We start from the raw sequence: 57455 nt of genomic DNA on the forward strand, positions 1-57455 counted from the left end.
ACATGAACACCCCGGCGCGTCGCAACATGGGCCAGATCAGACCGTCACCCCTGGGCCAAATCAGAGTGACAGAGTCACCATCTCGACCTCCGATCGATACCGGCTTGACCGTCAGTATCCGCCTAGTGTCGGACACTTGTGGGGACCCGTCAACGCGACCGATGATCGATGTGGATAGATGGACCTGGATGTCGTCAATTGGTGGTGGGGCCGAGGCGCCTCCCTCCGACGCCAAGAGTGTAGCGATCGGTCGCGGCTCCGTTCTCGTCCGCTCACTCCTTGCAGACTCCGCGCTGGCGCGCTCCGCTTAGCAGCCGTTCGACGACGAGCACTGCGCCGCGCCCGATCGCTGGGGTGCTAGGTATCGGAGCGGACCGCTGTGAAGGCCGCGCTTGATCGCCCGAGGCGGGGCCCCTGTCGAAACGTCTCGCGCCCCGCCATACGGAAATCGTAATAACGTCACGCTATCCGGCAAACGTAGTGAGGTGTGAACATGGGCGACCATACGGCACGGCTTCGCTCTCCTGGCGACAACGGCCTGGTGACTCGACAGGCTCGCCTCGCTCAAGGGCTGTCGCAGACGGCGCTCGCGGACCAGTTGGGGATCTCGCAGCGGTCGGTGAGCGAGATCGAATCCGGCAGGCCGACGATCTACATTCGGAAGGTCTTCGATCTGCTGCGTGCGACGGGCGCGGAACTCACCGCGATATGGGACGACGGGCGTGCCGAGTGAGACTCACAGTCGAATCCTGCGGGGTACTGGCCGCCCCCTCCGAGGCTCGGGTGCCAGCGCGCTCGACTTTGAAGCAGGCAACGAAGCGGTGGCGAGGCGCGCAGGGTCAGCCGCTTCTTTTCCGTGCTGATTTCGCTCACCGGGGTTGTGCCCTGCCAGCACGCGAAGCGTCAATATGGCTGGTCCGCGGAGCTGCTTCCTGTGAAAGAACAGCAATCAGCGCTGAGTCTGTGCGACGCTTTCGTTCGGGCGCCGAGAGCATCACGATCGGTCGAGGTGACTATCGGAGCAGACTACGCCAGTGGCAGGGCTGACCACGTCACCAGATCTTCGTCGCGGAGGATTATCGCCAACCGGCGGGACTGTGGTGAAGGGCGACTTCGACCAGTCAACGACGGGACGGCGGGGGGTAGCACCACCACCCGGCGGCATGGGCGCGCGAAGCGTCGGTAGCGTCTCTCTCGCTGTCGCGGGAGTCATGAGTTGGGGATGGCGATCGCGGTGCCGATAGCATCCCATCATGACGCGTCCTCATCACGAACTGGCGGACTGGACTGGTGGGCTCAGCGGCCGTAATCGAGGGACTGCATCCATTACGCTGCGTGCACCGCTGCGGAAGGCTCTGTCATCTGGAGCTGACGCATTCCTCGGTATCGCGGATGACGGCAACAGCTATTGGTTCAAGGTTCCCGGAAATCGCCAGGGCAACTATGTCTTGGCGAACGAGGTGATCGTGGAGCGAGTGGGCGCGCTGATTGGAGCTCCCGTATGCTCGCGTGCACTTGCACGAGTCTTGCCAGCCTCGATGGCCTGGGAACTATACCCCGTCCCGCCGACGGCTGGCGCAGTGGTTGCCCATGCCTCGCTGCACGTAGCTGGCGCCATCGATGACGATTCGATCGGGTATACACGTCGAGACGATAACGCTCGACGGCAGTCTGCTCTTCTCGCCCTTTGGGACTGGTGTCTTGGCGAAGACGAACAGTGGCTGTACGAAGTCGCCAACTCATCTTCGATTTGGTCGTACGACCACGGACTCTGGTTCACCACGGGGGAGGGTGATTGGGATGAGCACGTGCTCCAACACCTCCTGGCTGTCGATGGATCCTTTCGTCTGCCACCGAAGGGGCTGAGCGCACAACGCCTACACGAGGTTGCAGACCGTATCGAGGCTGTGACTCGCGAGGAACTGCTAGATGCAGTGTCGGAGGTGCCGGTAGAATGGGGGATTCCCACCAGCGACTTGGAAGCTATGGGGTGGTTGCTATACCGCAGAGCACCAGACGTAGCGAAACGGACCCGGTTGCTTGCCCCGACGCACAGATCGAGCCGAACAGGACCTGCACATGGATGAGCCATACAACTATTGGCTCGTTCGCTATGTGCCCGACGTGGCTCGAGGCGAACGAGTCAACGTTGGTGTCATCGTCGGTCGTGATCGTGGGGACTGGGCGATCCGTTCGGTGCCGAATCTCAGACGAGCGAGTCGACTGGGCGGAGATGCGCACGTGCTTAGGCCGTGGCTGGAGAGTCTGGAACAGGCAGTCCGTGATTACGAGCAGCCGCCGCTAGCATTTTTTGCCGCCACCAGGCCGGAAACGGTCAGCCGCTCCTGGCTGGAACTGCTTTCGCACCGATTCAACAACATACTTCAGTTGAGTGCGCCAGCACCCGTCGAGGCAAGTTCAGCGAATGAGGGCGCAGACTTTCTGTATCAAGCACTCGTCGCGATGCCAGACAGAGCACCGCGTTCAAAGACGCGCACGAGGCTCGTACAGCACCTCAGTGACCTATATGTCCGCACTGGCAGCCTTGAACTAGGGGAGTCGTTGTTTAGGCGACCCCGCGCTATCATCGGAAAGCAGAGGGGGCGATTCGACTTCGCTGTAGTCGACGACCACGTTGACCAGCTGTCGCACGCATTTGCTTTCGATGTGAAAGACACCGACTTGCTGGAGCAGGAGCTCCAGTCATGGAATTTCGTTGTGACTCGGATTCGTGACAGCGGTGCGATGGTGAGCGCTGGAATCGAGAACAGGCGGGCGGATGCCGACGTTCCGGTATCAGTTGCGTTTCAGGAGCCGCCCGCGGGTGCTGACTCGCGCGCGCTCGATGTTTTCGATGCAGCGATCGAAGCCTGGCGGAGCCTGGACGTGACAGCGGTGCCGGGCGCCGAGATGGACCGGATCGCCGTCGAGGCGCGCAAACTCGTGCACGCGTGATCGGCGCTTGCAGCCCATCCGACCGAGCGTTCGGGCGCTGCCTGGAAAGGAACCGGAGGTCGCGCACACCTATCCAGCGGTAGCCTGGGGCCGGGAACGCGTACGCCGCATTCCGCTCCGGGAAGGGTGACGCTGCTGTCACGCAACTCTCGATGAGATTATGGGTGCCCGTGCCTAGCTACTTCGTCTGCACATCCACTTCGCCAACGAGGGTGATGCATATCCCTGCTGCGCGCTCAAGGTCGGATTCTTCGAGTTCCAGGCGAATGCCCTTCAACCTCACGCCAGACTCTCGAATGCGCGTTGTCGACTGTTGCTTGGACCGTTGTCGGCGAGTGAGGGTGCCGAGGCCGTGTGCAATCGCGTTCCGTACCTCGGCAATGCGATTGACGTCTGCCCATGACGGGCGGGCATCGTGCCAGTCTTTCAGCGCCCTTTGAATCGCATCCCAGTTTGCCGTTGCGTTGATGGCCGCCTGTTCCCAGATCTCGCGGCGGAGCTGGTTCTCGCTGGGGTTGATCTTGGTCTCCCCGAGTTCAACCAGCCGTTCTGCGCAGAATGCTTCCGTAGCCGACACGATGCGCAGATAGGTGGCCTGGCGCTGGATCTGGAGCGCATCGAACTCCGGATCTTGAACGCGAGACGGATGCGCGCTCTGTATCAATACAGCAACTTGCCTGCGATGCAGTGCGAGCGTCCGGTTGATGAGTTGGACGGTTAAGTCTGCCTCGTTACTCCGAGGATCGGGTTGCATCCGGAGCCACCTCTTCGATGATGAAACGGTCCATTCTCTCGTCGGCGTAGGTCAGTGCCGTGGCGCGATCGAGCATAGCGAGGCCGACGATGACAAGTCCTCGCCAGGCTGGGCCTATCTGATCCAGAGTATGCGCGAGTTGAGCTGATGTTCCGTGTCTAAGGCGACCGAGCGCCGCGCAGGCGGTGGCGGAGAGCGCTTGATCGGCGCCTTCGGTGCAGCGGATGAGCCAATCGTAGTGCGGTGGCGCGTCTCTCATAGGGCGGATGTTTCCCGCAGCCCATGCGAGCCAGAGTTGCTGCCATGGGCTGAAGCTAGGCTCGGCTGTGAGTCGATCGAGCTCGGCGCGGACCTGAATGCGGGCCGCTGGTCCAGCTTGGTTGAGGGCCGCGAGATACTGCGCAACTTGCGGAGTTAGGGCTGGTTCCGACCTGAGGATGTCCGATAGGCGGGGTAGGGGCACGAGCTGTCCTGAAGCGCCCAAGATTGGTAGCGCGCGGCCGAGGAGCGACTCGGCGATGGCCGCGGTACGGACATCGTGATGGCTCTCGTCGGGCGCAGACTCGGCCCAAAGCCTCCAAGCACGCAAGGCGGCGTCGGTATGAACATTGTCGGGACGCGTAGTTGCGTCGACCTCATCGCTGTCGTCGATCGCATCGTCTTCGAAGACACTCGCCTGGGCAAGCACTCCGCTGAACGACTGAGGAATCTCGGAGGATTCGTCATCTGTGTAGTCGTCGAGCCACAGGCTGACGGGTTCTTCGTCATCGCTGAACAGAGCTGCCTCAGCGTCCGCGAACTCTGTCAATGACTGCCTGTACTTGTCGACACCGAACGTGAACGTCTTGCTTTCGTTGAGTGCGAGACCAAGCTCGCGTGCTTCTCGAGCACACATTTCAAGTGCGCGTCGGGCGTCCGCCAAAGAGGAACTCGCGATTCGGAAGTCGTCTGAGTACGTGCTCACGTGAAATCCGGCTCGTCGCATGCGGCGACGCACTGGATCGATGTACGTATCGCCCAGGACGTCGCTAGGGCGATAGACCTGGGGAAGGCCGAGCCTGCGACCCATGACCCTTTCAAGCAATGCCATCAATGCATCGATGGCGGGTCCTTCTCCGGTCTGCGCTTCCAACTCCTTGGCGAGCCGTTCGTGATCGACGAAATCGTAGAAGGAGGTCACGTCCGTCTTGCTGATGTACTCGACATCGTCAACGGTGAGAGGCGAAGACCGAAACTCTTCGATCGGTGGGCGCGTCGTCAGGTGTTCCGGCAAGGAGGACGAGATCAACGTGACCAGCGCGCGGTATAGGACGCGGTCTGACAGCGTCATCTCCGCTACTGGTCTCCGACCGTGTCGATTCTTGTCGACGAATACGATGTCAGCGATATCGCCGTAATGGTCCTTCGCATACTTGACTCGGAGCATCGCCTCGACTCGCTGTGATTGAGCGACGAGTGCTTTCCGATCGAGGCGGCGCGGTAGTAGTCGTGTTGACGTAGCAAGCTCCCGCTCAAGTGACGCGGTGATGTCGAGGCGCTGAAGGAGATCTGCGTCGAGGGGCACATCGTCACCCTACAGTCGAGTGGGCGCGACTGCGGTTGGTGGCTCGCGTGAAGCCGGCTTGTGACCGAGGTCAATCGAGGTCGATGCACGCAGGCACCCATGGTGGACGAAGACGTTTAGGGCCGCTTCGCTGCAGTTGCCTACAACGCGGAAAAATCCCTGGCTAATCGGCAAAATTGAGCCTACTCTGACGACATGCGAGGAGGCCTCGAGCGCTGGAAGCGAGGTGCTGAATCCCGCGGGGTTCGGCAGGCGATCTCGTACGCGTTTAAGGGCACCTGCGACGCCCACATCCACCCCACAACCGGCGCGGAAGCGCTCGAGGCGTACAGTGCGGCATCCGGTTCCACCATGTCTCGATTCATCGTCGACAATGGCGTCATCACGTCTGACGTCCTCACCGCTGGGGGCCTTCGCGTCTGGCTCACCGGGCATGATCCGATCACGGGGGAGGAGCGTGGGGTCCAGCGCTTGAGCCCGGACGCCGACCTGCTGCTCGACGGGACGATCAATCACCCGAAGTCGTACAGCATCGCCGCACTGCTGCATCCGGAACTGGCCGCCGAGTTCGAAGCACTTCAAGACCGGCTGCGCGACCGCGTCTTGCTCACTTGGCAGGCCGAGCTCAATGCGCGCCGCGGACATGGCGGGCTTGTCCGAGAGGAGATCGCTCGCCTCGAGGTTGTCGAGCTGCAGCACCGGCGTTCACGCGCACTCGACCCGCACATCCACCGGCATCTCTGGCTCAACATCAAAGTGCTCGGCGTCGACGGCAAGTGGTCGAACCTCGACTCGCGCGTGGCGATGAAGCTGCACACGGTTGTCAACGCCGAGGGTGAGCTGGCTGCCCGCACGGATCGCGCGTGGATCACCGCGCTTGCGCGCCACGGATACACGCTCGACGACGCGGGGGAGATCGCCGAACTCGCCGGAGCTGTACGTCCCCTCTCGCGACGGTCCGCGCAGATCGGGACGAACCGTGCACGCCTGATCGCAGAGTGGTCCGCGGAGCACGGAGGGTCATCGCCTAGCGTCGAAGCACTCCAACAGATCGACCGGCGCGCTTGGGCCATCGCGCGACCGAACAAGCCGGACGACCTCGATGAGGCGTTGTGGGAGACGCACGTGCGCGACGAAATCGCGGCGGTCGCCCCAAACCTCGGTGCCCCGCGCACGCCGATAGCCGTCGCCGCGGCGGACCTGGACGCCGTCGATCTCGACCTGCTTGCTGCGCAGGCGGTCGTCGACGCGGACGAGAGATCCACCTCCTGCGGTGGACGATTCAGCAGCTTCGACATCCGCGCAGGTGCGATCCGCGCCCTCTCACGCACGGGTATCGTCACCGAGCGTGACCGCCTCGACAATGTGATCGCCGAGATCACGACACGCGCCATGCGCACCGTATCTCGGCTCGTCGCGGACGACCCGCCGCCGCACGTCAAAGCCTTCATGGCAGCCGAGACCCTGCGCGCCAAGGTGCGTCTCGCTGGCCGCTTGGAGGCAGTTGCGCATCCGGGTCGCTCGCTGATACCCAATGAGCTGAACAAGCTCGCACCGCAAGAGGATCACGCGACCTTGGATGCCTCGCAGCGCGTCGCAGCGTGCGCGATCGCCGGCACCGACGGGCTCGTGACCGTGACCGGCCCCGCTGGCGCTGGCAAGACAACGATGCTGAAGGTCGCGTATGCCGCGCTCTCAGCGCAACGACGGCGGATGCTCGTTGCCGCACCGACCCGGAAGGCGGCGTCGGTGGCTTCACGCGATATCGGCGCCGAAGCATCCAGCCTTCACGCGCTGCTTCTCGACCACGGATACCGCTGGGGAGCCGATGAAGCGGGCGCGATGGTCTGGACTCGACTGTGGCTCGGGGAGACCGATCCGACTACGGGAGTCGCGTACGCCGGACCGACACGATTCCCGTTGCGCCCGCGCGACCGGATTGTCGTCGACGAGGCCGGCATGGTCGAGCTGCAGACGGCGAACGCCCTCGCCGAGCTCGCCATCGAGCAAAGCGTCGGGCTGGCATTCGTTGGCGACACACATCAGGCGTTGCCCGTCGGACATGCGGGAGCGATGGGTTCCGCGATTCGGCATGCGAACGCTGCGGTCGAGCTCGATACGGTGCATCGCTTCCGCGATCCTGACTACGCTGCGGCTCCGCGACGCAGGGGACCGCGAGCATGCGCTGGTTGTCGCCGCTGAGCTTTCGGAGCATGGTCACGTCGCAAGGGTGGATCATCAGAATGCGGCGCGTGAGCGCATGATCGAGGCCTACTTCGAGTGGCACGAGCACGGCAAACGGGTGACTCTGGTGTCCGGCTCGAACGCCGAAGCGGATGCGATCAACGACGCCATCCAGCAGCGGCGAGTCGATCAGGGCGAGCTCGACGCGAGCGGCGTTGCCTGGGGAATGGGGGAGCAGCGCATCCTCGTCGGCGACACGGTCCAGACCCGCCTCAACGACCGGCGCACGGGCGTCGAGAACCGGGCGCAGTGGATCGTCCGCGGCATCCACGACGCGCATGTGTCTCTCGTCTCCGTGGTGGACAGCGGCGAGGTCACGGCCGTCTCTGCCGAGTACGCGCGCGAGCATCTGCAGCTCGCCTACGCGTCCACGGTGCACGGCGTGCAGGGCGACACCGCGGATGCCTCGGTCGTCGGACCGGATGTGGATGCTGCCGGGCTTTATGTGGGCCTCACGCGCGGGCGGGTGCACAACCTCGCGATTGTGGTCGCGGGGTCGGATGCTGCGGCCCGCGAGCGCCTCGTCGAGTCGATGCAACGCGAGACGCCGGAGTTGACGGTCCAAGATGCCGTGCGCGCGGCAGAGGCGGAGATACGGCGGTCGGCACGGAGACAAGATGCGGCGATGTCTACCGGACCGGTGGTCAGGGAATCGAGTGCTGGACGCGGGATCGGGACGTAGTGTTGGTAACGAGAAGCTTACCAACACTTGTTGGCATAAGTGTTGGTAAGCTCGATCTATGGCCACACCTGCCAGCAGTCCTATCCCCGTCGATGCGGCGGGGTACGAGACCCTCGACTGGATTCCGAGTGCACCCCAGATTCACTCGCGAGCCGAAGTGGAGCGACGGACTGGAGCATATGACGCAGTGGTGCCCCCAGCCATAGCCGCTTGGACTCCTGTCATCTCGAGCGAAGATTCGGCAGACCTCGAGGACGCGACTCGCCAGCTGGTCGAGTTTGATCATCACGCGCAGCGAAAGCTTGGCGAGGGCAACCCCGCATTGCGGCCGATGACGGCAATCCTGCTACGTGCCGAGTCGGTGTCGAGCTCCCAAATCGAGCAACTCACGACGTCGGCCCAGCAGCTTGCCCTCGCGGAGATCGACGAGGGTGACAAGGCGAACGCGCTCACGGTCATCGGAAATGTCCGCGCCATGGAGGCCGCTCTGCAATTGGCCGATGACGTCAGCGAGCGCTCAATTCTGGCGATGCACAAAGCGCTGATGCTCCACCAGGCGGGCTTCCCTTCCGAGGAAGCGGGGCGATTCCGCACTGAGCAGGTCTGGATCGGCAAGGGTGAAGCCGGTTCCCGCCTCGCCGGCTTCGCCGCACCACATCAGGATCGCGTTCCTGGTGCGATCGGAGACCTCGTCCGGTTCGTGCAGCGGCAGGACGTGCCGGTACTCGTGCAAGTCGCCGTGGCGCACGCACAGTTCGAGACGATTCACCCGTTCCCCGATGGCAATGGCCGAACCGGCCGAGCACTCGCGCAGTCGATTCTGCGAAACAAGGACTTTGTCGGATCGACGGCTGTGCCGATCTCTGCTGGCCTCCTCGTTGACGTGCCCCGCTACTTCGACGCCCTCAGGTCATTTCGTGGTGGTGACGCGGGTCCGATCATCCGCGTTTTCGCCGGGGCGAGTAGGATCGCTGCGACGACGGGCATGCAGCTCGTCGACGATCTCGTGGATCAGCTCGACGATTCCCGCTCGAAGATGGCGGGCATCCGAGCGGATGCCGCGGCATGGAGGATCCTGCCGCACCTGGTGAGTCAGCCCGCGGTGAACGTCAAGTACCTCAAGAACTCGCTCGGCCTCGGTGAAATGTCCGCGCTCCGCGCGCTCGATTCGCTCACCGATCGGAACGTGCTCACCGAGACCACGGGGAGGAGTCGCGGCCGCGTGTGGCAGCACCGGGGAATCCTCGAGGCGCTCGACGCGTATGCGTCGGTGATTCGTCCGATGTCGGGTCGCTGCCCCGAAGCCGCTGTTGGTCCCTTATCCACATCGCACTCGGCGCAGTGACCGTTGAGAGGGTGTCGGGCGGGGGGGGCGACACACCTACGCGTGACGCGATGGATCCGCGGTTCCGTGATCCCGCCTATGCGGCGCCCACGCTGCGGATTCGGGATGAGGGTGCCGGAGTGCGAGCGGGCGTAAGACGGGCTGTTGGGCGGGCGCTGAGCGAGAGGGCGTTCGGGTGGGCTATACGGGCTAAGAGGGTCTCAGTATCGCTGGCGGGACCTTGTCACGGACTTGTTTGAATGACCGGCTTGCGGTCGCTCGAGCACTCCGAGACGTGACACCAACACGGAGGTTGGTGATCCGCCGCAGAGGGGTGGCGTCTCGCGACGCGGACTCGCCTTCCTGAGGCGGCATGATGGTTGTTGAGTGTGGCGACATCAGCGGGAGAGAGTGGGCAGCAGTGCAGGAACTTGAGGTCGACCTTGAAGCGTTCGGCAATCTCTTCGCGACCATTCAGATCAGTCCATTCACGCTCGTCGAGATTGACGCGGAGCAGGCTGCGACGCTTGCCGGGCAACTCGGCGTTCCCGTTCGCCGCTGCTACATCGGAGACGGAGCTCTGCGCGATCGCATCGCAAGAACTTCGTCGTCTGCCCAGGCGATCATCGGCGCGAAGCTGCCCGAACGTGGGTCGACGATGGCGGGCGACTTCGGGGAGATTCTCACAGCCCTGTTTCAGGCGGCGCGTGAACACCCAGGCGAGGTGCTCGATCCGAAGAAATGGCGATTGAAGCAGGATCGGACGAAGCCGGCGCCTGGCTCCGATGTTGTGCAGTTAATCCTTCCGCACTGGCCACACCCATCTGATGAGGACCGAGTCATTTGCTCCGAGGTGAAAACGAAGTCGACTCAGGGAAAGTGGAAGCCTGTTGCAGCTGCGATCGAGGACTCGACGAAGGACAGCTCTCGACGCTTCGTGAAGACGTTGAACTGGTTGAAAGAGCGAGCGCTGGATACCGGTCTGTCCACTGTCTCCGTTGAGCAACTGGATCGATTCATTCGTGTAATCGACTATCCGGCGGCGCAACGGGAGTTCCGGGCTGTGGTGGTGATCACTGCCGCCCTGGTCGAGGCAGAACTGGAAGGGGTCGAGGCTCCGCCTGCGGATGAGAGGTCATTGATTGTGATCTCGGTGCCCGACCTGAAGGCGAACTACGAGTCGGTATACGACGCGGCATTGATCAGCGCTGACGAATCGGAGGATGTCGCGTGAGGGACACTCTGGGACGTTGGATCGCGGATGCGGAGACGAATCACGCAATTGAGGACTTTAGGCTCGACGCCCGTCTGGCTCAGCTCGACTACCTCGGCGATCGCCGCATGGACCTTTACTACTCGCTTGTCGGAGAGCTATTCGACATGGTGAGGGACGGAGCAAGCAATTCGGCAGACTGGGCGTCGGTCGGTCGTGGTCTTGACTCGGTGAGCCTCGCGTTTGAGAACGGCGCCGAAGCGGATGCCTTGTTCTTCTCGTCGGTCGCCTTCTACTTGGGTGGCTATCCTGCGTCAGCTTTCATGACGATGCGTCGCGCTGATCCTCAGTATTTGGAAACCCAAGTGGAGGCTGCTGCGTATGAACTCCTGACGCGTTCGACGAGTCCGAGCACACCACTCACGGGTGCTCTCCTGCAGTCGGTGCGCGCCGGTGACCTTCAGATCGTTGATGCCGCAGTTGCCGCAGCAGAGGACGGCACTGCCCAGGCCCTTGATGTTGGGCCGGAGGAATGGGTGGCACATCGGCTGTATTTGGCACTGTTGCAGCGGTTCCAGCAGACCAACCTGCGCGCGGTCCTTCCGGATGGCGTGAGCAGACGGTGGGATCCTCTGGTCGAGTCGTTCCTCGACAGAAAGCAGCCGGTCTGGGACTTCTTCCCTTCACAGATCGAGGCAATCGATGCGGGCCTCCTGACGAGTTCCCAGTCGTACTCTTTGCAGATGCCAACGGGTGCAGGGAAGACTGCCTGCGCTCACCGAGACCCTCATCTACGACCACCTCACGCGCTCTCCCGACAGTAAAGCGGTCCTGCTTGTGCCCTACCGTGCCCTGGCGCGGGAACTGCGCGGAAGCGTCGGCCGGCACCTGTCCTCAATGGGGCTACTTTCAAGGACGGTGTACGGGGGCACCGTGCCAGGAGCAGAAGAGAGCGAGGATCTCGACGATGTTCGCGTCATCATCGCAACACCCGAGGCGCTCACCGGCCTCATCGGCGCGCACCCTGAACTGCTGTCGGCAATCACACTGGTGGTGTGCGACGAGGGACACCTCCTCGACAGCGGCGCGCGCGGCGTGGGACTGGAGCTTCTGCTCGCACGTCTGAAGGCGCGGGATCCGAGCCCGCGGACCGTTTTCGTGTCCGCGATTGTCCCGAACGTCGAGGAGATCAACAGCTGGCTCGGCGGATCTGACGCGACCGTGGTGAAAAGCGACTACCGACCCTCCATCGCCGAGTTTGCGGTGCTTCGTCCCGACGGCTCCGGGAAGACGGCGACGATTGGACTGGAACTTCACGAGCCCGCGACGTCGGTCCCGTCCCACACCTTGCCGGAGTTCCTGCGTCCCGCCAACTTCCAGTACACGAATCCGATCACAAGAAGGCGTATCACGTACGCCTATACGTCGACGAAGACGAGGGCTGTAGCGGCTGCCCGGAAGGCACTTGCATTGGGGCCGGTCGCAGTTTTCGCGACGGAGAAGGGCGGAAACCGGGGTGTCGTGGGGTTGGCGAACGAGCTCCTCAAGCAGATCGAGTCCGGTCTCGACTTGCCGGTGCCGTTGAGCTATGTAAAAGACACGGAGTTGGTCGAGTCTGTGGTGACCTATCTGTCTCGCGAGTTTGGGGACGACTGGGTAGGTGCCAGAGTGCTTCGCGCTGGGGCGATCGTGCATCATGGCGACGTTCCACAGGAGACCCGGGAGGTGCTTGAGGAGCTGGTGTCAGACCGTCACGTCTCAATGGTGATGTGCACCAGCACTCTGGCGGAGGGAGTCAATCTTCCGCTCCGGACGATGGTGTTGTACTCGGTGAAGCGCAGTTCGGACGGTCGGGCACCCGAGGCGATGCTGGCGCGAGATATCAAGAACCTCGTCGGCCGGGCGGGCAGGGCCGGAAGCTCCACTCGCGGGCTAGTGATTTGCGCCAATCCTGACGACTGGTCGGTGGTCAGTCCGGTCGCCGACGGGCAGCCGGCTGAGCCGGTCGAGGGTGCCGTCCTCGAGCTGATCCGTCGTCTCGCACGAGCGTTGGCCCGTAATCAGCGACAGTTGACAAACGGGGTGCTGGAGGCGAACGCACTACTGTTCCCGCTCGTGGATGGTGTCGACGCGGCCCTCATCGAGCTCATACGGGACGAGCTCGGTGAAGACGAGTTCGTCCAGATTGCCGAGGGGCTGGCCTCCGAGACGTTCGCGGCCGCGAAGGCGAACGAGAACGACCGTGCACTGCTGCACACCGTGTTCGAGCTGCGCGCGCGGCGGATTGTCGAGATGCGGTCAACTGGGCGCCTCGCACTCGCACGCTCCACCTCCGCCCGGCCGCGACTGGTGGATCGGGTGATCAACGACCTGGTCCCGCGCTACAACCGATGGAGTACCACGGGCTCGGCCGCAGACGCAGAACTCATCCGCGTTCTCGTGGACTGGGCGCTTCAGCAGCCGGGCTTCACGAGCGACGTCGAGACTGAGTATCGCGGCACCGAAGTATCGGACTTCGGCGGCTCGCTGACCGCACTGGTGCTCGCCTGGTTGGAGGGCCGCTCGTACGAGCAGATCGCCGAACGAGTGAATGTCAATACGGACGTGCTGCTGCGTATTCACGCGAAGGTAGTCCTATACAACTTCGTCACTCTCGTGGAACAGGCAGTCGCGCTGATCCAGGAGCACCTCGCCGAGACGGGGGATGAAGCTCTTGCCCCGGTCATCGCCTCCCTCCCTGACTTCCTCCGGTTTGGGGTGTCCACATCGGCCGCACGAGAACTGTTGGCACGCGGCATGCGGCACCGGCTCGCGGCGATCGCCCTTGGTGCAGATCCGGCAATGCTCGCCGCTACGAACATCTTCGCGACCCCGTGGTCCATCGCACGGGACCTGCTCGCGGACGAGGACAGTTGGCTTCCCCGGCTCGGGGCGCTGGTCTATCGGCGTACTGTGTCAGACGTCGCCGTGAGGCGAGGAAACTGGGGACACGTCGGCTGAGCGCTGTTCACCTTCACCTTCCATTCACTGCCGACACCGGTCAAGGCGACTCGCCCCTGAACCCCGAAGCATGAGCGCGTGAATCGCGTGCACAGTGCCAGATTGAACCAGATCGGCCTGCCAGTCGTCGAGTCAAGAAGAGATCGTGCAGGCGACCGTCTGAGAACGTCTCCAAGCCACCGGCCCGGACAGGCACCTTTATCGGCCCAGCGACTGGCCATGTGCCAATCGCTGGGGAACGAGGCAGCGCCGCGGCGCGCGGCTAACTGGCGTCGACCCCAAACGTGCGCAGCAACGGCACGCGCGGGATCATCCGCCTAGGTCCCAACTGCACCGTGGGGATTGTCCCGCTCTCGATGCCCAGCTTGATCGTGCGGTAGTCGACGCCAACGAGCTTGGCAGCATCCTTCATCGTCAGGGCGAGTGAAGTGTCTGTCTTGTTCATATCTTTCTCCTTTCGTGAGCGATGCATGACATTGCTTGCCCACACCATACTCCGCTGGTGAGCAATCCGCGACACGTATTGCTCACTGCACACGAATCGTGAAAAGCTCACGGTATGAGCGACGTTTCAGTCGAGGTGGCCGACAGTGAGCGGATCGATGTGGGCGACGGTGTGAGCCTTCCGAGAGCGTGGGACGTCATCGCCATGGGTGAGGCGAACCTCGCAGGAGCCATCCGCCTCCATGTGGTGTTCGATGAAAAGCTGCGCCGTACAGCAGCGGCATCAGTCCGCGTCGACCGCGCAGGGGAGGGCGTGGAGGTGACAGCTGCCGCACTCCGCGACGTGCGCGTGCAGTACCTCGTCGCACTCTCTTCGATGCGCGTGGTCGAGGTCGCCCGAGAACAGGGCAAGACCGAGCCCCTCAATCAGTACTTGGCGGAGGTGAGATCGCGTACTGATCGCACCGACGAGGAGACCGTGCGCGAAGCGGTGAGGCTGTATCGGATCGCGGCCACGGTGAACCTGGCGCCCCTCAAGCTCGTGTCGGAGCAGCTCGGCGTGAGTGTGAGCACGGCCACTCGCATGATGGCTCGCGCTCGGGAAGCCGGCCTCGCCGGCGACCTGATCACCCGCGAGGCGCGCAACAGGATCCGGCCCGGCGAAGAGGAGTTGGCGCGCCCGCACCAGGTTCCGGGATCCCCTTCCGGTCCATCGGTCGGCCTGTGACAGCAATCGGACCCTTCCAGCACCATTTGGGCGCTTTGATCACCAAAAGCGAACATCGGGTAGCAAACTGCTCAAAAGGAGCGGGTACAGAATTCGACGGACTCGACGCTGAACCCATCCCGTTTCGGCATATGTCTGACACGCGCTCCACAACAGGTTTCCAGGGCCGCGACGTGGCCGCTTCTTGGCCGCATCCTATTTCCAACTAGCGGTTTTCGGACGTCTTTCGATGTCGTCACACCTTCCAAAATCCGCGTAATTACGCGGAAGTTGTCGTTCCATGCCGGTATGCGAATTGCCCAATTCGCATTCGAGTCCCTCCAGGGGCACTGTCGTTTCTGCCGCGTCATGAAAGGCTCAGCGCGCCTCAGCCTCAGCTCTCACGCCAGCCCACGCGCGGGAAGAGGCGCGCGCGCGAAGTGATGCGGCGACGCCGAGGGTGCGCCCAGGGCAGAACTCCGCTGAGAAAATGCTTGCGACGGGGAGGGCCGGGGAGGATCCTGGTCAGTGCGGACGCAATCGAAGCCGGCGTACGTACGAGGGGGGAGGCGGCACTGGGAGCTGCCTCGAACGGGGTGCTTCTCTCCTGCCCCTCCCTCCTCAGGGAAGCATCCCGTTCTCTCGCTCAGGCACCGTCCGTGACCAGCGGCCCCGCTTCTCGAGTCCCCGCGGAAGCTCGAACAACGCGACGACTCTGGCTGCTCGTCAACCCCCTGCCCGCGTCGATCGGCTCAGGCGTACGGTCGCTTCAGCGACGAGAGGAAGATGATGAGTGATCCGAATCAGACGAACGATGCTGTCGACTCCGCTGAGGCGGACAATGGGCGCGGCGCGACACCCGAGGATCCCGAGAAGGTGCTCGAGGAGGAGACCACGGACGAGAACGGCAAGCCACTCGAGAATCCATCGGGAGGCTGAGTGATGCCCAGATGGATTGTCTGGATGCTCGTCGGAAGTGCGGCCACTGCTGCGTTCTTCGCGGGCGTGCGGATCGGTCGCGAGAGCCCGGCTCGCGTCGGTTCCAAAGACTGAGTCGGCCATGTGCCCACGTCGCTGGCTTCGGCCGGGGCTCCGGCATACGCTGTCGGGATGGCGACATTCAAGCTGGTGGGTGGACCGAACGACGGCGAGTGGGTAGACGCGCTCCCTGATGGATACGTCGCACTCGGGACCGATTCGATATCGAGCGAGGACCCGAGCGCCGACATTCCGCAGACAGCAGAGTACGAGGGATGAGCGATCTGGACGAACCCGTCGCAGGGGCGCGCATGAGCACGACGAATCGACTAGATCTACCGGATCAGCCGATCCAGTAGTTCGCGAACGCGGGGCACCTGATCAAATTGGATGCGCCCGAAGCCCTCACCGCTGAGCTCACCCGCTGGCTCGAGCGCAACCGGGACCGTGCCGTCGATTGACGACGCCGAGCGGCCCTATGCCGCGGCCGCCACGCCGACGCCGGCTGCGCCCAGCAGCTGGCACTGCACGCGGAACCAGCGCTCGGCCTCGTCGGCGTCCCTCGCGAGGAGCGCTATCCGCATGCGACGATAGCCGCCGCGTCGCTGCGCGGGCGTTCCGACGTCGAGGGGCGCGTGACGCAGGTTGCGTTCGACCACCGGACGCTCGTTGCTCAGAACCTTGATCAGGTCGGCATTGCCGCACTGCGTGATCGCGAGAACCACGAACTCTCGAGATATCGAGACCAGTGCCTCGGCGTCGTCCGCTTCGGATGCGGCGATCATTCGATCCAGCAGAGCGACCGCCTCCGTCAACTGGGTGCCCGTCATGCGGGCCACCGCCAGGTGCAGGGCGTTGCCGGCCTGGAGCACCGCGAACTCGAGTGTGCTCGCCGCCATCTCGTCGGTCACTTCGGACACCTTGGTGTATCTGCTCGCCGAGACCTCGAGAAGGCCCGACCAGCTCAGGCGCTGCAGCGCCTCCCGGACGGGGGTCCGCGAGATGCCGAAGGCTTCGGCGATCACCTTGTCGTTGACACGCTCACCCGGCTTCAGGCGCCCGTCGATGATGGCTGCGCAGAGTTCTTCGTGGACCAGATCCCCCAGGGACTGCTGCCGCCCGGACGCGGGCAGGTTCAATCGATCTTGCAAACGCACGTACTTCTCCCCATGTCCTTGGTTCGCGGATGCCGCGAACCCCCCAGATTTCGGATACCGAGATTCAGCCTATGTCAGGAACCCGAACGAATTCGAGTGGATGGATACGGAAAATCGGCTCTACCGGCGCTCGAGCGCCCACCACTGCAGCAGCATGATCGTCTTGCCGTCGACGATGCGCCCGTCGCGGATCATCGCGAGCGCTTCGTCGAGCGAGAGCTCGACCACTTCGATGTCCTCTCCCTCGGAGGCGACGCCGCCGCCATCGCCGATCCGGTCGCCCGGACTGTACGGCGCCGCGTAGAAGTGCACCTTCTCCGTGACGGAACCGGGGCTCATGTACGCCGTGAAGACGTGGGCCACGGGGCCGACCTCGACGCCGAGCTCCTCGGCGACCTCGCGCCGGATCGCGGTGACCGGGTCGTCGTCATCCAGCAGCCCGGCGGCGGCCTCGATCAGCATCCCGTCGGGGTGGTCGTTGACGTACGCGGGGTAGCGGAACTGTCGAGTGAGCAGGACAGTGGCTCGCTGCTCGTCGTAGAGCAGGATCGTCGCACCGTCGCCGCGGTCGTACGTCTCGCGCTGAAGGGTCGATCGGCTCCCGTCGCGCCGTCGGTAGTCGAGCGTGGTCCGTCGCAGCACATGCCAGCCGTCGGAGATGAGCTCGACGTCTCGGACGACGACATCCGGATTGCGGGTGAGGCCGCGCCCCTGACGGTCGAGGCCGGTGCGGCCGCGGTGGTCAGGGACGTCGATGCCTGGGCGAGTCGTGCGCATGTTCGTAGACTAGATCATGAACGTGCACAAACGCGAAAAAGTAAGGGGTAACGCGACTCTCAGGCCACGAGCGGAAGCAACGAGGCGAGGAAGCCGATCACCGAAGCCCCGAGCATCACGCCGGCCAGGATGAAGCAGATGCGCACGCCGGGGGAGCGTCGGTCGAGTCGCATCCGCTCCGGGTCCCTCGTGGACACATAGCCGGTCACTGAGGCGTCGTCGGGGCGTCTGGTCTGCTCGTGCGGGCTCAGCACGCGCGAACAGGTGCGGCCGCCCGCGCTCCAGAGGGCGAACTGACGATCGTCGATTCCCTCGACGATCGTCACGCTCGCGGGAGCGTACGGCCCCTCCGCCACGCGGATCATGAGTCCGATGATCACGAGCGGCACCCCGGCGATGAGGCCGATCCACGAGATGAGCTCGCCGATCGTGCCGACGATGTCGACCGCGGTCATGAGTCGGAACAGCGTCTGTGTGGCATTCCTGAACGCTATCGCAGACCGTCGCTCAGCGACCTGCGCGAGCGGGCATCCGCTCCGCCTGTCGACCGAGCCGCAGCAGGAGCGGCGCGAGCTGGTCGTCGGCGGTCGCGGGATGCTCCGGATGCCACTGCACCCCGGTAAGCGGCGCCGATTCGTGCACCACCGCCTCGACGACGCCGTCCGCGGCACGTGCGGCGACGCGCAACCCGGCGCCCAGCACGTCGATTGCCTGGTGATGCGTGCACCGTACGGCTTGCGCGGCGTCGACGTCGGCATCCAGATCCGTCTCCGGCTCTATCCGCACGACGGTGGGCACGAACGGATCAGCGCCCGTCGGTCCGCGATGCCGCTCGACCGTCGGCAGGTGCTGCACCAGCGTCCCGCCGAGGGCGACGTTGATGACCTGCATCCCGCGGCAGATCCCGAGCACCGGCTTGTGGTGCTGCATCGCTTCGAGGACGACCGCGATGTGCGTGCTGTCCGTGCGCGGTTCGTGATGCCCCGAGCCCGGATAGTCGACGCGCACGCCGTACAGTCGCGGATCGACGTCCTCGCCGCCCATCAGGACGATGAGGTCCGCCTTTCTCGCCGCCGCGTGCGAGTCGACTGTCGGCAGCTCGGCCGTGGGGACGAGCACCGGCTCCCAGCCCAGCTGGGCGACGGTGCGCACCGCTGACGCGTTCAGCGCGTCCAGCTCGGCCTGGTACCCGGCCGCGTAGGGGCGTCTCGTGCGCAGATGGAGGAGTGCGACGGTGCGAGCGGTGAGGGGCATTGCGACTCCGGTCATCCTCGTCCGTGTCACCCACACGGACGTTCAGTTCTGTGGAATGACATCCATCCTGTCGGCCGCGCTTTGCGCCACGGCGTCGCCGACGTTTCCGCGATGTTTCGACCTGCGCACAGCGCCCCAGCGGATGCTGTCAGATGCACGGAACCGGTCGTCGCGCCGGAGCCCGGTGACCCTCAGCGCTCGCCGCGGCTGAGCTTCGACGGCCACCAGATCGCACGGCCGATGTCGTACGCGAGCGCGGGCACCAGGAGCGTACGGACGACGAAGGTGTCCAGGAGCACACCGAACGCGACGATGAACGCGAGCTGCACGAGGAAGAGGATCGGAATGACCGACAGAGCGGCGAAGGTCGCGGCGAGCACGAGCCCCGCTGACGTGATCACCCCGCCGGTGATCGCGAGGCCGCGCAGGATGCCGTCGCGCGTGCCGTGCTTGAGCGACTCCTCCCGCACGCGTGTCATCAGGAAGATGTTGTAGTCGATCCCGAGCGCGACGAGGAACACGAAGCCGTACAACGGCACCGCTGGATCGGCGCCGGGGAAGTCGAACAGGCCGTTGAAAACGAGCGCCGAGACGCCCATCGCCGTGCCGAACGACAGCACCGTGGTGAGGATGAGCAGCACCGGCGCGAGGATCGACCGCAGCAGCAGCATGAGGATCAGCATGATCACGACGAGGATGACGGGGATGATGAGGTTGCGGTCGTGGATCGACGCATCGTTCGTGTCGATCGCCGTCGCGGTCACGCCGCCCACCAGGGCGTCCACCTCGTCGAGCTCGGTGCGCAGCTCTCGGACGGTGGATGCCGCGGCATCCGAATCCGCCGCATCCGACAGCGTCGCCTGCAGCAGGACGTCGCCGTCGACCGTCGTGGGGTCAGGGGCCGGGGCGCCAGGAGCGCCGACGGCCTGGACGCCGTCCTCGGTGACGGGGGCGGAGCCGCTCGGAGAGTCCGCGGATGTCACCGACACCGATTCGACGCCGTCGTTCGCGAGCAGGACATCCGCGGCATCCTGCAGGGATTCCTCCGGAACGACGACGTACGCGGGACTGCCGGATCCGCCGGGGAAGTGCTCGCCGAGCACCTGCTGACCCTCGCGCGCCTGGGAAGAGCCCAGGACGAGGTCCGACTGGGGGACGCCGGAGGCATTCAGCTGGGTCACGCCGAACGCGCCGACGAGGAGAACGACCGTCGTGACGATCCAGATCACGCGCGGGCGGCGGCTGATGACTCCGGCGAGTCGCACCCACAGGCCCGTGCGGGGCATGCCGTTCTCGGCGGCGACCACCTGCGGCTCGAAGGCGGGCCGCCGCGGCCAGAAGGCCGCACGCCCGAACAGCAGCAGCAGCGACGGCAGCAGGGTGAGTGCCGAGAGCATCGCGAACACGATGCCGATCGAGGCCACAGGGCCCAGCGTGCTGTTCGATTTCAGATCGCTCAGCAGCAGGCAGAGGAGCCCGGCGATCACGGTTCCACCGGACGCGAGTATCGGTTCGAAAGAGCCCTTCCAGGCCTTGAGCACCGCCGCGCCGGTGTCCTTGGTCGCGCGGAGCTCTTCCCGGAATCGCGCGACGAACAGCAGCGCGTAGTCGGTGGCGGCGCCGATCACGAGGATGAACAGGATCCCCTGGGTCTGCCCGCTCAGGAGCAGGACCTCCCACTTCGCGAGCCACCAGACCACGAGGAGCGCGACGCACAGGGCGAACAGGCTCGTGGCGAGCACGACGACGGGCAGCAGGAACGAGCGGTAGACGATCACGAGAATCACGAGGACGGCGAGCAGCGCGACCCCCAGCAGCAGGCCGTCGATTCCGGCGAAGCCGGCGACGAGATCCGCGCTGAAGCCGGCCGGCCCGGTGACGTAGACCGTGACGCCCGGCGGTGCCGCCTCCTGCAGTTCGGTCTCGAGCGCGGTGACGGTGTCGCCGAGCTCGGCATCGCTGAGCACCGGGATGAACGCCTGCGCGGCGAGCCCGTCGTCCGAGACCAGCGCCGGGGAGACATCCTCGCCGATGCCCTCGACGTCGGGAGCCGCCGCCACGGCATCCGAGATCTGCTCGATGTCCGCATCCGAGAGCGCCGCATCGCCGACGAAGACAGCGATGGCCGGGATCGAATCGGTGTCGTTGAACTCGCCCAGCAGCTCCTGCACCTGGGTGGCGTCCGCGCTCTCCGGCAGGTAGCTCGTCTGGTCGTTCGAGGAGACCTCGTCGACCTTGCCGAAGAGGGGTCCGCCGAAGGAGGCTCCGGCGAGCCAGATCAGGATGAGCGCGACCGGGATGAGCACGCGTGCCCAGGAGTGTTTGCGCACCCGGACGCGGGTCGCCGGAGTGCGGTCGGTGGAGCGGGACATGAGGGGCCTTTCGGAGAATCGTCGGGGCGGTGACGTCGGGTCGCGTCAGCGCAGCCAGGCGAGGATGAGGATCAGGGTGGCGAGGAAGCCCGCGATGTAGTTCAGGGCGATGAAGCGGCGCCACGCGCGGTTCGTGGATGCCGCGGTGTCATCCGTCACGTTCCACCAGGGGGCGGCGTTCACGATGTACGGGATGACGAGCGCGGCGGACAGTGCGGCGGGCCACCCCGTCGGCAGCACCACCGCGCCGGCGACCGCCCACAGGATGATCGCCAGGCGCACCGTCAACCTCGCGCCGAGCGCGGTGGCGATCGAGCCGATCCCTGCCTGCCGGTCCGGGATGATGTCCTGGACGGCGCCGAAGGCATGAGCGGCCATGCCCCAGAGGAAGAACGCGATCATGAGCAGCACGAGGTCGATCGAGAGCGCGGCACCGCCGATCGCGAGCCCGACGAGCGCTGGGCTGACGAAGTGCGTGCTCGAGGTGATCGAATCGAGCACCGGCCGTTCCTTGAAGCGCATCGGCGGCGCCGAGTACGCGACCACGGCGAACACGCTGACGACGAGCCACGCCGCCGACACGGCGTTGCCCATCGCGAACAGGAACACGAGGAACGGCACGTTGCTCGCGACGGCCGCCCACAGCGTCGTGCGGTGCAGCCTCGGCGGCAGCAGCGCTCCTTCGATCCCGCCCTTGCGGGGATTCGCCAGGTCCGATGCGTAGTCGAACACGTCGTTGATGCCGTACATGGCGAGGTTGTACGGAATGAGGAAGTACAGCACGCCGACGATGAAGACGGCATCGATCTCGCGCGTCGTCAGCAGATAGGCCGCCCCGAAGGGGAAGGCGGTGTTGATCCAGCTGACGGGTCTTGACGCCAGCAGGAGAGTGCGGATAGTGCTCATCGGTCGGCCCTCCCGATCGCGGTAGCGCGCACACGTCGGGCGCGCAGCAGCGTCCAGATCGCGGGAAGCAGGATGACACCCGCGAGCGGATAGGCGAAGTCCTCGATCGGCGCGAGCCCGATCAGCACGCCCAGCAGATGCTCGTCGGCGTACGTGAAGAAGCCGACCCCGATCATGATCGTGTCGAACACGGCCGTCAGCAGGAGCAGAGCGGCGAGGGCGATCATGACCGCGCCGAGATCGGGGCGGCGCCGGGCGACGAGCGCCGCGGCGATCGCGCCGGCCGCAGCGAGCGCGAGGAAGACCAGGGCGAGCAGGGAGTACGTCACGAGGCCCTCCGGCGCCGCCGCTGATCGAGGATGCGCGCCGCGCCGGTGTACAGAACCATGGTGCACACCACCAGGAAGACGAGGAACACCGGCTCTTCGATCGGCAGCTCGGGGGCGAGCAGGACGCCGGTGGCGAGCGGACTGCCCCCGCGGAGGAAGATGCCCAGTGAGATGCCGGCGATGTCCCAGAGGAGGAAGAACGCCAGGCCGATGACCGTGACGATGATCGCCGAACGAGCATCTTGCCAGAAGAACAGTCGGAAGCGACGGTCGATGAGCAGCATGCACGCGAGGCTCACAAGCAGGGCCAGGAGATAGACGACGCCCATCAACTCGCCTTCCTCGTGGCCGCGGACGTCCGGGGCACGGTGGGCCCCGCGCTGTGATCGCCGCGGATCCGCTTCAGCACGAGCTCGGCGCTGATCAGGCACATGGGCACGCCGACGCCCGGCGCCGTCGTCGCACCGGCGTAGTAGAGGCCGTCGACCTTGCGCGACGCGTTCTGCGCGCGGAACATCGCGCTCTGGGAGAGGATGTGCGCGGGGCCCAGCATCCCGCCCTGCCAGGAGTGGTAGTCGGCGGCGAAGTCCGCGGGCCCGAGCGTCTCGCGCACCACGATGCGATCGCGGAGATCCTCGATGCCGGCCCACTGCGCGACCGCATCGATCGCGGCATCCGCTGCGCGTTCGACGAGCACCGATCCTGTGCCGTCCGGACCGCCGGAGCCGATCTCGACATCGGCGGGCACGGGGATCAGCACGAAGAGGTTCTCGTGTCCGTCCGGCGCCACACCGGCATCGGTCGCGGAGGGCTTGCAGACGTACAACGACGCGGGGTCGGGGATGCGAGGAGACGAACCGAAGATGGCGTCGAAGTTCCGGTCCCAATCGCGGGCGAAGAACAAGGAGTGGTGCGGGAGTTCGGGAAGGGATCCTCGAACGCCGAGCATGAGGATCACCGCTCCGGGGCCGCTGGTCCGCTGTCGCCACCAGCGTGCGGGGTACGTCTGGAGCCGTTCGGGCAGCAGCGCGGTCTCGGTGTGGTGGAGGTCGGCGCCGGAGACCACGACATCGGCGAGCTCGAGGTGCTCGGCACCGGACTCATCGCGCCAGCGCACGCCGTAGGCGCGTTCCTTCCCGGCGGACGGTTCGGTGAGGATCGTCGTGACCTCGGCCTCCAGGACGATGTCGACGCCTGCCTCCTCCGCCAGCTCGCGGACGCGCTCCGACACGCCCCAGAACCCGCCCTGCGGGTACAGCACCCCCTCGTCGAGATCGAGCGTGCTCATCAGGTGGTACATCGCCGGTGCGCGACGGGGATCGGTTCCGAGGAAAACGGCGGGGTAGCCGAGGATCTGGCGGATCACCGGATGCCGGAACCGACGGCGCGCGAAGGCATCCAGTCGGCGAGTGAGCAGCATCGCCAGCCGGGGCAGTCGACGCAGGACATCAGGAGACGCCAGCTCGGACACGCGGGTGAACGGGTTGTAGAGGAACCGCCGCACAGCCATGTCGTAGGTCTCGGATGCCGAGGAGAGGTAGTCGTCGAGCTCGGATCCGGAGCCGGGCTCGAGCTCTTCGAAGAGCGCGCGGACGCGTTCGGTTCCCGCCGGCACCGTGACAGCGGACGCTGTGCCACCGGCGGCCGGCTCGGAGAAGACACGGTAAGCCGGATCCAGGTGGATCAGGTCCAGCTGCTCGGCGGTTGTCGTCCCCATCAGCTCGAAGAAGTGGTCGAAGACGCCGGGCATGAGGTACCAGGAGGGCCCGGTGTCGAAGCGGAACCCGTCGCGCTGGAGCGTCCCCGCGCGGCCGCCGGTGCGGTCGTTGCGCTCGAGCACTGTCACGCGATACCCCTCGCGGGCGAGCAGCCCGGCCGTGGCAAGGCCGGCGATCCCGCCGCCGATGACGATCGCGCGGCTCACCGCCGCGGCTCCAGCCAGGTCGTGAGGACGGCCCGTGCGGTGAGAAGGAGCTTCACGGGATCGGGGACGCGCACGCGACGCTCGTAGAGTGTGGTCGCTGGAGTGCGTTCGACGCGGTCGGCGAGAGCGCCGAACAGCGCGAGCGCACTGCGCACGGCCGCGCGCGTATCGCGCGGCAGGAGCGGGATCGCTGCGCTGGCGTCGGTCAGCTGAGTTCTGACGACACGGACCCATGCGTCCCGGTCGGCGTCCGTGAGCCTCTCGGTGCTGAGATAGCCGCGCTGGAGCCGCTCGGTGTCGTCGCCGAGATCGCGCAGGAAGTTCACGTTCTGGAACGCGGCACCGAGCTGTCGCGCACCGGAATCCAGCCGGCGCAGGTCGCCCTCGGACGGATCGGCATCCTGCAGGAAGACCCGCAGGCACATCAGGCCGACGACCTCCGCCGAGCCGTAGACGTAGCGGTCGTGCTCTTGGGCGTCGTAGACGTGCACCGTATCGCCGCTCGCATCGACGGGGGTGTCGGCGCGCATGGAGGCGAAGAACGGCTCCGTCAGCTCCATCCCGATGCCGCATCTGTTCGCCGTGCGGGCGAAGGCGTGCACCACGATGTTGCTGCTGTACCCCGTCCGCATGGCCCGGTGGGTTTCGTCCGCGTAGGCGTCCAGCGCGGCGCGCTGCGCGGCCGCATCAAGACCGGCCTCGCCGGCCACGCCGTCGACGATCTCGTCAGCGATGCGCACCATGGCGTACACGTTGCGGATGTGCTGACGGTGGCGTCGACCGAGCAGGCGCGTGGCGAGGCCGAAGGACGTGGAGTAAGCCCGGATGACATCCGTCGTCGCACTCTCGGCCGTGCGCGTGAACCGCGCGAGAGCGGGGGCCGGTTCGGGGACTTCAGCTGCACTCACGACAGGCGTCCCTCGATGCGATCCGCCAGTTTCGTCAGGGTCTGCCGTGCGGCAGTCGGCAGAGGAGCGGCTTCCGCTGTGATGGCCGACCGTGCTGACGTGATCCGCTCGCCGATCAGGTGCCGGACGTAGGATTCGGCGCCGCAGTGCCGCAGGAGTTCCCTGATCTCCTCGCCGTCGTGCGTCGAGAGGTCGGCATCGCCGAACCGCGGCTGGATCGACGTCCAGGCGCTCGTCAGGCGAGCGTACGCGATCATCGGCGTCTCCTTGCCCTCGCGGAGATCGGAGTACTGTTCCTTCCCGTGCTCCGTGGCGTCTCCGAACACTGAGAGGGCGTCGTCCTGAAGCTGGAACGCGACACCGAGATGCTGTCCGATCGCGGACAGGGCGTCCTCGGCCTCATCGGGGAGGCCGGCCAGGACAGCGGCGATACGAAGAGGGAACTCGAACGTGTAGGTCGCGGTCTTCTGCGCTGTCATCGTCAGAATCGTCTGCAGATCCGGCGCGATGGCGCGATCGCTGAGCGCGACGTCCGCGTATTCGCCGGCGACGGTCTCCGTGATCGTGTGATCCAGCAGATCGAGCAGTCGGTTGCGCGTCCGGGGGTCCGCGTCGATCCGTGCGAACATCTGGTGCACGGTCGAGAGCAGCAGATCGCCCATGAGGATCGCGCCGGTGCCGGCCCAGTGCTGAGCCGCCTTCGCACCGAGATCGGGGTGGGCCTCGCGCAGCAGTCCGATGAGGTTCGGTCGGCCTCGGCGATGCGCGTCGCCGTCGATGACGTCGTCGTGCAGCAGGAAGGCGTAGTGCAGGATCTCGAGTGCCGCGGCGATCTCGACCACGGTGTCGTCGTCGACCGCGTCGGACCCGTTCCTGTCGCCGAGCAGCGCCGAGTGCATCTCGACCAGGAGTCGAGGGCGGAGCAGCTTTCCCCCGCGCACGCTGTCGGCAGCGCCCAGCCAGAGGGAAGTGAACTCCGCGCCATAGGCCGCTGATCGAGCGATGCGATCGTCGAAGACGCTCTGCACGCGTGATTCGATCCGTGCGTGCACGTCCTCCCGCATGAGGGTGGTCGTCATGTTCAGATCTTCCCCTCGGCGCGCAGCAGGGGCAACTGCTCGCGCAGCCACGGGCTGAAGGCGAACGGCGCGCTCACCACGGCCGAGGCGAGGTGATCCGGCAGCACCCAGGCGTACTCCATCACCTCAGCGGGGTCCGGCACGACGTCGCCGTCGATCCTCGCCACGTGCACGGGGCAGAACTCGTGCTCGACGATGCCGCTCGCGTCTACGGCGCGGTAGCGGAACGAGGGCAGCGCGACGGTCACGTCGCGCGGGCGCGCACCGATCTCCTCGGCTCCGCGGCGGATGACCGCGGCGATCATGTCTTCACCGGGACGCGGGTGACCGCAGAAGCTGTTCGTCCAGACGCCGGGCCACGTGCGCTTCGACAGCGCCCTGCGCGTCACCAGCAGTCGCCCCTGTGCATCGAGCACGTAGCAGGAGAAGGCGAGGTGCAACGGCGTCGAGTCCGTGTGCACCTCGTTCTTCGGTGCGGTGCCGATGGCGGCTCCCGCCTCGTCGAGAAGGGTCACGAGCTCCATGCGGGGTCCTCTTCCTTTGGAAGCGTATATTGCTAGCCTGGCGAGAAATAAAGCTAGCATGAAGAAAAGCCAGGAGTAAAGTAACGAGGTGTCCATGGATGATCGCGTGAACGAAACGGCTGAGGTGCCCGCCGAGCCGGCGTCCGCGTCCACGTCGCGCGACGGCCTGGACAGCGGCGCGATCTACGACGTCGACTCGTCGGACCCGCGGCAGACGCTCGTCGACCGGTCCGGCATTGCGGACGAGGACGTCCGCCAGATCACCGGGATCATGAAGGCCCTCGGTGGACTGCGTGAGGCAGAGCAGCGGCTGTCGGAGGCATCCCGGCGCTTCATGCAGCTGAATGAGACTGACATGCGCGCGCTGCACTATCTCATCGTCTGCACGCATCGCGACGTCATCGCCACTCCGGGCGGCATCGCCCAGCACCTCTCGATCTCCAGCGCATCGACGACGAAGCTGCTCGATCGACTCGAACGCGGTCAGCACATCGTGCGATCGGCGCACCCGACCGATCGGCGCGCGCTCGCGATCACGGTCTCGCCGGAGACGCACAGGGCGGCGATGGAGACGGTCGGTCGTCAGCAGGCGAAGAGATTCAACGCCGCGGCTCGCCTGACCGCGGCGGAGCGGGAAGTGGTGACCCGCTTCCTGCTCGACATGACGGCTGAGATCACCCTGCGCGATGAGCCATGGGCGACCGACGGTGCGCACGCGGCATCCGCGCATTGAGTCGGTGCTGCCGCACGAGAACGGCAGGAGCGCCGAAGCGCCCCTGCCGGTGAAGGGTCAGTGCGCGGCGCGATAGGCCTCGAGCACGGACTCGGGGATGCGCCCGCGCTCGGACACCTTGTGGCCGTTCGCGTTCGCCCACTCCCGGATCGCCGTCGTCTCGGGGTTGCGTCCGGCGGCCCGCTTGCGCGGGGAAACGGAGCGCGCGGCGCTGCCTACGGACGAGCGGCGACCGGCCGCGATGTACGGTTCCAGGACGGAGCGCAGTTCCTGCGCATTGTCCGTCGTCAGGTCGATCTCGTACGAGATGCCATTGAGAGAGAAATGAACCGTCTCGCCCTCACCCACTTCGAGAAGCGTTCCATCGATGTCGTCAACCAGCTGATGCACAATTCGTCGGGCCATTTCGTCATCCTATTCGCACGCATTCTCCGGCGACAAGAAGAGCGCGTATTTCAGGGCAGCAGACCCAGGCGTCGTGCGCGGGCGACAGCGGCGAAACGCGTGGACGCGTCGAGCTTTGACATCGCGGTTCCCAGATAGGCCTTTACCGTTCCCTCACGCAATCCGAGCTGGACGCCGATCTCCGCATTCGTGGCACCCAATGCCGCGCAGGCGAGTACATCGGTCTCTCGCGGAGAAAGATGAATCCGCGGAATCGGACCCGTCGTCGTGGGTATCGGCTCGCCGGCGATGTGCAGCAACCGGCGTTCGAGTTCGCTCAATCGTGTCCGCAGCTCCTCATCGGTCACGGATGCCGAGATGCTGCGCAATTCGGCGAAGCTCTCGCGCAATTGCTCCCGACGCGAGGATGAGAATCCGTGCTCGGGCGCCGCCATCGATTCCAGGCGGCGTCCGACCTCGTCGCGGATGCGCAGTTCGGTGCTCACGGCATCCGCGATGCTCATGGCCGGGGCGGTGGTGACTCCTCCGACGGGGGCCTGCTCCCATGCTCCGGCGTACAGGACCCCGCGCGAGCGGCCGTCGACGAGGATCGGGATCGCGAGGAGCGTGCGCAGTCCCTCACCGAGCACGAAACCGTCGTAGTCGTGCGTGAACTGCTGCGAACTGCGGTAGTCACTGGTCATCCGCGGGCGCTGTTCGGTCATGGCCCGACCGCCGAGCCCGCGCTCGGGGCGCACCCGCAGCCCCTCAAGGGCGCGTGTGCGGCTGCCGACGATGCTCGTGACCGATACCTCGCCGTCCTCGAAGAGTCCGCCGAAGGCGACCGGGAAACGCGTGCGTCTGGCCAGCTCCCGCACGGCCTGGGCGATCACGTCGGCATCGGTCTCGGTGGACACGACAGGGATACCTACTTTCGGGGGTGACGGCGGTGTGTCCCGTTTCGTAGCGTCGACCCTACCACCCGCGCGGATGCCTCCGCGTGGGCCCTGCATGTGGCAAGGAGGCCTCATGACTGACCGAATTCACGGCGAATCGGCCGGACCGATCGACTACATCGCGGTCGAGGAATCGCCGAAGTTCCAAGCGTTGAAACGTACCCAGCGATCGTTCATCTTCCCACTCGCCGCGCTCTTCCTGATCTGGTATTTCGTCTACGTTCTGCTCGCCGCGTTCGCACCGGAATTCATGGCGCAGCGCGTATGGGGCGACATCACCATCGGACTTCTGTTCGGGCTCGGACAATTCGTGTCGACGTTCGCGATCACGATGGCCTACGTCGCGTTCGCGAACAAGCGGCTCGATCCGGTCGCTTCGGAGATTCGTGAGGAACTCGAGAAGGCGCAGGCGCAGGCATGAATCTCATTCCGTTCGAGACCGCACCGACCGGTGAGAACAATCCCATTCTCAACATCTCGATCTTCGCGGCGTTCGTGGCGGTGACGCTGTTCATCGTCATCCGCGCGAGCCGCAACAACAAGACCGCCGCCGACTACTACGCTGCCGGACGCTCGTTCACCGGACCCCAGAACGGTTTCGCGATCGCGGGAGACTACCTCTCCGCGGCATCCTTCCTCGGAATCTGCGGCGCCATCGCCGTCAACGGATACGACGGATTCCTCTATTCGATCGGCTTCCTGGTGGCCTGGCTCGTCGCGCTGCTGCTCGTGGCCGAGCTGATGCGCAACACCGGCAAGTTCACGATGGCGGATGTGCTGTCGTTCCGTCTGAAGCAGCGGCCGGTCCGGCTGGCCGCAGCGATCACCACCCTCGCGGTGTGCTTCTTCTACCTGCTGGCGCAGATGGCCGGTGCCGGCGGGCTCGTCTCGCTGCTGCTGGGCATCGACGCCAAGATCGGTCAGTCGCTCGTCATCGCGGTCGTGGGTGCGCTCATGATCGTCTACGTGCTCATCGGCGGGATGAAGGGCACGACCTGGGTGCAGATCGTCAAGGCGTTCCTGCTGATCATCGGCGCTCTGGCGATGGCGATCTGGGTGCTGGCCCTCAACGGCTTCAGCCTGAACACGCTGCTCGAGTCGGCCGTCGCGGCATCGCCGAAGGGCGACGCGATCCTCGCACCGGGCCTGCAGTACGGTGCCAATCCGTGGGACTTCCTCTCCCTCGGCATGGCCCTCGTGCTGGGCACGGCCGGACTCCCGCACGTGCTCATGCGGTTCTACACGGTCCCCACCGCGAAAGAGGCCCGGCGCTCGGTCGTGTGGGCCATCTGGCTCATCGGCGGGTTCTACCTGCTCACGCTCGTGCTCGGCTACGGCGCCGGCGCCCTGGTCGGCCCCGAGGTCATCGCGGCCGCCCCCGGCGGCGTGAACTCGGCAGCACCGCTGCTGGCGGAGCGGCTCGGCGGACCGCTGCTGCTCGGCTTCATCTCCGCCGTCGCGTTCGCCACGATCCTCGCCGTCGTCGCCGGACTCACGATCACGGCCGCGGCCTCGTTCGCACATGACATCTATGCGAACGTGATCCAGAAAGGCCGCAAGAAGGCGGACGGGACGCCGGTGGATGCCGACCCGAACGCCGAGGTCAAGGTCGCACGACGCACCGTCGTCGTGATCGGCATCCTCGCGATCCTCGGGGGCATCGGCGCGCAGGGGCAGAACATCGCGTTCCTCGTCGCGCTGGCCTTCGCCGTGGCAGCCTCGGCGAACCTGCCGACGATCCTGTACTCGCTGTTCTGGCGGCGCTTCAACACGCGCGGCGCGGTCTGGAGCATGTACGGCGGGCTGGGTTCGGCGATCCTGCTGATCGTGCTGTCGCCGGTCTTCTCGGGATCCGAGACGGCGATGATCCCGTCGATCGACATCGCGATCTGGCCGTTGAACAACCCGGGCATCGTGTCCATCCCGCTCGGATTCCTGCTCGGATGGCTCGGCACAGTGACGGCGCGCAGCACGGAATCGCGCGCCCTCGCAGCCGAGATGGACGTGCGCTCGCTCACCGGCTTCGGAGCAGAGAAGGCGGTGGACCACTGAGCATCGGTGCGCGCTGAACGCGCGCACCTGGATCGGACGAGGACCCCGGCCGCCTACCGGCCGGGGTCCTCGTCACGTGCGGGCGGCGCCGGCGGAAACGGGGGATGCCGCCGAAGCCGCGGACGCTTCCAGATCGATGAGGTACCGCTTGTGCTCGGGATGCGCTCCGTATTGACCAGCGGAGCCATCGGCGCGCACCACGCGGTGGACCGGCACGATGATCGAGAACGGCGTGAGCCGGCACGCGGTGCCGACCGCACGCGCGGCCCCTGGGCTGCCGGCGAGCACGGCCACCTCGCCGTACCCGAGCGTCTCGCCCCAGGGGATCTCGCAGATCGTCTGGAGCGCATCCCGGTGGAACCCATCGATGAGTCGCCAGTCCAGCCGCACGTGCTCGTCGAATCGGATCGGCGCGCCCTCGAAGTACTCGGCGACGAGGTGCGCGAGCTCGTCTGCCGCACCGGGGTCCGGTTCGGGCGCAGCATGCAGCCGCCGGGCGACGCCCTCCAGCAACCAGGGGACGGTCGGGTCCTGCCCCTCGGAGAGGTCGAAGCTCACGACGCCGTCGTCGGAGAACACGACGAGGGCGTCGCCCAGCGGAGTGGGAACGAAGTCGTAGCGGAAGGTCATGCGTCCATCCTGCTCTCCGCAGCGGGTGCCCGATCGCCGGAATCCCGTGATCGGGGAGAACCCGTCCGAGTCGCGCACCTGTGCAGGGCGAGAGGCCCGGCATCCGATTCCGAACCGGAAGCGCACGAATCCGACGCAAACCCGCCTGGCGTGCAGGATCTCCTGCCGCGGGACGCCTAGTCTGTGATATGTGTGGCGACGAACGGACAAGTCTGCGGATGACGCGGAGACGACGGCCGCAGTGACGCTCGGCGCACTGGGCGAGTCGTCGACCGGTGTCGGCATGCCGCATGCCGCCGAGGCGGAGCGCGGGCGTCTGAAGAAGGAGGCCGCGGATCTCGGCGGGCCCTCGCCTCTGGTGCGCTATCACGATGGTGTCGAGGGCGGCATCGACATCTCCAAGGCGCATCCCGGGAGCCTGCCGCAGTTCATCACCGGACGCTCCACGCTGCTGTCGAACCTGTTCCGCGACGAGGTGGGACTGCGCACCGCACGAATGGCGGCCGAACGGATCACCGCCAAGCACACCGAGCTGCGCACGGTCCGGGGCATCGACGCCGTGCACCTCGCGGTCGGACTGGCCGGCTGGCGGATCGGCGGGGTGCAGTTCTCCGCTCCCGTGCTGCTGCGCCCGCTGGCGATCCGCCGTCACCACTCCGATTTCGAGCTCAAGCTCCAGGGGTCGTTCTCCGTCAACCCGCAGCTCGTGCGCATCGCCCGCGAGCACTTCGGCATCACGATCGATGCCGACGCTCTCGCGGCACTCGCCTACGACGGCGGCATCTTCAAGCCGCAGCCCGTGATCGACAGCCTGCGAGGGCTGACGCGCTCGATCGACACGTTCTCGGTGCAGCCGCGCCTCGTCGTCTCGGTGTTCGCCGATGTGGCGTCGGCCATGGCCGCCGACAGCCGCAACCTCGACCATCCCGTGCTCAACGCGCTCGCCGGACATGTGGAGGACCGCGAACGGTTCACCGCGACGCGTGCCGTGCCGAACGTCACGAGCCCGGACGATCGCGCACCGGCATCCGACAACCTCCTGCTGGATGCGGATTCCGAGCAGGAAGCCGTCCTTGCCCGCATCGCAGCCGGTCATTCTCTCGCGATCGCGACGCTGCCGGGCACCGGTGGAACGCAGACCGTGATCAACGCGCTCGGCGAGCTGATCCGCGCGGGCAAGCGGGTGCTCGTCGTCTCCGCTCGGCGCTCCACGCTCGACGGCGTGCGGCATCGCCTCAGTGGCATCGGGCTCGACAGCCTCGCGGTCGGCCCGGCCTCCATCCGTCGCGACCTCGTGCACGCGATCGGACGCAACGAGAAGGCCACCGCGCCGAAGGCGGGCGAAGTCGATGACGCGCTGGTGCGACTGCGCACCGTGCTGCGGGACTATCGGCACGCCCTCACCAACCCGGTCGCTGGTACCGGAGCATCGGTGATCGAGGCGACCAGGCATCTCACCCGCCTGGCATCGCTCGAGCACCCGCCGTCCACGAGCGCGCGTCTCGGCACGGACGCGCTGGCCCGGCTGGCCGGCGACCGCAGTGCGGCGGCCGCGAAGCTCGTGCAGGCCGCGCGGCTGGGCGAGTTCCGCTTCGGCCCTGACGATTCGCCCTGGTACGGTGTCAGCTTCGAGAGCACGGAAGCTGCGCGCGCGGCCCACGAGCTGGCCGGTCGGCTGCATTCGGCCAGCGTCCCCGCGCTGCTGGAGCGGGCGTACGAGCTCATCGCGCAGACGCGGATGCGTCCCTTCTCGACGATCGACGAGCTGGGGGAGTACCTGCGACTGCTGCAGGGCATGCGCGACTCGCTCGACCGCTTCAGCCCCACCGTCTTCGAGCGTCCGCTCGGCGAACTCATCCAGGCGCACGGCTCTCGACGCGACGCGCCGGGCATGTCCGGAGCGAACCGTCGACGGCTGAAGAAGCTCGCGAAGGAGTACGTGCGCCCCGGCGTGCACATCCTGGACATGCACGAGGCGCTGCTGCGGATCCAGCAGCAGCGCACGGAATGGCAGCGGTTCGTCGACGCCGGCGTCGCTCCCGAGATCCCTCTCGGTCTGTCCGATGTGTACACCTCCTGGCAGCGCGTTCAGGCGGAGCTGGCCGAACTGGATGCCGCGCTGGGACGCCGCGAGCCGCTCGCGACGCTTCCGCTGGCTCGTCTGGTCCGCACGCTCGCGGGTCTCGCCGCGAAGTCGGATGTGTTCGAGAACCTCGTCGAGCGCGCCACGATCCGCGACCAGCTCGCGAAGCTCGGTCTCGGACCGCTCCTGGCCGAGCTGTCGGTCCGCCACGTGGCGGAGAACCGCGTGGCCGACGAGCTGGAGTTCGCGTGGTGGCAGTCGCTTCTCGAGCGAGCGCTGCAGGACGACCGGGCTCTGCTCGGCGCCAACACCGCCGTGGTCGACCGGCTCGAGCGCGACTTCCGTCTCGTCGACGAGGCGCACGCCGCGATGGCAGGGCCTCTTCTGGCATGGCAGCTCGCCAACCAGTGGAAGATCGCCATCGTCGACGAGCCGACGCAGTCGCAGAACCTGCGTCGCGCGCTCACGCAGGGAACGCCGACCGCTGCAGAGATCGTCGAGGCGGCGCCCGCGCTGATGTCCGTGCTCGCGCCCGCCTGGATCGCATCGCCGTATCAGGTGCCCGAGATCCCGGACAGCGTCGAGTTCGACACGGTGCTGCTGGTGGATGCCGCGGCGATCAACCTCGCCGAGGCGGCGCCCGCGATCCGCCGTGCGCGGCAGGTGGTCGCCTTCGGCGACCCGGTGACCCAGCGCCCGACGCCGTTCCGCGTCGCGGTCGCCGGTGACGAGGACTGGGAGAGCGAGGTCGCGTTCGACGCGACCTCCGTGTTCGAGCGTCTGGCCGATCTGCTGCCGGTCGAGACCCTCACGCGGAGCTATCGCGCCGGGGGAGAGGACCTCGCCGAACTCATCAATGACGCGTTCTACGGCGGCGAGATCCAGTCGCTGCCGTGGGCGGGCTCGTACCTCGGCCGCGGCAGCCTCACCGTCGACTACGTCGAAGGCGGCGTGGGTGCGCCCGATCCGATCTCCGGAGCGGTCGAGAGCCCGGATGCCGAGGTCTCGCGCGTCGTGACGCTCGTGGTCGAGCACGCCGTGCACCGGCCGACCGAGTCGCTGATGGTGGTCACCGCGAGCACCAGGCATGCCGAGCGCGTGCGCGCCGCCGTGGCCAACGCCTTCGCCGGCCGCAGCGACGTGACCGCCTTCGTCTCGCGCGACACGGCTGAGCCGTTCGCGGTTCTCACGCTCGAGGAATCCGTCGCGGAGAGCCGCGACCGCGTGATCTTCTCGCTCGGGTTCGGGCTCACCAAGCACGGGCGAGTGCTGAGCGACTTCGGCGACCTCTCGACGGCGGATGGCGAACGACTGCTGACCGTGGGGATGACGCGCGCTCGCCGGTCGATGGTGCTGGTGTCGTCGATCCGCCCGTCGGCGTTCGACGAGGGGCGCCTCGAGCACGGTGCTGCCACGCTGATGTCGATCCTCGGCGGTCTTGCGGCACGAGCGCGGGACGCCCGCCTGGAGGACCTCGCCGATCCGCTCACGCTGGCGCTCGCGCGTGAGCTCCGTCGTGTCGGAGCATCCGTCGACGTCGACTACCGCGGTCTGCTGCCGATCGTGGCGCAGCACAACGGCCGCGCGGTCGTCATCGAGTCCGACCCCGAGTCTCGGGAGGAGTCGCTGCGCGAGTCGCTCCGGCTCCGTCCGAACGTGCTGCGCCGTCTCGGCTGGCACTACGTCCGCGTGCACGCGTTCGATCTGTACAGTGATCCCGCGACGGCGGCGAACCGCATCGCCGAGGTGCTCGGCATCTCCGCCGAGACGCAGCGAGTCGACCAGGACACCCAGCCGATCGAGCGGGGCGATGTCTGACGACGCCCGTCAGCACGTCGAGCGGGTCGCCGGGTCCCGCCGCGCGCGCCTGACGCCCGCACCGGGTACCGATCCGTCGCCGGATGTCGCGACGAAGGATGCCGCGGCATCCACTCCCGCGAAGGAGCAGGGGCCGAACGACGCGCGCCTGCGCCAGGACGTCCCACCCCACTACTGACGTCCGAGCGTTGCTGCTGGCCGACGAAAAGGGCAGTCCCGCACAGTGCGATCGTGATCGACTGTGCCGAACCGCCCTCTCGGCGGTAATGCTGCGGGTCAGGCGGCGTTGCTCTTGCGCAGAAGGTCGCGGATCTCGATGAGGAGCTCCTGCTCGCTCGGGAGCGTCTCCTCCTCCACGGCCGGGTTCTTCGCAGCCTGATGCTCCTTGTACTTGTTCATCGGGACGACGAACACGAAGTACACGATCAGAGCGACGGCGAAGAAGCTGATGATCGCGGTGATGAGTTCGCCGATCGGGAACGTGACGGTCTGACCGTAGATGCCCTGCACCTGGATCCCGATCGCGCCTGTCGCGTCCGCGTCGAAGAACAAGGAGACCAGCGGCGTGACGATGCTGGCGACCACAGCGTTGACGATCGCTGTGAAGGCCGCGCCGATGACGACGGCCACGGCAAGGTCGATGACGTTGCCCTTGGTGATGAACTCCTTGAACCCCTGGATCACGGGAACCCCCTAAAGAATCGGACCTCAGCTCGAGGCCGGTGCCGCCGCGGGCGCCGGCTTGGCGCTCGTCGACGATTCCGACTTCGATGATGCCGAGGATTCCGTCCTCGCACCACTTCCGCCGCGCGAGTCGGTCCGATAGAAGCCAGAGCCGTTGAACGTCACGCCGATCGATCCGTACTGCTTGCGCAGCGTGCCGCCGCACTCGGGGCACGTGGTGAGCGCGGCATCCGAGAAGCTCTGGACGGCGTCGAACTGGTGGCCGCACTGCGTGCAGGCATAGGCATAGGTGGGCATTGCTGTTCCTTGATTCAGCGTCGCGATGGCGACAGCGTGAGCGTCCGAGTGGGGGTCACGACGCCGGTGACGGGCTGATCGTGCACCTCCCGCGGAAGGGAGTCGAGTACCTCGGAATCATAGATCACCGCGTAGACGGGCGGGCATTTCTGCATAGACCCGAGGGTCTTGTCGAAGTAGCCGCGCCCCCAGCCCAGCCGCATTCCGCTCTCATCGACGGCCGCCGCCGGGATGATCATGAGGTCCACATCGTCGACGGCGATCGGTCCGAGGACCTCGCCGGTGGGTTCGGGCAGCCCGTGCAGGCCCTCCGCCACTTCGTCGGTGTCGTCGGCGACCGCCCAGTCGAGCAGGCCATCCGCCCTGGTCACCGGCAGGAGCACCCGGATGCCGCGGCGGACCGCGCTCGCGACGAACTCGCGGGTGCCCGGCTCGGTCGTGGTCGACAGGAAGCAGGAGATGGAACGGGCTTCGAGCGTTTCGATGAGCTCGTCCAGCCGGAGGGCGATCGCGGATGCCGCGGCATCCCGCTGGGCGTCGGACAGGAGCTGGCGCCGCTCACGGAGCTCCGCGCGCAGTGCCCGCTTGGCGTGCTCGATGTCGTTCGACATGTTTCCGAGTCTAGACGGCCGCTCGCGGGGGTCATCCCCGCTGCCCGCTAAGCTGGCCCAATGGCAAATCACAAGATCAAGGCCGTCATTCCGGCGGCAGGACTCGGTACGCGGTTCCTGCCGGCGACGAAGGCGATGCCGAAGGAGATGCTGCCCGTCGTCGACAAGCCGGCGATCCAGTACGTGGTGGAAGAGGCAGCCGCCGCCGGTATCGATGACATCCTCGTGATCATCGGGCGCAACAAGAACGCCATCTCGAACCACTTCGACTCCGTCCCCGAGCTCGAGGTCAAACTGATGGAGAAGGGCGACACGGGCCGACTCGCCCGCGTCGTGCAGTCCAGCGACCTCGCAGACATCCACTTCGTCCGCCAGGGCGAGCCGAAGGGTCTCGGCCACGCCGTTCTTCGTGCCAGGACGCACGTCGGCGACAGCTCGTTCGCCGTTCTGCTGGGCGATGACCTCATCGACGAGCGCGACGCGCTGCTGACCACGATGCTCGAGGTCCACGAGGCGACCGGCGCTGCCGTCGTCGCCCTGATGGAGGTCGACCCGGCCAGCATCCACATGTACGGCGCCGCGGCTGTCGAGACGACCGACCGCGACGACGTCGTCCGCGTCACCGGCCTCGTCGAGAAGCCGGCGCAGGAGGACGCGCCTTCGAACCTCGCCATCATCGGCCGCTATGTGCTTCCCGCGAGCGTGTTCGATGTGCTCGAGCACACCGAACCGGGCAAGGGCGGCGAGATCCAGCTGACCGATGCCCTCGAGGAGCTGGCCACTCGCGATGGCGGCCCCGGCGTCGTCGGCGTGATCTTCGGCGGTCGCCGGTACGACACGGGTGACCGCGTCGACTACATCAAGGCGATCGTGCAGCTGGCGACCGATCGGGATGACCTCGGTGCCGACCTGCGGCCGTGGCTGAAGGAGTTCGCCGAGCGCCTCTAGGCCGCGAAGCGAGGCGGGCGATGGAACTGCTGACGGGGCACAGGCACGGCAAGGTCGAGCTCCGGCTCATCCGCGCCCGCGATGCGCGCGCCCTCCAGCAGGAGCTGCTGAGCAACCGGGCGTGGCTGCAGCGCTGGGAGGCGACCATCCCGAACGGGGTGGCGTCCTTCGACATGCGCGTCGGCATCCGACGCCTGCTGCAGCAGTATCGTGACGGAGCCGGCTATCCGTTCGTCATGCTGTACGACGGCGAGATCGCCGGTCAGCTCAACGTGTGGGGCGTCGCGCGCGGATCCCTGTGCTCGGCGACCATCGGTTACTGGGTGAGCGAGCGGTTCGCCGGTCGGGGGATCACCCCGACCGCTGTCGCGCTGGCGACGGATGCGAGCTTCGCCGAATACGGGCTGCATCGGATGGAGATCTGCATCCGACCCGAGAATGCGGCGAGTCTGCGGGTCGTCCAGAAGCTCGGGTTCCGGTACGAAGGGCTGCGCCGGAAGTACATCCACATCGACGGCGACTGGCGCGACCACTACGCCTTCGCCCTGACCAGGGAGGACGTCCCGCGCGGCGTGCTCGCTCGCTGGGTCGAGGGACAGGCTCCGCAGGATGCCGCGGCGATCCCGCCCTCGGATCGACTCTCGATCTGATTCGCAGGCGACACGCGCTCGTCGTCCGCGGTCGCGGGTGCCGGTGCCCTTACCGTTGAGCGTATGAACGGGCCGGTGCTGAGTGGGGGCGTGATCGTCCTCGTCGCTGTGCTCCTGTGGATGCTGTACCTGCTGCCGAGCTGGCGCGGGCGGTATCAGTACAACGCCTCGGAGCGGAACGCCGTCCGTCTCAACCAGGCACTGCGGATCCTGGCCGAGACGAGCGAGACGCCGGATGAAGTGCGTCTCGAGCTCAACGCCCGCACCGCCCTGGCGCAGCAGAAGCTCGCCAAGCGCGTGCAGTCCGAGAAGGAGGCCGCCGAGCTCGTGCGGCTGCGCGAGGAGCTCGCGGCGGCCCAGGCCGACCCCGCGCTGCAGCAGGCGCGTGCGCGACGGCGAGTGCGGATGACCGCCTTCGTGCTCATGCTCGCCGGGCTCGCGGTCGCGGGGGTCGGAACATGGCAGCTGCTTGCGACCGGCGTGCAGACGCTGATCTGGGTCGGCGGCGCCGTCGCTCTCGCGTCGCTGCTCGTGCTGCAGCGGATGTCGCGGGTCGCGTCGCGCGCCGCTCGTCGTCCTGCTGTCGTCGCCGAGGTGGCGGCCCCTCGGGTCTCGCCGCCGCTGCACGACCAGGGGACGCCGTCCTGGACGCCCCGTCCGCTGCCGGAACCGCTCACCTCGCTCGCCGGATCGCGTGCACAGGTCGCGCGCGCCGAGATCGAGGCGAAGGAAGAGCTGCGGCGGGCAGCGCGTCTCGCCGAACTGCGCGAGCGCGCAGCGAGCATGGCACCGGACGAACCGGTCAGGCTCGCTCCGCGCGAGACGCCGGCGGCGTCGGATTCGCCCTACTCGCGGATGGGGTTCGTCGATGACGGCGAGATCGAGGATCACGTCCGTCAGATGCTCGCGCGTCGCGCCGCTGGGTGAGCGGGTGGAGAATCGCACCCCTCAGATCGTGATAATCTGACTGAGGTTCACGGGCCTATGGCGCAGTTGGTAGCGCGCCTCGTTCGCATCGAGGAGGTCAGGGGTTCGAATCCCCTTAGGTCCACCGAATCACGAAGCCCTACTCCTCACGGAGTGGGGCTTCGTCGTATGGCGACGCCGTATCAGACGGCGACGACGGTCCCGGAGGCATCGCCCTCGATCACGTCCGCATACGCCCTGGCGACGTCCGCCGCGGCGACCGGCGTGAAGCCGGGGAAGCTCGCGTGATAGCCGGGCGACTCCTGCAGCACGTTCGGGCTGAGCGCGTTGATGCGCAGCCCGCGCCCGAGGTACGGGGCGATCGCGCCGACGTACGCGTTGAGCGCCCCGTTCGCGACGGTGGCGGTGGCGCCGGTCGGCACCGGCTGCGTGCTCAGCACGCCGGTCGTCACGGTGATCGAACCGCCGTCGCGCAGGTGTCGGGCGGCGACGGTCGCGACGGAGATCTGACCGAGCGTCTTGTCGTCGAGAGCGGCGCGGAAATCGCCGGGTTCGAGCTCGTCCACGGGGCGGAACGGGGACGATCCGAGCGTCGTGACGACGGCATCCACATCTCCGATCCGGGTGAAGAGAGCTTCCAGTGAGTCCGTATCGTGGATGTCGACGCGCTCGCCCGTGCTCCGCGATGAACGGATGACCCGGTGGCCGCGGGACTCGAGAGCGTCGGCGACGGCAGACCCGATCGTGCCGGACGCGCCGATCACGAGGATGTTCTGAGGCATGTTCACTCCTTGCGTTTCTCCTCCAGCCTCCCATCCGCCGGACCGCCTGGCGCTCGAACGAGTTCTACGCGTTGTAGAATTTAGGGGTGAGTCGAGTCGAGATCCCGAACGATCCCTGGGTGCTCGAGGCGGAACGGACCGCTCGCGCACCCGGATTCCGTCGGCCCGATCTCTCTGCCGTTCCGCGAGCATCGCTCTACGCGCTCGGAGCGCTCGCCGCGGCGCGGGCCCTCGGGCTCGTGCTCATCGCCGAAGGCGTCGCGCGGGGAATCGGCGGGCTGTCCGCCGGTGAAATCGATCCGGCCGCGCTGCGCCTGCTGCTCGTGCTCGGCCTCCTCGGCGCCGTGCTCAGGGCAGGGGCCGAGTGGGCCGTATCCGTGCTGGCGCGACGCATCGCCGCCGGCGTGAAGCGGGATCTGCGCGCGCAGCTCTGGCGTCGGATCGCCGGGGGAGATGCGACAGGGGGTGGCACTGCGGTGCTCGCCGCGGATGGCCTCGACGACCTCGACGACTACTTCGTGCAGACCGTTCCCGCGGTGATCGCCGCGGCCGTGGTGCCCCTGATCGTCGGGGTGCGCATTCTCGGCGCCGACTGGCTCAGCGCGCTCGTGATCGTGCTGACGGTGCCCCTCGTGCCGCTGTTCATGATCCTGATCGGCAAGCACACTCAGCAGCGCACGGATGCCGCTCTCACGGCCCTCACGCGGCTGGCCGATCATCTGGCCGAACTCGCGCGCGGTCTTCCTGTGCTCGTCGGGCTCGGCCGCGTCGACGCGCAGACCGCGGCGCTCGACGACATCCAGACGCGCTATCGCACGCGCACGGAGGAGACCCTGCGGTGGGCGTTCCTCTCCGCTCTCGCGCTCGAACTGATCGCGACGATCTCGGTCGCGATCGTCGCGGTGTTCCTCGGGCTGCGTCTGCTGAACGGCACCATGGAGCTCGAGCCCGCGCTTCTCGCGCTCATCCTGGCCCCGGAGTGCTTCACTGCCCTGCGCGAGGTGGGGACCGCGTTCCACGCGTCCCAGGACGGCCTGTCCGTGCTCGACCGGGTCCGGGCACTGCTCGGACGCGCAGGCGCTCACGATGTGCGCCAGGCGGCGGGCCCAGCGCCGCGGGTCGAGTCGCTATCGGTGCGCTACGCCGGGCGGGATCGTCCCGCTCTGGATGCCGTCGACGGCGACCTGCGCGGCATCGTCGCGGTGACAGGACCCAGCGGCGCGGGGAAATCCACACTGCTCGCGGCGCTCGCGGGCGTCCTCCCCGCGGATGCGGAGATCACCGGTCGCGTGAGCGGTGTCGACCCCGATGCCGTGGCCTGGGCGCCGCAGGCGCCTAGGGCGTTCGCCGACATGCCGCGCGACGAGGCGGCGCTGTACGGGGCGGGCCGCGAGGTGCTGGACGAGCTGGGCATCGCTGCGCTCGCGGATGCCGCGGTCGCCGAGCTCAGTCCGGGGGAGCAGCGTCGACTGGCGGTGGCCAGGGCGCTCGCCCGCGTGGATGCCGGGGCACGCCTGCTCGTGCTCGACGAACCCACTGCGCACCTCGATCAGGCGTCGGCCGATCTCGTCAGGGCGGCGATCCTGCGCCGCGCCGCTCGGTGCATCGTGGTGCTCGCGAGTCATGAGCCCGAGACGCTCGCCCTCGCAACGAGGGAGATCACGGTCGGAGCGGCGGTCGCCGAGCTGTCCGATCAGGAGGGGCCGCACGGGATCGCGTCGGAGGGCGTGATGCGGCCATTCGTGTCTTCTGGTGGTGCGGAAGACGGTGTCGCCGATTGCGAGGGGCCGCACGGGATCGCGTCGGAGGGCGTGAGTCGATCATTGGTGTCCTCTGGCGTTGCGGAGGACGCTGACGGCGACGGCGACCTGCTGGACGCGCCGACCGGACGTCAGCGCCTCACGCTCCGCGCTCTGCTGCGGCCGCATCGCTGGATCTGGACGGCATCCATCCTGCTCGCGGCGGTCGCCGCCGGGCTCGGCATCGCCCTGACCGCGGTTTCCGGCTGGCTCATCGTGCGGGCGAGCGTCGAGGAGTACATCATGTACCTCCTCGTGGCGATCGTCGGGGTGCGCGCCTTCGGCATCGGCCGTGCGGTCGGGCGCTACGCCGAGCGCCTCGTGACGCATCGCGCCGCGTTCCAGGTCGTCGATGCGCTCCGCCTGCGGCTCTGGCGCGCGATCGCGGCGCGCGGCGCTGGATCGCGCCGTCTGCTCGAGGGCGGCGCACCGCTGGACTACCTCGTGACGCTCGCCGACGACCTGCGCGACCAGCTGCCCCGCGTCCTGCCGCCGATCGGTGCGGGAGTGCTGGTGACGCTGGCCGCGATCGTCACGACCGGATTCGTCGCCCCGCACCTCGCGCTCCTCGTCGCGTCGGTGCTGGTGCTCGCGGTGACTGCGGCATCCGCTCTGGTGATCGCGACCGAACGGGGCGCTGGTGCCGAGCGCGTCGCGGCCCGCTCCGAGATCGTGCGCGGCACGGCGGCTCTCACCGCCGCAGCCGACGATCTGCGGGGCAACGGCGTGACGCCGGCGGCGCTGGAGATCCTGGATGCCGGCGCAACCCGTCTCGCGGACGCTGAACGCCGCACGGCCTGGTCCGCGGGTCTCGGATCCGCGCTGATCACCGGCGCCGTCGCCGTCCTGGCCGTCCTCATCGCGCCGCTGTCACCGCATCTGCCGGCCGAGAACGCGTCCGTGATCGCTCTGCTCGCGCTCGCCCTGATCGAACCGCTCACGGGCCTCGTGGCGGCCGGCCAGCGCATCCCGGCAGTGCGTGCCGTGCTGGCGCGGCTCGACCCGATCCTGCGGCCCGCGCCCATGCCGGAGTGGGGGACGCACACACCCGCTGCCGCGACCCGAGAGCTCGTGTTGGACGACGTCACGATCCGGTATCCGGGAATGGCTCATCCGGCGGTCGCCGACGTGCGCGGGATCGCGCACCGCGGACGCTGGCTGGTGCTGCGCGGACCATCGGGATCGGGGAAGTCCACTGTGCTCTCGGCCGTCATGGGGGCGCTTCCCGTGGAGCGCGGCGCGGTGGAAGCCGATGGTGTGCCGCTCACGCGGCTCGACGGGCGCGCGTGGCGCGACCGCGTCGCGTGGTGCCCGCAGGACGCCTACGTCTTCGACTCGACCCTGCGCGGCAACCTCCTCCTGGCGCGCACCCGCGCGGATGCCCCGGACGACGACACCCTGCGATCCTCCCTCGTGCGCGCCGGCCTCGGCCCGCTGCTCGACGGTCTCGCCGACGGGCTCGACACCCCGGTGGGAGCCGGCGGATCTGCGCTCTCCGGAGGCGAGCGTCAGCGGCTCGCGGTGGCGAGGGCCCTGCTCACGCGCGCGGACGTCATCCTCCTCGACGAGCCCACCGCGCACCTGGACGAGCCGACCGCCGCCGCGATGATGGCGGATGTGCGCACGGCCACCGCCGATCGCATCGTCCTGCTCGTCTCGCACCGCGTGGCCGACCGGATGCCTGAGGACGACGTGGTGTCCCTCGCTCGCTGATCGCCGGTACGAATCACGAATGCGGTGACGAATCACGAACCGATCGACGCAGAAAGTCCGTGATTCGTCACAGCATTCGTGAAACGTCGCTCCGGGCCTCGACCGTCGGGCCTCGACCGTCGGGCCTCGACCGTCGGGCCTCGACCGTCAGGCCGCGAGCCGGCGGAACCGGTCGCTGACGCGCGTCGACCCGGACACCACGAGTTCCGTGCCTGGCACACCGCTCGCGCCGACCGCGAGGATCGCCCTGGCGAGGACCTCATCGCGGACTTCACGACGGGCGTGGTCGTCCGCCAGCATCTCGACGAGCGCGGCCACTTCGGCCTCAGCGCGCGCCGCGATCGGGAACCAGGGCAGGGCGGAGCGCCACGCGCGGAACGCCAGCAGCAGCAGGTCATGACGCTGCTCGACGTGCGCCCGCTCATGTGCGATCACGGCGACGAGCTCATCGGAATCCAGCCGGTCCAGCAGCCCCTGGGACAGCACCGTGACCGACCGGGCGCCATGCGGCAGGCAATAAGCGACCGGCACGGCCTCGTCGATCACGCGCGTGCGCGCTCTGGTGGGGTGGGGGGAGGTCAGCATGTCGAGCAGCGCGAGGTGGCGGTGCCGCTGACGCGTGACCTGCACGATCGTGACGGCGAGATGCGCCAGCAGGTAGAGCGTGAACGCGGCGGCGGGGACCAGGGCGAGCCACGGATGCCGCGGCGCGACCGCGTACCCGGCAAGCGCGAGAGCGCCGATCATCGACAGTCCGCCGGCGAGACCGATCGCCTGCCAGAGCAGCAGTGCCATGACCGGCATCCGCATCGGCCAACTGGCGCGCGAAAGTGCGACGGGCACCGGCCAGGCCAGCGCGATCGCGATCACGCCGAGCGTCAGCGCGGCGACGACGATCGCGCCATGCGGAATGACGAGCGCACCGACCAGAGCTTCATCGCTCACGGCTGGGATCAGAGTCATGGTGTCGATCAGGACGCGGCGAGCAGTTGGCGCAGAACCGCGGCGTCCTCGGCGGAGACGCCGCCGACGAAGCGCTCCAGCACGGCGGTGCGGTCGCCGCCGTCACCCAGGACGGAGTGCATGAGTTCGGCGACGTGATCCGCGCGGGAAGCCACCGCTGTGTAGCGGTGCGGCCTGGCCGATCGATCAGACGCGACGAAGCCCTTCTTCTCGAGCCGCGAGAGGACCGTGAGCAGCGTCGTCACGGCGAGCGCGCGACCATCGGCATCCAGCTGGTCCTTCACGTCGTACGCCGAGACGGGAGTCGCGGCATCCCAAACAGCATCCATGACGGTGCGTTCGAGTTCACCCAGAGTTCCCATGTCATCCTCCTGGCCGTGTCGCGGTTTCCCACGGCCAGGTCTATTCTACCCCCGGTCGAATTTGTTCTATGCTCTGTCGAAGAAGTTCTACCCGATGTAGAATTCAAGCGATCCATGACCCGCGAGGAGCAGCAGTGGACGTTCTCGACATCGCCAGATGGCAGTTCGGCATCACGACCGTCTATCACTTCCTGATGGTCCCGCTGACGATCGGGCTCGGCATGGCCGTCGCCATCATGCAGACGCGGTGGGTGCGCACGGGGGATGAGAAGTTCCTGCGCATGACCAAGTTCTGGGGCAAGGTCTATCTGATCAACTTCATCGTCGGCGTTGCCACCGGCCTCGTGCAGGAGTTCCAGTTCGGCATGGCGTGGAGCGAGTACTCCCGCTTCGTCGGCGACGTCTTCGGCGCACCGCTCGCGATGGAGGGCCTGCTCGCCTTCTTCGTCGAATCCACGTTCCTCGGCATCTGGATCTTCGGCTGGGGGCGCCTGCGCAAGGGACTGCACCTCGCGGCGCTGTGGTGTGCGGTGATCGGGTCGTGGATCTCGGCGTACTTCATCATCGTCGCGAACTCGTGGATGCAGCATCCGGTCGGTGTCGAACTCGGCGACGACGGACGCCCCGTCATGACCGACGTGTGGGCCGTGCTCACCAACAACACCGCGATCGCGGCGTACACGCACACCATCTTCGGCGCGCTCGTCGTTGCCGGAATGTTCCTGCTCGGGATCTCCTGGTACCACCTCTGGCGGCGCCGCCACGACGGCATCGACACGGTGGACGAGAAGGGTCGCGTCGTCGTCGGCGAAGCGCCGTCCGTTCCCGGTCGCGACCGCAAGGACCACGGCGTGTGGCTCTGGTCGCTGCGCTTCGGTGCCGTGGTCGCGATCCTCGGATTCGCCGGCACCGTCGCCACCGGAGACATCCAGGGCAAGCTCATGTACGAGCAGCAGCCGATGAAGATGGCGGCCGCCGAAGCCGCCTGCCACACCGGATCCTCGTTCTCGGTGCTGTCGCTGGGCGACCCGGGTTCCCGCGACTGCGCCGACGTCATCACGCTCATCGAGATCCCCGGAGTCCTCGGCTTCCTCGGCACGGGGGAGTGGGGCGCCGAGATGCCGGGGATCAGCGACCTCGAGCCCCAGTACGTGAACCAGTACGGCGAGACCATCCCGGATGACGAGCTGTACGGCGACCGAGCGGGCAGCGAGGTCGAGTACGTGCCGGTCATGTGGGTGACCTATTGGGGCTTCCGCCTGATGATCGGTCTCGGCGGCATCGTCGCGGCCGGCGCCGTGATCGCCCTGTGGCTGACCCGAAAGGGCACGGTCATGCGCTCGCCGTGGATCATGCGACTCGCGCTGCTCGGAATCGTCGCGCCGTTCGCGGCCAATATCGCAGGCTGGATCTTCACCGAGATGGGCCGACAGCCGTTCGTGGTCGCGCCGAATCCGGATGCCACCGGCGTCGACGGAGTGTTCATGTTCACCGCGGCTGCGGTGTCTCCCGGGGTGACCGCCGGAGAGATGCTGTTCTCGGTCATCACGCTGACCGCTGTGTACGGCGTCATGCTCGTGATCGAACTGTTCCTCATGACGAAGTACATCCGCGGCGGAGTCGCGGCCTCCATGCCGGAGCTGACAGGCCATTCGGATGCCCACGACGACCGCCCGGACGACGACAAGCGGGACGATGTGCTCGCCTTCGCCTACTGACCGGATGCAACGAGAGGAATGACCATGGAACCCCTTCCCGTCGTCTGGTTCATCGCGATCGCCGTGCTGTGGATCGGCTACCTGCTGCTCGAGGGCTTCGACCTTGGCGTCGGCATGCACATGATCTTCTCCACCCGTGCCGAGCGCGACCGCCGGGTCATGCTCAACACGATCGGCCCCGTCTGGGATGGCAACGAGGTGTGGCTGATCACCGCGGGGGCGGCGATCTTCGCGGCGTTCCCGGCCTGGTACGCGTCCCTGTTCTCCACGCTGTACATCCCGCTGACGATCACGCTGGTCGGTCTCATCGTGCGCGCGGTCGGCATCGAGTACCGCGGCAAGATCCACACCGAACGGTGGCGCACGTTCTGGACGTGGATGATCGGCCTCGGATCCCTCGTCGTGGCGTTCTGCATCGGCGCCGCGCTCGCGCTGACATCGCTCGGCCTGCCGATCGACGCGAACGGCGACCGCGTCGGCGGACCCTTCGTGTGGCTGACGCCCGCAGCCGTCGTCGGCGGGCTGGCGGTGGTCGGGTTCGCACTGGCGCACTCCGCGACGTTCCTCGGGCTCAAGGCGGATGGGCCCGTGCGCGAGCGGGCCGACCGCTTCGCCGCGACCTGGGCGCCGCTGTGCCTCGTTCCGGCCGCCGGCTGGGCGATCTGGGTGCAGCTCGCGCACGGAGGGAATGCGCTTGCATGGACGCTCATCCTGCTGGCCGTCGTCGGCGCGGCGATCGGATGGGTCGCCGCACGCCGTCGCCGCGAGGGCTGGGCGTTCATCGGCTATGCCGGATTCGGCCTGTTCGGCGCGGGAGCGGTGTTCGCCGGGATGTTCCCGCTCGTGCTGCCCTCGACCGTGGATGCGGCGTTCGATCTGACCGTCTGGAACGCGTCGAACAGCGCCTATACGCTCGGGGTCATGACCGTGGTCGCCGTGGCGGCGCTGCCGGTGATCCTCGTCTACCAGGCGTGGAGCTACTGGATCTTCCGCAAGCGCGTCACGCCGGGGATGATCCCGGATGCGCACATCGTCCTGCCCGCCGTGCTGCGCGCACGGTAGCGAGGGGTCACCCGAGGATCAGGGTCGCGGCGAGCAGCACGGGCACGCACCCGATCGTGGTGATGAACACCGTGTCCCGCGAGATCGCTTCGCCGATGTCGTACCGCTGCGAGTAGTTGAAGACGTTCTGCGCGGTCGGCAGCGCGGCCAGGACGACGACGATGAGCACCTCGTGCGCCGACAGGTCGAACACAAACTGGGCCACGGCCCACGCGACGACCGGCATCACGAGCAGCTTGAGCGTCGATGCGAGCAGCACGTCCTTGCGGTGGCCCGACGTACCGAGCACGCGCTGGCCGAACAAGGAGATGCCGTAGCTGATCAGCAGTACAGGCACGCACGCGTTGGCGACGAGCACAGCCGGCTCCATGACAATCGGCGGGAGTTCGAGGCCCGACACCGAGACGATCGTGCCCAGCACGGATCCGAGGATGATCGGGTTGCTCGCGGTGCGCCCGATCGTGCGCCAGACGGAGGATTTCCGGCTGCTCGTCACGGCATCGAGGATCGTCAGCGAGATCGGGGTGAACACGAGCAGCTGCAGGAGGATCACTGGGGCGGGATACGCGGCGCTGCCCAGCAGATACAGGGACAGCGGGATGCCGATGTTGTTGGAGTTCACCTGCCCGGCCGAGAGCGCGCCGATGACAGTCTCGCCAGCGCTGCGCTTCCACGCGAACCGGGCGATGAGCGTGTATCCGGCGATGACGACGACCGCGGCGATCGCGGAAACAGGGAGCAGCGACGAGAACAGCACCTTGGCGTCGGCCTGCGCCAACACGGTGAACAGCAGGAACGGCGACAGGACGAAGAACGTCAGTCTCCCGAGGACGTGGCGCGCGTGCGGACCGAGGAGGTCGATCCGGCCGATGACGTAGCCGACGGCGATCGCGACGCCCACCACAGCGAATCCGGTGAGAGTCTCGAGCACCTCTCGAGCGTAGCGCGCCCGTCAGCCGTCGCCGCCGCCGGGTCGCAGGGTGTAACGCCGGATGTCACCGCAGTCGCCTGTGCAGCTCCGCGGCCGCCTCCTGCACGGCGTTCGCGGCATCCTGCTCGTGCGGACCGGTGCCTATCGGCCAGGTCGCCGCGACCGCGGCGATCGGCCAGCCGGCGGCGTCCAGCACGGCGGCGCCCACCGAACGCAGCGCGGGGGTCACCTCGCCGTCCTCGATGGCGTAGCCGCGCGCGCGCACGCCGCGCAGCAGGTCGCGCAGCTCGCCGGGGCGCACGGGGCCGATCCCGGTGCGCGACGGGAAGGCGGACGCGTCCGGATACAGCGCCCGCACCTGCTCGCGGGGCAGCGCCGCCAGCATCGCCCGACCCGTCGCGGTCAGATGTGCGGGAAGGCGCACGCCGACCTCGGTCACGAGGGCCGGTCGTCGCGGCGCGCGCTCCTCGACGATGTAGACCACGTCGGACCCGCTCATGACCGCCAGATGCGTGCTCTCGCCGAGGGAGTCCGCCAGGGCCGCGACGAGCGGTCTCCCCAGCCGGGCGAGTGGTTGCTGGCGCGCGAAACCTCCGGCGAGTTCGGATGCGGCCGTACCAAGGCTCCAGCGCCGCTCCTCGCGCAGGTGCAGCACGAATCCGTGCGCTGCGAGCGTCGTGAGCAGGTGGTAAACGGTCGACCGCGGCAGGTCCAGTTCGCGGGCGATCGCGGATGCCGCGACCGGAGCCGGCCGACCGGCGAGGTGCCGCAGGATCCGCAGCGTCTGGTCGGCCGCCGGCACCTGCGGGCGGTCGCCGATCGCGCTGTCTGGGATCACAGACAGATCATCGCACGAACCGCTGTCACGCGGTCCTCGGGAGGTGTGGAATCAGGATCATGAGTGCGCTTCCCCCTGTCGTCATCGGCCGCGAACCCCTGTCCGTCGCCGAGGTCGTCGCCGTCGCCCGCCACGGCGCACGCGTCGAGATCGACTCGTCGGCCCTCGATCGCATCGCCGAGTCGCGGAGCATCGTCGACGCGCTCGCCGCCGACCCGGATCCGCACTACGGCGTCTCGACCGGGTTCGGTGCGCTCGCGACCACGTTCATCGCGGCCGACCGCCGTCGGCAGCTGCAGGCGAGCCTGATCCGCTCGCATGCCGCGGGGGCGGGCGCCGAGGTCGAGCGCGAGGTCGTCCGCGGGCTGCAGCTGCTGCGCCTGCAGACCCTCGCCTCCGGCCGGACCGGGGTGCGCCCCGTCGTTGCGGAGACGTACGCCGCGCTGCTGAACGCCGGGATCGCCCCCCTCGTCCGCGAGTACGGTTCGCTCGGCTGCTCCGGCGATCTCGCTCCGCTCGCGCACATCGCGCTCGCAGCGATGGGGGAGGGCGACGTGCACACCGATGCCGGTCTCGTCCCGGCATCCGAGGCCCTCGCAGCCGCCGGTATCCGGCCCCTGGTCCTGGAGGAGAAGGAGGGCCTGGCCCTCATCAACGGCACCGACGGGATGCTGGGGATGCTGGCGCTCGCCCTGCACGACCTCGACGTCCTGCTGAGGACGGCCGACGTCGCCGCCGCGATGTCGGTGGAGAGCCAGCTGGGAACGGATGCCGTGTTCGCCGCCGACCTCATGGCGCTGCGACCGCAGTCCGGCCAGGCGACGTCCGCCGCGAACCTGCGCGCTTTCCTGGCCGACTCGCCGATCGTAGCGAGCCACAAGGGTCCGGAGGACGGCCGCGTGCAGGACGCCTACTCGCTGCGCTGCTCCCCGCAGGTGCACGGGGCCGCGCGGGACACGACCGGGTACGCCGCGACGATCGCCACCCGCGAGCTCGCCAGCGTGATCGACAATCCGGTGATCACTCTCGACGGACGGATTGAATCCAATGGGAACTTCCACGGTGCGCCGGTCGCGGCGGTGCTCGATTTCCTCGCGATCTCCGTCGCCGACGTCGCGAGCATCTCGGAGCGCCGTACCGACCGTGCCCTCGACCCCACCCGCAGCCACGGCCTGCCGCCGTTCCTCGCGCATGAGGTCGGAGTCGACTCCGGCCTCATGATCGCCCAGTACGCCGCCGCCGGCATCGTGTCCGAGCTCAAGCGGCTGGCCGTCCCGGCATCCGTCGACTCCATCCCGTCGTCCGCGATGCAGGAGGACCACGTCTCGATGGGGTGGTCAGCCGCCCGCAAGCTGCGCCGCGCGATCGACGGACTGAGCCGCGTGCTCGCGATCGAGATCCTCACCGGTGCGCGCGCTCTGGATCTGCGCGCGCCGCTTCACGCGGCCCCGGTCACGGGTGCCGTCCGCGACCTCGTGCGCACCGTCGCCGCGGGACCGGGCCCCGATCGCTTCCTGTCACCCGACATGGAGGCTGTCACCGAACTCGTCCGATCGGGCGCCGTCGCCCGCACTGCAGAGGAGCACGCCCATGTCTCGTGAGATCCGAGCGCCGCGCGGCAACCAGCGCACCGCCAAGAGCTGGGGTGCCGAAGCCGCGAAGCGGATGCTGATGAACAACCTCGACCCGGAGGTCGCCGAGCACCCGGAGGACCTCGTCGTCTACGGCGGCACGGGGCGAGCGGCTCGCAGCTGGGAGGCGTACGACGCGATCGTGCGGACGCTCGACGAGCTGGAACCGGACGAGACGCTTCTCGTGCAATCCGGGAAGCCGGTCGGCGTGTTCCGCACGCACGAGTGGGCGCCACGCGTGCTGATCGCCAACTCGAACCTCGTCGGCGACTGGGCCAACTGGCCGGAGTTCCGACGGCTGGAAGAGCTCGGCCTCATCATGTACGGGCAGATGACGGCGGGCAGCTGGATCTACATCGGCACGCAGGGCATCCTGCAGGGGACCTATGAGACCTTCGCCGCCGTGGCGCGCTCGCTCGGCCGCGATTCGCTCGCCGGCACACTGACCCTGACCGGCGGCGCCGGCGGCATGGGCGGCGCGCAGCCGCTCGCCGTGACCATGAACGACGGCGCCGTGCTCATCGTCGATGTGGACGAGTCCCGCCTCGCGCGCCGCGTCGCGCACGGCTACCTGGACGAGTACACGACCGATCTGGATACCGCGGTCGCCCGCGTGCTCGCCGCCAGAGAGACCGGTGCGGCGCTGTCCGTCGGAGTCGTCGGCAACGCCGCCGCCGTCTTCCCCGAACTGCTCAGCCGCGGTGTGCCGATCGACATCGTCACCGACCAGACCAGCGCGCACGATCCGCTCGCCTACCTCCCGCTCGACGTCGCGGTCGAGGACTGGAAGACCGAGGCATCCCGGGATCCGGACGGCTTCACTCGGCGCGCTCGTGCGTCCATGGCCGCGCACGTGGCCGCCATGGTCGGGTTCCAGGATGCCGGGGCCGCCGTCTTCGACTACGGCAACTCGATCCGCGCGGAGGCCGAACTGGGCGGATTCGAGCGGGCGTTCGCCTTCCCCGGTTTCGTGCCGGCGTACATCCGCCCGCAGTTCGAGGAGGGGCGCGGGCCGTTCCGGTGGGCTGCGCTCTCGGGCGATCCCGAGGACATCCGCAGGACCGATCGTGCGATCGCCGAGCTCTTCCCCGAGGATGCCGCGCTGCACCGCTGGCTCGACAAGGCGGGGGAGAAGGTCCGGTTCGAGGGTCTGCCGGCTCGGATCTGCTGGCTCGGCTACCAGGAACGCCACCTCGCCGGGCTGCGCTTCAACGAGATGGTGGCCTCAGGGGAGCTGTCGGCACCGATCGTCATCGGCCGGGACCACCTCGATGCGGGCTCCGTGGCGTCGCCGTACCGCGAGACCGAGGCCATGAAGGACGGCTCGGACGCGATTGCGGACTGGCCGCTGCTGAACGCCCTGCTGAACACGGCATCCGGCGCCTCCTGGGTGTCGCTGCATCACGGCGGCGGGGTCGGCATCGGCCGCTCGATCCACGCCGGGCAGGTGACGGTCGCGGACGGTTCGGCGCTCGCGGCCGAGAAGCTCGCCAGGGTGCTGACCAACGACCCCGGGACCGGGGTCATGCGGCATGTGGATGCCGGCTACGAGCACGCCAGCGACATCGCGCGCGAGCGCGGCCTGAAGGTGCCGATGCTGTGAGCACTCTCCTCACGAACATCGCCGAGCTGACGACGAACGTCGGCGGCGCACCGCTGCGCGACGCCGCCGTCCTGATCGACGGCGACCGCATCGTCTGGGTCGGCTCTGCCGCCGCGGCGCCCGCGTCCGATGACGTCGTGGATGCCGCCGGCCGTGCCGTCCTTCCGGGGTTCGTCGACAGCCACAGCCACCTCGTGTTCGGCGGCGATCGCGCAGCCGAGTTCGAGGCGCGCATGGCAGGCGAGAGATATGCCGCGGGCGGCATCCGTTCGACGGTCGCGGCGACGCGCGCGGCCTCGGACGAGGAACTCCGCGCGCGGCTGCGCGGCTTCATCGACGAGATGCTCGCCCAGGGCACCACGACCGTCGAGATCAAGAGCGGCTACGGTCTGAGCGTCGCGGACGAGGAACGACTCGTCCGTCTCGCCGCCGAGGTCACCCCGGAGGTCACGTTCCTCGGCGCGCACGTCGTTCCGGTCGAATACGCGGACCGCGCCGATGCATACGTCGACCTCGTGACCGGCCCGATGCTGGATGCCGCAGCCCCGTACGCGCGCTGGATCGACGTGTTCTGCGAGACCGGCGCGTTCTCCGTCGCCCAATCCCGCCGCGTGCTGGAGGCAGGGATCGCCCGCGGACTCCTGCCCCGCGTGCACGCGAGTCAGCTCGGGCCGGGCGACGGCGTGCGCCTCGCTGTCGAGTTGGGCGCGGCTTCCGTGGATCACGGCACGTACCTCACCGACGAGGACGTCGCGGCCCTCGCGGAATCCGAGACCGTGCTGACGCTGCTCCCGGGGGTGGAGTTCTCCACCCGCCAGCCCTACCCCGATGCGCGCCGCCTCATCGACGACGGCGTGACCGTGGCACTCGCGTGCGACACGAACCCCGGGTCGAGCTTCACGAGCTCGATGCCGTTCTGCATCGCTGTGGCCGTGCGCGACATGGGGATGACGCCCGGCGAGGCCGTGTGGGCGGCGACGGCCGGCGGCGCGAAGGCGCTGCGGCGCGACGACATCGGTGCCGTCGCGCCCGGGATGCGCGCCGATCTCGTGCTGCTGGACGCGCCCACCCGCATCCACCTGGCCTATCGGCCGGGCGTCCCGCTCGTGACCGGGGTGTGGAAGGACGGCGTCCGCGTGCGCTGACGCCGTCCTTCCCGCGTCACCGCGTCGCGAGCTCCGTGATGTCCTCAGGAGACAGCGCCGAGCTCCACACCGTGAGCTCGTCGATGTCGCCCTGGTAGGGGACGTCCCACCAGTTCACGCCGAGCGCGAAGACGTTGTCCTCGCCGGACAGGACATCGCCGAATCCGACGCCCTCGTAGGTCAGCTCGCCGTCCACGTACACGGATGCCGCGGTGCCATCGACCACGAACGCGACGTGCGACCACTCGCCGGTCGGCAGGAACCGGCCCGTCCCGGCGTCGTACCACCGCTCGCTGCCGGACCAGAGCATGGCCGAACCACCGACGCCGCTGTGGCCCTTCGGCAGCAGGCTCAGCCAGTTCGTCGGGCTCTCCGCCGCGAAGAACGCCGACGTGTACGCCGTGAGCTGTTCGGGGCGCAGCCACAGGCTGACCGAGTACGACGTGCCCTGCATGAGATCGTCCGGGAGGCGGACGCCGGACGTGCCGTCGAGGTGGAGCGCGCTTCCGGAGACGCCATCGGCGGCGAACGCCGCCGGCGCAGTGGCGGGGGCATCCAGGCGGTTGCCGGTCGCAACGGCGTCCGGGAACGTGTTGTTCGCGTCGGCGAGGCCGTTCTCGAACGACCACGCGCCGGCGAGCACGCCAGGCGTGCGCGCGAGCACCGTGATCTCGAACGGCACCTGCTTCGCGGCCGCGCCGTTCGAGACAGTGGCGGTCAGCGTCGCTGTCGTGTCGCCCTCGCCGACAGCGGGGCGCGTGACGGTGCCGTCCGCGGTGACCACCGTCTCGTCCGAGGAGGCCCACGTGATCGTCGTGCCGCCCGTGCCCGCGGAGGGCAGGTCCAGGTCGATCGTGACGGCGCTCGTGTCGCCCAGCTCGAGATCGGCGATGACTGCGTCCACCGCGGCGGCACCTGCGAGCTCGACGCTCTGGCGGCCCCACAGTGTGACGCCCTCGTCGGAGACGGCGGTCAGCCCGATCGACCACTCCGCGAGGTCCGGGTCCCAGATCGGAGCGAAGACGCCGGAGTAGACCTCGCCGTCGATCGTGAGTGCGGCGGTGCGGTGGCCGCTGCGCCCCCAGGTGCCCTCGCGGTCGCCGGTGATCCGGCCGTTCTGGGTGAGGGTCACGTCGACAGACTTCGCAGCGGTCGCCGTGATGTCGTGCCCCATGTCGACGAGCTGCCAGGTTCCGACGATGTCCGGGCGCTTCACCTTCTCGGCGGTCTCGCCCGCGTAGCGCGCCGGTGAGACGACCGGCCAGCCCTGCGCGTTGATCCACATCTGGTGCACGCGCACCTCGTGCAGCTCGCCCGTGCCGGGGAAGCGCGCGTGGAACACCATGAACATGCGCCCGGTCTCCGGGTCCTGGTACCAGGACGTGTGCCCAGGGGAGACATAGCCGGTGCCGAGTCCGGTGCCCGGATCGCCGAGTTCGCGGGTGAACAGGTGCCCGCCCATGAGCTTGACGCCGTACGGCTGGATCGAGACGTCGTCGAACAGTGGCAGCGACGGGTCGGCCTTCACATCCGCCATGTCGTTGCCCTGGGCATCCAGATACGGGCCGTCAGGCGACGTCGAGCGGGCGACGCGCACGTCGTAGCCGCCCGAGGCGTCGAGCCCGCCGAACGACAGGTAGAGGTAGTAGTAGCCGGACTCGGCGTCGTACTGGATCGTCGGGGCCTCGATGCGGCTGTGGTTGCCGCCGACGAGGTGGGTGCCGTACCCCTGGCCGGGGAGGGGCTCGCCGGTGGTGGCATCCATCTTCAGGATGTAGATGCCGCCGGAGTACGAACCGTACGTCATCCAGAGTGCGCCGTCGGCGTCGTAGAAGGCGTCGGGGTCGACCGTGTTCGGATGGATCCGCGCATCGTAGATCTCGTCCGGGTTCTCGCTCTCGCCTTCCATGCCGGACTTCAGCAGGATGCCCTGGTTCTCGTACGGGCCGTCGATCGAGTCGCTCGTCGCGATGCCGAGCGCCGAGCGCGGGGAGGAGCCCTCGCACGCGTTGTAGTACATCGCGAAGCGTCCATCCGGAAGCTGGATGACGTCGGACGCCCACAGCGTCGAGCTCTTCGCCCACTCGAACGTCTCGGCGAGCTCGGTGTAGATGTCCTCGAACAGGGCGTTGTCGGGGTTCTGGGACAGGTCGAGGGTGTGCTGCTGCCAGGACATCAGGTCCTCGGTGTGCGCGGAGGCGCCGTGCGATCCGAACGCCCAGATCTCGCCGTCCACCTCGATGATCGACGGATCGTGCACGGTGACGTCCTGGAACGTCGGCGGCGGCGGGTCGGCGGGCTGTGCGGCGATCGCCGCCGGAGCGCACAGGGCGCCGACGGCGAGAAGGGACGTCGTGCTCAGTGCCAGGGCTGCGAGGGCTCGGCGCGCGCGGGGGCGTCGCGTCATGGGGGTCTCCAGTTCGACGGTGGACGGGAATGCCTCAATCTACAACGATGCAGAGCTTGTGTACAACGATGTAGAACGAACTCGGGAAAAAAGAAGCACCCGGCCTCGCGGCCGGGTGCTCAGTGGGTGAGGGTCAGATGACTCCCTGTGCGAGCATCGCCCCCGCCACCCGTTCGAAACCGGCGATGTTCGCGCCGGCCACGTAATCGCCCGGGACGCCGTAGCGCTCGGAAGCCTCGAACGACGCCCGGTGGATGTCGCCCATGATCTCGCGCAGCTTGCGCTCGCTGTCGGCGAAGGCCCAGCGCTGACGCGAGGCGTTCTGGCTCATCTCCAGCGCCGAGGTGGCCACACCACCCGCGTTGGCCGCCTTGCCGGGGGCGAACAGCACACCGGCGGACTGGAACGCGGCGACCGCGTCGGGCAGGCAGGGCATGTTGGCGCCCTCGGACACGGCGCGGACGCCGTTCGCGATCAGGGCCTCGGCGTCGGCGAGCTCCAGCTCGTTCTGCGTCGCGGAGGGGATCGCGATGTCGACCGGAACCTCCCAGACGCGTCCGCCCTCGACGAAGCGGGCGCCGGGGCGCCGGTTCGCGTACTCGACGATCCGGCCGCGCTCGACCTCCTTGATCTG

The 57455-nt window shown here is 67.6% G+C and carries 53 protein-coding genes and 1 tRNA gene (1 of these 54 running past the window's edge); 26 read left to right on the forward strand and 28 right to left on the reverse strand.

Translation table 11 applies throughout. From position 1 onward, the window contains the following. The first annotated feature begins 493 nt into the window (after positions 1–493). Both ACWAT3_RS12845 and ACWAT3_RS12850 read left to right on the forward strand, forming a co-directional pair. Positions 494–733, forward strand: coding sequence for a helix-turn-helix domain-containing protein (locus ACWAT3_RS12845; RefSeq protein WP_460798994.1), 240 nt, complete (start codon positions 494–496; stop codon positions 731–733). Positions 734–2079: 1346 nt separating this feature from the next. Beyond that, complete coding sequence (locus ACWAT3_RS12850) at positions 2080–2955, forward strand: DUF3037 domain-containing protein (protein ID WP_460798995.1); 876 nt, start codon at positions 2080–2082, stop codon at positions 2953–2955. A gap of 178 nt (positions 2956–3133) precedes the next feature. On the opposite strand, the gene ACWAT3_RS12855 is transcribed toward ACWAT3_RS12850, so the two are convergent. Continuing rightward, complete coding sequence (locus ACWAT3_RS12855) at positions 3134–3709, reverse strand: hypothetical protein (RefSeq protein WP_460798997.1); 576 nt, start codon at positions 3707–3709, stop codon at positions 3134–3136. After that, positions 3687–5273, reverse strand: coding sequence for a reverse transcriptase domain-containing protein (locus tag ACWAT3_RS12860; protein WP_460798999.1), 1587 nt, complete (start codon positions 5271–5273; stop codon positions 3687–3689). The genes ACWAT3_RS12855 and ACWAT3_RS12860 overlap by 23 nt, the downstream gene beginning before the upstream one ends. 351 nt (positions 5274–5624) lie before the next feature. Here ACWAT3_RS12860 and ACWAT3_RS12865 point away from each other — a divergent pair, with 351 nt between their 5' ends. The 6 genes from ACWAT3_RS12865 (at position 5625) to ACWAT3_RS12890 (ending at position 13736) form a co-directional block, all read left to right on the forward strand. Then, positions 5625–7475: an AAA family ATPase gene (locus ACWAT3_RS12865; protein WP_460799001.1), complete on the forward strand. Its 1851-nt coding sequence runs from the start codon at positions 5625–5627 to the stop codon at positions 7473–7475. A gap of 28 nt (positions 7476–7503) precedes the next feature. After that, positions 7504–8199: a hypothetical protein gene (locus ACWAT3_RS12870; protein ID WP_460799003.1), complete on the forward strand. Its 696-nt coding sequence runs from the start codon at positions 7504–7506 to the stop codon at positions 8197–8199. A 58-nt stretch (positions 8200–8257) separates the two neighbouring features. After that, positions 8258–9544, forward strand: a complete 1287-nt coding sequence (locus tag ACWAT3_RS12875; RefSeq protein WP_460799005.1) for a Fic family protein — start codon at positions 8258–8260, stop codon at positions 9542–9544. Between the two features lie 352 nt (positions 9545–9896). After that, on the forward strand, positions 9897–10757 hold the full coding sequence (locus ACWAT3_RS12880; RefSeq protein WP_460799007.1) for a Hachiman antiphage defense system protein HamA: 861 nt from the start codon (positions 9897–9899) through the stop codon (positions 10755–10757). Beyond that, the gene (locus ACWAT3_RS12885; protein WP_460799008.1) at positions 10754–11560 is read left to right on the forward strand and encodes a hypothetical protein; all 807 of its coding nucleotides are present in this window, start codon (positions 10754–10756) and stop codon (positions 11558–11560) included. The genes ACWAT3_RS12880 and ACWAT3_RS12885 overlap by 4 nt, the downstream gene beginning before the upstream one ends. Before the next feature lie 13 nt (positions 11561–11573). Continuing rightward, a complete protein-coding gene (locus ACWAT3_RS12890) occupies positions 11574–13736 on the forward strand; it encodes a DEAD/DEAH box helicase (protein ID WP_460799377.1) in 2163 nt (720 codons plus the stop codon). A 262-nt stretch (positions 13737–13998) separates the two neighbouring features. Here ACWAT3_RS12890 and ACWAT3_RS12895 read toward each other — a convergent pair whose 3' ends face one another. Next, on the reverse strand, positions 13999–14181 hold the full coding sequence (locus ACWAT3_RS12895) for a helix-turn-helix domain-containing protein (protein WP_460799010.1): 183 nt from the start codon (positions 14179–14181) through the stop codon (positions 13999–14001). A 114-nt stretch (positions 14182–14295) separates the two neighbouring features. On the opposite strand from ACWAT3_RS12895, the gene ACWAT3_RS12900 reads away from it, so the two are divergent. The 3 genes from ACWAT3_RS12900 (at position 14296) to ACWAT3_RS12910 (ending at position 16143) form a co-directional block, all read left to right on the forward strand. Beyond that, positions 14296–14907: a hypothetical protein gene (locus ACWAT3_RS12900; RefSeq protein WP_460799011.1), complete on the forward strand. Its 612-nt coding sequence runs from the start codon at positions 14296–14298 to the stop codon at positions 14905–14907. Positions 14908–15675: 768 nt separating this feature from the next. Then, the gene (locus tag ACWAT3_RS12905) at positions 15676–15825 is read left to right on the forward strand and encodes a hypothetical protein (RefSeq protein ID WP_460799013.1); all 150 of its coding nucleotides are present in this window, start codon (positions 15676–15678) and stop codon (positions 15823–15825) included. 171 nt (positions 15826–15996) lie between these two features. After that, positions 15997–16143 carry a hypothetical protein gene (locus tag ACWAT3_RS12910; RefSeq protein WP_460799015.1) on the forward strand — a complete coding sequence of 49 codons (147 nt, stop codon included), beginning with the start codon at positions 15997–15999 and terminating at the stop codon, positions 16141–16143. 197 nt (positions 16144–16340) lie between these two features. Here ACWAT3_RS12910 and ACWAT3_RS12915 read toward each other — a convergent pair whose 3' ends face one another. The 12 genes from ACWAT3_RS12915 to idi all read right to left on the reverse strand — a co-directional run bounded on the left by ACWAT3_RS12915 (position 16341) and on the right by idi (position 27094). Continuing rightward, positions 16341–17021 carry a GntR family transcriptional regulator gene (locus ACWAT3_RS12915; RefSeq protein WP_460799017.1) on the reverse strand — a complete coding sequence of 227 codons (681 nt, stop codon included), beginning with the start codon at positions 17019–17021 and terminating at the stop codon, positions 16341–16343. 120 nt (positions 17022–17141) lie between these two features. Further along, positions 17142–17798, reverse strand: a complete 657-nt coding sequence (locus ACWAT3_RS12920) for an NUDIX domain-containing protein (RefSeq protein ID WP_460799018.1) — start codon at positions 17796–17798, stop codon at positions 17142–17144. 59 nt (positions 17799–17857) lie between these two features. After that, positions 17858–18253, reverse strand: a complete 396-nt coding sequence (locus tag ACWAT3_RS12925) for a hypothetical protein (protein WP_460799020.1) — start codon at positions 18251–18253, stop codon at positions 17858–17860. A gap of 52 nt (positions 18254–18305) precedes the next feature. After that, a complete protein-coding gene (locus ACWAT3_RS12930; protein WP_460799021.1) occupies positions 18306–19052 on the reverse strand; it encodes a gamma-glutamyl-gamma-aminobutyrate hydrolase family protein in 747 nt (248 codons plus the stop codon). 191 nt (positions 19053–19243) lie between these two features. Then, positions 19244–21424 (reverse strand): MMPL family transporter, encoded by a 2181-nt coding sequence (locus ACWAT3_RS12935; protein WP_460799023.1) that lies wholly within the window; start codon positions 21422–21424, stop codon positions 19244–19246. Positions 21425–21469: 45 nt separating this feature from the next. Then, positions 21470–22330, reverse strand: a complete 861-nt coding sequence (locus ACWAT3_RS12940; RefSeq protein WP_460799025.1) for a prenyltransferase — start codon at positions 22328–22330, stop codon at positions 21470–21472. Continuing rightward, the gene (locus ACWAT3_RS12945) at positions 22327–22659 is read right to left on the reverse strand and encodes a lycopene cyclase domain-containing protein (protein WP_460799027.1); all 333 of its coding nucleotides are present in this window, start codon (positions 22657–22659) and stop codon (positions 22327–22329) included. The genes ACWAT3_RS12940 and ACWAT3_RS12945 overlap by 4 nt, the downstream gene beginning before the upstream one ends. Further along, positions 22656–22988, reverse strand: coding sequence for a lycopene cyclase domain-containing protein (locus tag ACWAT3_RS12950; RefSeq protein WP_460799028.1), 333 nt, complete (start codon positions 22986–22988; stop codon positions 22656–22658). Before ACWAT3_RS12950 ends, ACWAT3_RS12945 begins: the two co-directional genes overlap by 4 nt. Continuing rightward, positions 22988–24583, reverse strand: a complete 1596-nt coding sequence (gene crtI / locus ACWAT3_RS12955; protein WP_460799030.1) for a phytoene desaturase family protein — start codon at positions 24581–24583, stop codon at positions 22988–22990. The genes ACWAT3_RS12950 and crtI overlap by 1 nt, the downstream gene beginning before the upstream one ends. Then, positions 24580–25491, reverse strand: coding sequence for a phytoene/squalene synthase family protein (locus ACWAT3_RS12960; protein ID WP_460799032.1), 912 nt, complete (start codon positions 25489–25491; stop codon positions 24580–24582). The genes crtI and ACWAT3_RS12960 overlap by 4 nt, the downstream gene beginning before the upstream one ends. After that, positions 25488–26570 carry a polyprenyl synthetase family protein gene (locus ACWAT3_RS12965; RefSeq protein WP_460799034.1) on the reverse strand — a complete coding sequence of 361 codons (1083 nt, stop codon included), beginning with the start codon at positions 26568–26570 and terminating at the stop codon, positions 25488–25490. Before ACWAT3_RS12965 ends, ACWAT3_RS12960 begins: the two co-directional genes overlap by 4 nt. 2 nt (positions 26571–26572) lie before the next feature. Beyond that, entirely contained in the window at positions 26573–27094 is a 522-nt protein-coding gene (gene idi, locus ACWAT3_RS12970) for an isopentenyl-diphosphate Delta-isomerase (RefSeq protein ID WP_460799036.1), read from the reverse strand. Positions 27095–27200: 106 nt separating this feature from the next. Here idi and ACWAT3_RS12975 point away from each other — a divergent pair, with 106 nt between their 5' ends. After that, positions 27201–27827 carry a MarR family winged helix-turn-helix transcriptional regulator gene (locus ACWAT3_RS12975; RefSeq protein ID WP_460799038.1) on the forward strand — a complete coding sequence of 209 codons (627 nt, stop codon included), beginning with the start codon at positions 27201–27203 and terminating at the stop codon, positions 27825–27827. Between the two features lie 57 nt (positions 27828–27884). On the opposite strand, the gene ACWAT3_RS12980 is transcribed toward ACWAT3_RS12975, so the two are convergent. Both ACWAT3_RS12980 and ACWAT3_RS12985 read right to left on the reverse strand, forming a co-directional pair. Next, positions 27885–28232, reverse strand: coding sequence for a histone-like nucleoid-structuring protein Lsr2 (locus ACWAT3_RS12980; RefSeq protein ID WP_460799039.1), 348 nt, complete (start codon positions 28230–28232; stop codon positions 27885–27887). Between the two features lie 50 nt (positions 28233–28282). After that, positions 28283–29128 carry a LuxR C-terminal-related transcriptional regulator gene (locus tag ACWAT3_RS12985; protein ID WP_460799041.1) on the reverse strand — a complete coding sequence of 282 codons (846 nt, stop codon included), beginning with the start codon at positions 29126–29128 and terminating at the stop codon, positions 28283–28285. A gap of 112 nt (positions 29129–29240) precedes the next feature. Between ACWAT3_RS12985 and ACWAT3_RS12990 the strand changes: the two genes are divergently transcribed. After that, on the forward strand, positions 29241–29588 hold the full coding sequence (locus ACWAT3_RS12990) for a DUF485 domain-containing protein (protein WP_460799042.1): 348 nt from the start codon (positions 29241–29243) through the stop codon (positions 29586–29588). Next, positions 29585–31219, forward strand: a complete 1635-nt coding sequence (locus ACWAT3_RS12995; RefSeq protein ID WP_460799044.1) for a solute symporter family protein — start codon at positions 29585–29587, stop codon at positions 31217–31219. The genes ACWAT3_RS12990 and ACWAT3_RS12995 overlap by 4 nt, the downstream gene beginning before the upstream one ends. 72 nt (positions 31220–31291) lie before the next feature. Here ACWAT3_RS12995 and ACWAT3_RS13000 read toward each other — a convergent pair whose 3' ends face one another. After that, positions 31292–31849 carry a methylated-DNA--[protein]-cysteine S-methyltransferase gene (locus ACWAT3_RS13000; protein ID WP_460799046.1) on the reverse strand — a complete coding sequence of 186 codons (558 nt, stop codon included), beginning with the start codon at positions 31847–31849 and terminating at the stop codon, positions 31292–31294. 283 nt (positions 31850–32132) lie between these two features. Here ACWAT3_RS13000 and ACWAT3_RS13005 point away from each other — a divergent pair, with 283 nt between their 5' ends. Together ACWAT3_RS13005 and ACWAT3_RS13010 are read left to right on the forward strand one after the other, a co-directional pair. After that, the gene (locus tag ACWAT3_RS13005) at positions 32133–35750 is read left to right on the forward strand and encodes an AAA family ATPase (RefSeq protein ID WP_460799378.1); all 3618 of its coding nucleotides are present in this window, start codon (positions 32133–32135) and stop codon (positions 35748–35750) included. After that, a complete protein-coding gene (locus ACWAT3_RS13010; protein ID WP_460799048.1) occupies positions 35743–35928 on the forward strand; it encodes a hypothetical protein in 186 nt (61 codons plus the stop codon). The genes ACWAT3_RS13005 and ACWAT3_RS13010 overlap by 8 nt, the downstream gene beginning before the upstream one ends. 98 nt (positions 35929–36026) lie before the next feature. On the opposite strand, the gene mscL is transcribed toward ACWAT3_RS13010, so the two are convergent. From mscL to ACWAT3_RS13025, 3 genes are read right to left on the reverse strand one after another with little or no spacing between them, the layout of a single operon-like run. Then, positions 36027–36434, reverse strand: a complete 408-nt coding sequence (gene mscL / locus ACWAT3_RS13015; RefSeq protein ID WP_460799050.1) for a large conductance mechanosensitive channel protein MscL — start codon at positions 36432–36434, stop codon at positions 36027–36029. A gap of 24 nt (positions 36435–36458) precedes the next feature. Beyond that, positions 36459–36731 (reverse strand): FmdB family zinc ribbon protein, encoded by a 273-nt coding sequence (locus ACWAT3_RS13020; protein ID WP_460799052.1) that lies wholly within the window; start codon positions 36729–36731, stop codon positions 36459–36461. A 14-nt stretch (positions 36732–36745) separates the two neighbouring features. Continuing rightward, the gene (locus ACWAT3_RS13025; RefSeq protein WP_460799054.1) at positions 36746–37342 is read right to left on the reverse strand and encodes a 5-formyltetrahydrofolate cyclo-ligase; all 597 of its coding nucleotides are present in this window, start codon (positions 37340–37342) and stop codon (positions 36746–36748) included. A 60-nt stretch (positions 37343–37402) separates the two neighbouring features. Here ACWAT3_RS13025 and galU point away from each other — a divergent pair, with 60 nt between their 5' ends. The 4 genes from galU (at position 37403) to ACWAT3_RS13045 (ending at position 39991) form a co-directional block, all read left to right on the forward strand. Continuing rightward, complete coding sequence (gene galU, locus ACWAT3_RS13030) at positions 37403–38290, forward strand: UTP--glucose-1-phosphate uridylyltransferase GalU (RefSeq protein WP_460799056.1); 888 nt, start codon at positions 37403–37405, stop codon at positions 38288–38290. Positions 38291–38310: 20 nt separating this feature from the next. Then, entirely contained in the window at positions 38311–38940 is a 630-nt protein-coding gene (locus tag ACWAT3_RS13035; RefSeq protein ID WP_460799058.1) for a GNAT family N-acetyltransferase, read from the forward strand. Between the two features lie 63 nt (positions 38941–39003). Then, entirely contained in the window at positions 39004–39867 is an 864-nt protein-coding gene (locus ACWAT3_RS13040; RefSeq protein ID WP_460799060.1) for a hypothetical protein, read from the forward strand. Positions 39868–39918: 51 nt separating this feature from the next. Further along, a tRNA-Ala gene (locus ACWAT3_RS13045) sits at positions 39919–39991 on the forward strand. 58 nt (positions 39992–40049) lie between these two features. Here ACWAT3_RS13045 and ACWAT3_RS13050 read toward each other — a convergent pair. After that, the gene (locus ACWAT3_RS13050; RefSeq protein WP_460799061.1) at positions 40050–40649 is read right to left on the reverse strand and encodes a short chain dehydrogenase; all 600 of its coding nucleotides are present in this window, start codon (positions 40647–40649) and stop codon (positions 40050–40052) included. An 86-nt stretch (positions 40650–40735) separates the two neighbouring features. Between ACWAT3_RS13050 and cydC the strand changes: the two genes are divergently transcribed. Beyond that, the gene (cydC, locus tag ACWAT3_RS13055; RefSeq protein WP_460799063.1) at positions 40736–44161 is read left to right on the forward strand and encodes a thiol reductant ABC exporter subunit CydC; all 3426 of its coding nucleotides are present in this window, start codon (positions 40736–40738) and stop codon (positions 44159–44161) included. A gap of 147 nt (positions 44162–44308) precedes the next feature. Here the strand turns inward: cydC and ACWAT3_RS13060 are convergent, their stop codons facing one another. Continuing rightward, positions 44309–45106, reverse strand: coding sequence for a M56 family metallopeptidase (locus ACWAT3_RS13060; protein ID WP_460799065.1), 798 nt, complete (start codon positions 45104–45106; stop codon positions 44309–44311). 26 nt (positions 45107–45132) lie between these two features. Beyond that, positions 45133–45486, reverse strand: a complete 354-nt coding sequence (locus ACWAT3_RS13065) for a BlaI/MecI/CopY family transcriptional regulator (protein ID WP_460799067.1) — start codon at positions 45484–45486, stop codon at positions 45133–45135. A gap of 134 nt (positions 45487–45620) precedes the next feature. Between ACWAT3_RS13065 and ACWAT3_RS13070 the strand changes: the two genes are divergently transcribed. Together ACWAT3_RS13070 and cydB are read left to right on the forward strand one after the other, a co-directional pair. Beyond that, positions 45621–47204 carry a cytochrome ubiquinol oxidase subunit I gene (locus ACWAT3_RS13070; RefSeq protein ID WP_460799069.1) on the forward strand — a complete coding sequence of 528 codons (1584 nt, stop codon included), beginning with the start codon at positions 45621–45623 and terminating at the stop codon, positions 47202–47204. A 24-nt stretch (positions 47205–47228) separates the two neighbouring features. Further along, positions 47229–48266, forward strand: a complete 1038-nt coding sequence (gene cydB / locus ACWAT3_RS13075; RefSeq protein ID WP_460799071.1) for a cytochrome d ubiquinol oxidase subunit II — start codon at positions 47229–47231, stop codon at positions 48264–48266. Between the two features lie 7 nt (positions 48267–48273). On the opposite strand, the gene ACWAT3_RS13080 is transcribed toward cydB, so the two are convergent. Further along, positions 48274–49197, reverse strand: a complete 924-nt coding sequence (locus tag ACWAT3_RS13080; protein WP_460799073.1) for an AEC family transporter — start codon at positions 49195–49197, stop codon at positions 48274–48276. Positions 49198–49261: 64 nt separating this feature from the next. Next, entirely contained in the window at positions 49262–50041 is a 780-nt protein-coding gene (locus ACWAT3_RS13085; protein ID WP_460799380.1) for an IclR family transcriptional regulator, read from the reverse strand. Positions 50042–50094: 53 nt separating this feature from the next. Here ACWAT3_RS13085 and hutH point away from each other — a divergent pair, with 53 nt between their 5' ends. Genes hutH through hutI form a run of 3 tightly spaced genes read left to right on the forward strand, consistent with a single transcriptional unit; the run spans position 50095 to position 54414 of the window. After that, positions 50095–51636, forward strand: a complete 1542-nt coding sequence (hutH, locus tag ACWAT3_RS13090; RefSeq protein WP_460799075.1) for a histidine ammonia-lyase — start codon at positions 50095–50097, stop codon at positions 51634–51636. Continuing rightward, positions 51626–53269 carry a urocanate hydratase gene (gene hutU, locus ACWAT3_RS13095; RefSeq protein ID WP_460799077.1) on the forward strand — a complete coding sequence of 548 codons (1644 nt, stop codon included), beginning with the start codon at positions 51626–51628 and terminating at the stop codon, positions 53267–53269. The genes hutH and hutU overlap by 11 nt, the downstream gene beginning before the upstream one ends. After that, on the forward strand, positions 53266–54414 hold the full coding sequence (gene hutI / locus ACWAT3_RS13100; protein ID WP_460799079.1) for an imidazolonepropionase: 1149 nt from the start codon (positions 53266–53268) through the stop codon (positions 54412–54414). Before hutU ends, hutI begins: the two co-directional genes overlap by 4 nt. Before the next feature lie 16 nt (positions 54415–54430). On the opposite strand, the gene ACWAT3_RS13105 is transcribed toward hutI, so the two are convergent. Beyond that, entirely contained in the window at positions 54431–56821 is a 2391-nt protein-coding gene (locus ACWAT3_RS13105) for a LamG-like jellyroll fold domain-containing protein (RefSeq protein ID WP_460799080.1), read from the reverse strand. 133 nt (positions 56822–56954) lie between these two features. Then, on the reverse strand, positions 56955–57455 hold the 3' portion of the coding sequence (gene gdhA / locus ACWAT3_RS13110; protein ID WP_460799082.1) for an NADP-specific glutamate dehydrogenase. The gene runs 861 nt beyond the window's last position; 501 of the gene's 1362 nt are visible here — the last part of the coding sequence; its start codon lies beyond the right edge, outside the window; it ends in the stop codon at positions 56955–56957.

The sequence above is a fragment of the Microbacterium sp. GXF0217 genome (assembly GCF_054798195.1).

Coding starts and splice junctions, on each gene's coding strand:
- ACWAT3_RS12845 (WP_460798994.1), top strand. CDS start 494: ATGGGCGACCATACGGCACGGCTTCGCTCTCCTGGCGACAACGGCCTG.
- ACWAT3_RS12850 (WP_460798995.1), top strand. CDS start 2,080: ATGGATGAGCCATACAACTATTGGCTCGTTCGCTATGTGCCCGACGTG.
- ACWAT3_RS12855 (WP_460798997.1), bottom strand. CDS start 3,709: ATGCAACCCGATCCTCGGAGTAACGAGGCAGACTTAACCGTCCAACTC.
- ACWAT3_RS12865 (WP_460799001.1), top strand. CDS start 5,625: ATGTCTCGATTCATCGTCGACAATGGCGTCATCACGTCTGACGTCCTC.
- ACWAT3_RS12875 (WP_460799005.1), top strand. CDS start 8,258: ATGGCCACACCTGCCAGCAGTCCTATCCCCGTCGATGCGGCGGGGTAC.
- ACWAT3_RS12880 (WP_460799007.1), top strand. CDS start 9,897: ATGATGGTTGTTGAGTGTGGCGACATCAGCGGGAGAGAGTGGGCAGCA.
- ACWAT3_RS12895 (WP_460799010.1), bottom strand. CDS start 14,181: ATGAACAAGACAGACACTTCACTCGCCCTGACGATGAAGGATGCTGCC.
- ACWAT3_RS12900 (WP_460799011.1), top strand. CDS start 14,296: ATGAGCGACGTTTCAGTCGAGGTGGCCGACAGTGAGCGGATCGATGTG.
- ACWAT3_RS12905 (WP_460799013.1), top strand. CDS start 15,676: ATGAGTGATCCGAATCAGACGAACGATGCTGTCGACTCCGCTGAGGCG.
- ACWAT3_RS12910 (WP_460799015.1), top strand. CDS start 15,997: ATGGCGACATTCAAGCTGGTGGGTGGACCGAACGACGGCGAGTGGGTA.
- ACWAT3_RS12920 (WP_460799018.1), bottom strand. CDS start 17,798: ATGCGCACGACTCGCCCAGGCATCGACGTCCCTGACCACCGCGGCCGC.
- ACWAT3_RS12925 (WP_460799020.1), bottom strand. CDS start 18,253: ATGACCGCGGTCGACATCGTCGGCACGATCGGCGAGCTCATCTCGTGG.
- ACWAT3_RS12930 (WP_460799021.1), bottom strand. CDS start 19,052: ATGCCCCTCACCGCTCGCACCGTCGCACTCCTCCATCTGCGCACGAGA.
- ACWAT3_RS12935 (WP_460799023.1), bottom strand. CDS start 21,424: ATGTCCCGCTCCACCGACCGCACTCCGGCGACCCGCGTCCGGGTGCGC.
- ACWAT3_RS12940 (WP_460799025.1), bottom strand. CDS start 22,330: ATGAGCACTATCCGCACTCTCCTGCTGGCGTCAAGACCCGTCAGCTGG.
- ACWAT3_RS12950 (WP_460799028.1), bottom strand. CDS start 22,988: ATGGGCGTCGTCTATCTCCTGGCCCTGCTTGTGAGCCTCGCGTGCATG.
- ACWAT3_RS12965 (WP_460799034.1), bottom strand. CDS start 26,570: ATGACGACCACCCTCATGCGGGAGGACGTGCACGCACGGATCGAATCA.
- idi (WP_460799036.1), bottom strand. CDS start 27,094: ATGGAGCTCGTGACCCTTCTCGACGAGGCGGGAGCCGCCATCGGCACC.
- ACWAT3_RS12980 (WP_460799039.1), bottom strand. CDS start 28,232: ATGGCCCGACGAATTGTGCATCAGCTGGTTGACGACATCGATGGAACG.
- ACWAT3_RS12990 (WP_460799042.1), top strand. CDS start 29,241: ATGACTGACCGAATTCACGGCGAATCGGCCGGACCGATCGACTACATC.
- ACWAT3_RS12995 (WP_460799044.1), top strand. CDS start 29,585: ATGAATCTCATTCCGTTCGAGACCGCACCGACCGGTGAGAACAATCCC.
- ACWAT3_RS13000 (WP_460799046.1), bottom strand. CDS start 31,849: ATGACCTTCCGCTACGACTTCGTTCCCACTCCGCTGGGCGACGCCCTC.
- ACWAT3_RS13005 (WP_460799378.1), top strand. CDS start 32,133: ATGCCGCATGCCGCCGAGGCGGAGCGCGGGCGTCTGAAGAAGGAGGCC.
- ACWAT3_RS13010 (WP_460799048.1), top strand. CDS start 35,743: ATGTCTGACGACGCCCGTCAGCACGTCGAGCGGGTCGCCGGGTCCCGC.
- ACWAT3_RS13020 (WP_460799052.1), bottom strand. CDS start 36,731: ATGCCCACCTATGCCTATGCCTGCACGCAGTGCGGCCACCAGTTCGAC.
- ACWAT3_RS13025 (WP_460799054.1), bottom strand. CDS start 37,342: ATGTCGAACGACATCGAGCACGCCAAGCGGGCACTGCGCGCGGAGCTC.
- galU (WP_460799056.1), top strand. CDS start 37,403: ATGGCAAATCACAAGATCAAGGCCGTCATTCCGGCGGCAGGACTCGGT.
- ACWAT3_RS13035 (WP_460799058.1), top strand. CDS start 38,311: ATGGAACTGCTGACGGGGCACAGGCACGGCAAGGTCGAGCTCCGGCTC.
- ACWAT3_RS13040 (WP_460799060.1), top strand. CDS start 39,004: ATGAACGGGCCGGTGCTGAGTGGGGGCGTGATCGTCCTCGTCGCTGTG.
- ACWAT3_RS13050 (WP_460799061.1), bottom strand. CDS start 40,649: ATGCCTCAGAACATCCTCGTGATCGGCGCGTCCGGCACGATCGGGTCT.
- ACWAT3_RS13065 (WP_460799067.1), bottom strand. CDS start 45,486: ATGGGAACTCTGGGTGAACTCGAACGCACCGTCATGGATGCTGTTTGG.
- cydB (WP_460799071.1), top strand. CDS start 47,229: ATGGAACCCCTTCCCGTCGTCTGGTTCATCGCGATCGCCGTGCTGTGG.
- hutH (WP_460799075.1), top strand. CDS start 50,095: ATGAGTGCGCTTCCCCCTGTCGTCATCGGCCGCGAACCCCTGTCCGTC.
- hutU (WP_460799077.1), top strand. CDS start 51,626: ATGTCTCGTGAGATCCGAGCGCCGCGCGGCAACCAGCGCACCGCCAAG.
- ACWAT3_RS13105 (WP_460799080.1), bottom strand. CDS start 56,821: ATGACGCGACGCCCCCGCGCGCGCCGAGCCCTCGCAGCCCTGGCACTG.